Source organism: Yokenella regensburgei (assembly GCF_051486985.1).
In the GTDB taxonomy this organism is placed as follows: domain Bacteria; phylum Pseudomonadota; class Gammaproteobacteria; order Enterobacterales; family Enterobacteriaceae; genus CBFFRJ01.
On record NZ_JAHVDV010000001.1, the window covers coordinates 282,481 to 339,277 of the forward strand.

The following is a 56,797-nucleotide window of genomic DNA, read 5'->3' on the forward strand; positions in this document are numbered from 1 at the left end:
CATTCAGGCGAGGGTGAGAGGATAAGAATTCCTCTTCACATGAAGGTATAAAAAAACCCGCCATCAGGCGGGTTTTTATTTACAACGCTAAGTTAAGCAGTTTTTTTCGCTTTTTTGTCAGCTTTGTCTGTTTTAACCAGATCCGCTTTCACGTCAGCAACTTCACCTTCTTTGAATTCACGTCCGTAGAACGTATCCAGAAGGATCTGTTTCAGTTCAGAGATCAGCGGATAGCGTGGGTTAGCACCGGTACACTGATCGTCAAAGGCATCTTCGGAAAGCTTATCTACATGGGCCAGGAAGTCTGCTTCCTGAACGCCAGCTTCACGAATCGATTTCGGAATGCCAAGTTCAGCTTTGATGCTGTCCAGCCATGCCAGCAGTTTCTCGATTTTCGCTGCGGTACGGTCACCCGGGGAGGTTAAGCCAAGATGGTCAGCAATCTCAGCGTAGCGACGACGAGCCTGCGGACGGTCGTACTGGCTGAAGGCAGTCTGTTTGGTCGGGTTATCATTCGCGTTGTAGCGGATAACGTTACCAATCAGCAGGGCGTTAGCCAGACCGTGCGGAATGTGGAACTGAGAACCCAGTTTGTGCGCCATGGAGTGACACACACCGAGGAAGGCGTTAGCAAACGCGATACCAGCGATGGTGGCTGCACTATGTACACGCTCACGGGCAACCGGATTCCGGGACCCTTCATGGTAAGACGCTGGCAGGTTCTCTTTGAGCAATTTCAGAGCCTGCAGAGCCTGACCGTCAGAGAACTCAGAGGCCAGAACAGACACGTAGGCTTCGAGTGCGTGGGTAACCGCATCCAGCCCGCCAAAGGCGCACAGGGATTTCGGCATATCCATGACCAGGTTGGCATCAACAACGGCCATATCCGGGGTCAACGCGTAGTCAGCCAGCGGGTATTTCTGACCCGTTGCATCGTCAGTTACCACGGCGAACGGTGTCACTTCTGAACCCGTACCTGAGGTCGTGGTAACAGCCACCATTTTCGCTTTCACACCCATTTTCGGGAACTTATAGATACGTTTACGGATATCCATAAAGCGCAGCGCCAGTTCTTCGAAGTGGGTTTCCGGGTGTTCGTACATCACCCACATAATTTTCGCGGCGTCCATCGGGGAACCACCGCCCAGGGCGATAATGACGTCTGGTTTAAAGGAGTTAGCGAGCTCAGCGCCTTTACGCACAACGGTCAGGGTCGGATCGGCTTCAACTTCAAAGAAGACTTCTGTTTCCACACCCGCTGCTTTCAGAACAGAGGTGATCTGGTCAGCATAGCCATTGTTAAACAGGAAGCGGTCAGTCACGATCAGCGCGCGTTTGTGACCATCAGTAATCACTTCATCCAGCGCGATGGGCAGAGAGCCACGGCGGAAGTAGATAGATTTCGGAAGTTTATGCCACAACATGTTTTCAGCTCGCTTAGCAACGGTTTTTTTGTTGATCAGGTGTTTCGGACCAACGTTTTCAGAGATGGAGTTACCACCCCAGGAACCACAACCCAGTGTCAGGGAAGGTGCGAGTTTGAAGTTATAAAGGTCACCGATACCACCCTGAGAGGCAGGGGTGTTAATCAGGATACGTGCGGTTTTCATTTCCGCGCCGAATTTCTGTACACGTGCTGGCTGGTTATCCTGGTCGGTGTAAAGGCAGGATGTGTGACCGATACCGCCCATTGCAACCAGTTTTTCTGCTTTAACAACCGCGTCATCAAAATCTTTTGCACGGTACATAGCAAGCGTTGGCGACAGTTTTTCATGAGCAAAAGGCTCGCTCTCATCAACAACGGTGACTTCGCCAATTAAAATCTTGGTGGATGCTGGAACCGTAAAGCCTGCCAGTTCAGCAATTTTGTAGGCCGGTTGACCCACGATGGCGGCGTTCAGCGCACCATTTTTCAGGATAATGTCCTGAACTGCTTTCAACTCTTTACCCTGAAGCAGATAGCCACCGTGGCTGGCGAAACGTTCGCGAACTGCATCATACACCGCGTCAACAACCACGACAGACTGTTCAGACGCACAGATTACGCCGTTATCGAAAGTTTTTGACATCAGAACAGAGGCAACAGCGCGTTTGATATCTGCCGTTTCATCAATGACGACAGGGGTGTTACCAGCGCCTACACCGATAGCAGGCTTACCGGAACTGTATGCTGCCTTAACCATACCTGGACCACCGGTCGCAAGGATCAGGTTGATGTCAGGGTGATGCATCAATGCATTTGACAGCTCAACAGAGGGTTGGTCAATCCAGCCAATGAGATCTTTAGGCGCACCGGCCGCAATAGCAGCCTGCAGCACGATATCTGCTGCTTTGTTGGTCGCATCTTTAGCACGCGGATGCGGGGAGAAGATAATAGCGTTACGCGTCTTCAGGCTAATCAACGATTTGAAGATAGCGGTAGAGGTTGGGTTGGTGGTGGGAACAATACCGCAAATGATACCAATAGGTTCAGCGATGGTGATGGTACCAAAGGTGTCATCTTCGTCGAGGACGCCGCAGGTCTTCTCATCTTTATAGGCGTTATAGATATATTCTGAAGCGAAGTGGTTTTTAATCACTTTATCTTCAACGATACCCATGCCGGATTCGGCAACGGCCATTTTAGCGAGGGGGATGCGGGCATCAGCTGCTGCCAGAGCGGCGGCGCGGAAGATTTTGTCAACTTGTTCTTGAGTAAAGTTGGCATATTCACGCTGGGCTTTTTTTACGCGCTCTACGAGTGCGTTAAGTTCAGCGACATTAGTAACAGCCATAATGCTCTCCTGATAATGTTAAACTCTTCTAGTAAACCAGCTGGTGAATACGACAGTATAGTCAGGCTGGTTGCAGGTTGCGTAAATTACAGAAAAACAATAAGTTAACGCCTTCCTGCCCTACTGATTTACTGGGAGAGTTTTTCACGAAGCATCATTCTTAATGATGAGTCGTGTATCCCGATGACGTAACCCAAGGGTACTCACTTCTGAGTAGCGATTACGTGATCTAAATCAAGTTACAGCAAAGCTGACACCTTTCAGCAGGCTGTTTTTGGGCATATGTCTTAAATGTTAATCATAAAAGACCAGCGTTGAGTAAGATTATCATAATTAATACAAATGCATAACATGCCCATATGTCAGGATAAAGGCAGTATTTTTGATGAGCAAAGCGCTGAAAAGGCGTATATTCAGCGCGGTTTTATTGGCCGATTTTGACTTTTACCGTTGCGACATTACGGGAGCGCCCTGTGATTCAATCCGTTTTTGATTTTCCTACCTGGACGAAATTTTTTATCGGTCTGTTTGCGCTGGTTAACCCGATTGGCATTATTCCAGTTTTTATCAGCATGACCAGTTATCAGACGGCAGCGGCGAGAAATAAAACCAATCTCACGGCCAACCTCTCAGTTGCCATTATTCTGTGGACATCTCTGTTCCTGGGTGACGCTATCCTGCAATTGTTTGGTATCTCTATTGATTCCTTCCGTATCGCTGGCGGTATTCTGGTGGTCACCATCGCGATGTCGATGATCAGCGGCAAGCTGGGGGAGGATAAACAAAATAAACAAGAAAAATCAGAGTCAGCGATCAGAGAGAGCATAGGTGTCGTACCGCTGGCGTTGCCGCTGATGGCAGGGCCTGGTGCCATCAGCTCCACTATTGTCTGGGGAACTCGTTTTCATACCGTCGAATATTTGTTGGGTTTTTCTGTCGCCATCGCACTCTTCGCCACTTGCTCATGGGGTCTTTTTCGCATTGCGCCCTGGTTAGTCCGACTTCTGGGCCAGACAGGTATCAACGTGATTACACGTATCATGGGGTTGCTATTGATGGCATTGGGGATTGAATTCATTGTGGCGGGTGTAAAAGGGATTTTCCCGGGACTGCTAAATTGAGCCAACCGTAGCGGCTACCCTTTTCTCCCGCTACGTTTCAATTCCCGCATTATTAGTAAAACGTATAAATATTGCCGGAAAAAAACGTAAATATAATAAAACAGCCTGCTTTGAATTAATTATGCTATTTCAATGGATTACATTTTGTTGCAGTGTTTCTTGCTGCGAAATGCGCCCCTTAAGCTTGTTATTTTCTTCACATGATACTCTGGGGGTTGCTGTCAGATAATTGAAATGATATTAGTAATTTCCCCTTCAAGTCAGACAAATGTGCTAGATAATATTCAATTGTTGATTTTTTGTGTAGAAAATAACCAGTTTGATGCTAAGCGACATGTTTTGCGCTGAAAATTGCCTAACACATTGATTTTGTTTTGAATGAAGTAAAAATTGCAACGAGCGTTTCGGGTCAGCGTTAGTAACAGGTGCAAATAAAAGAGAATTGGTTAACAAATTTGCAAAATGTATTGGCGGCAAATAATTGCATTTGATACTTTCCGGCCCTAACTTTCGCCAAAAATAAACGCGGATGAGAATTATTTTCAATTAAGATTTCTCTTTCGTCTTGCAGAATCAACGGTAGGTCACGACAGGGTAATGTGCTCGATATCGACGAAAAGGTGCCGCACGAGCGCCTCGTAATAAAGAGAAGTCGGTGATAGCAAGAAGTAATGATGCCTGGCAGTAGCTAAAGCTCCTGCGCTGACCAGGTGCCCCGTAAGGGAACGAAACAGCTGGTATTCGTGCCAGTAATTATAATGAGTGGAGTATCAACACAATGTCCATCATCACAAAAAAAAGTCTGGTAGCGGCAGGGATTTTTACTGCGCTAATGGCAGGTAACGTGGCTATGGCAGCCGACGTTCCGGCAGATGTTAAACTGGCTGACACGCAAACGCTGGTCCGCAATAATGGCTCTGAAGTTCAGTCTCTTGACCCGCACAAAATTGAAGGGGTACCAGAGTCCAACGTGAGCCGCGATCTTTTTGAAGGATTGCTCATTTCTGACGTTCAGGGCCATCCGAGCGCGGGTGTGGCAGAAAAATGGGAAAACAAAGATTTTAAAGTCTGGACCTTCCATTTACGTAAAGATGCTAAATGGTCCGACGGTAGCCCGGTTACCGCACAAGATTTTGTTTATAGCTGGCAGCGTCTGGCAGATCCGAAAACCGCCTCTCCCTATGCAAGCTATCTGCAGTATGGTCATATCGCAAATATCGACCAAATTATCGAAGGCAAGAAACCCGTTACCGATCTCGGCGTAAAAGCTGTCGATGAAAATACCTTCGAAGTTACCCTGAGTGAACCCGTCCCTTATTTCTATAAACTGCTGGTACACCCGTCTGTTTCTCCAGTGCCTAAAGCCGTTGTCGAAAAATTCGGCGACAAATGGACCCAACCGGCGAACATCGTCTCCAACGGTGCTTACAAGCTAAAAAACTGGGTTGTCAACGAGCGTATCGTGCTTGAGCGTAATACGAATTACTGGGACAACGCTAAAACCGTCATCAATCAGGTTACCTACCTGCCGATTTCCTCAGAAGTCACAGACGTCAACCGCTACCGCAGCGGTGAAATCGACATGACCTATAACAACATGCCGATTGAACTGTTCCAGAAACTGAAAAAAGAGATCCCGGCTGAAGTTCACGTCGACCCGTACCTCTGCACCTATTACTACGAAATTAACAACCAGAAAGCCCCCTTCACCGATGTGCGCGTACGTACCGCTCTGAAACTGGCGCTTGATCGCGACATCATTGTTAACAAGGTGAAAAATCAGGGCGATCTACCTGCATATAGCTACACTCCGCCATATACCGATGGTGCAAAACTGGTTGAGCCAGAGTGGTTTAAGCTGTCTCAGGAAAAACGCAATGAAGAGGCGAAAAAATTGTTGGCAGAAGCAGGGTACAGCGCTGATAAACCGCTGACTTTCAGTCTGCTTTACAACACCTCAGATCTGCATAAAAAACTGGCTATCGCCGTCGCGTCCATCTGGAAGAAAAATCTGGGTGTAAATGTGAAGCTGGAAAACCAGGAGTGGAAAACCTTCCTCGACAGCCGTCATCAGGGTACGTTTGATGTGGCACGTGCTGGCTGGTGTGCGGACTACAATGAACCCACTTCGTTCCTGAATACCATGCTGTCTGACAGTTCAAACAACACGGCACACTATAAGAGTGCCGAGTTCGACAAGCTGGTTGGCGATACCTTGCAAGCGACCAGTGACGAACAGCGTGCGGAGCTCTACAGCAAAGCAGAACAACAGCTCGATAAAGATTCTGCCATTGTTCCGGTCTATTACTACGTGAATGCCCGTCTGGTGAAACCCTGGGTTGGTGGTTATACCGGTAAAGACCCGATGGATAATATTTACGTTAAAAACCTTTATATTATCAAGCATTAATGGCAATGAGTGGGGCAGGGTGAGCCTGCCCCACGGTGTCTTATTTCATCGCACTACAAAGGCACAGGCCAGAAGGTACGGGCAATGTTGAAATTTATCCTACGTCGCTGCTTAGAAGCGATTCCAACACTTTTTATTCTTATTACGATCTCCTTCTTTATGATGCGCCTCGCACCCGGCAGCCCTTTTACCGGTGAACGTACGCTGCCGCCTGAAGTTATGGCTAATATCGAAGCGAAATATCATCTGAACGATCCTATCCTGACGCAATACACCAGCTATCTGAAGCAGCTGGCGCATGGCGACTTTGGACCCTCGTTTAAATACAAAGACTACACGGTTAACGATCTGGTTGCTGCCAGCTTTCCCGTCTCTGCGAAACTCGGTGCGGCTGCTTTTTTAATGGCAGTGATTTTTGGCGTCGGGGCAGGGGTTATTGCCGCACTCAACCAGAACACGAAGTGGGATTACTCCGTGATGGGACTTGCAATGACGGGGGTGGTGATACCCAGTTTTGTCGTCGCCCCGTTACTGGTCATGATCTTCGCCATCACGCTTAAGTGGCTTCCTGCGGGTGGCTGGAACGGAGGCGCGCCGAAATTCATCATTCTGCCGATGGTGGCGCTCTCTTTGGCTTATATCGCCAGCATTGCGCGTATCACCCGCGGCTCGATGATTGAAATTCTGCATTCGAATTTTATTCGTACCGCTCGCGCGAAAGGGTTGCCGATGACGCGGATTATTTTCCGCCACGCGCTCAAGCCTGCTTTATTACCGGTACTCTCCTATATGGGCCCCGCCTTCGTCGGTATTATCACCGGCTCAATGGTCATTGAAACCATATATGGTCTGCCGGGTATTGGTCAGTTGTTCGTTAACGGCGCACTCAACCGTGACTACTCTCTGGTATTAAGTTTGACCATTCTGGTAGGCGCACTGACTATTTTATTTAACGCGATTGTAGATGTGCTTTATGCCGTTATCGATCCGAAGATTCGTTATTAACACTGGAGTACGCCATGATGTTAAGTAAGAAAAACAACGAGGCGCTGGAAAACTTCAGTGAAAAACTGGAAGTAGAAGGTCGTAGCCTCTGGCAGGATGCGCGACGTCGCTTTATGCACAACCGCGCCGCTGTCGCCAGCCTGTTCGTGTTGTTGCTAATTGCCCTGTTCGTAACCTTAGCCCCCATGCTCTCTCAGTTTGCCTATTTCGATACGGACTGGGGGATGATGTCCAGCGCGCCCGATACCGAATCCGGTCACTATTTTGGCACGGACTCTTCGGGTCGCGATTTATTAGTGCGCGTGGCGATTGGTGGACGAATTTCATTAATGGTTGGGATCGCGGCCGCGCTTGTCGCGGTGATTCTCGGTACGCTGTACGGATCGCTTTCAGGTTATCTCGGCGGCAAGATTGATTCAGTCATGATGCGTATCCTGGAAATCCTGAACTCCTTCCCGTTTATGTTCTTCGTTATCCTGCTGGTGACCTTCTTTGGGCAAAATATCCTGCTCATTTTTGTCGCCATCGGCATGGTCTCCTGGCTTGATATGGCACGTATCGTGCGTGGGCAGACTCTGAGCCTTAAGCGCAAAGAGTTTATTGAAGCAGCACAGGTAGGCGGCGTCTCCACGGGTAACATAGTGATTCGCCACATCGTCCCTAACGTATTGGGTGTGGTTGTGGTCTATGCTTCGCTATTGGTGCCCAGCATGATTTTGTTTGAATCCTTCCTGAGTTTCCTTGGCCTTGGTACGCAGGAGCCACTGAGCAGCTGGGGCGCACTCTTGAGTGACGGAGCAAACTCAATGGAAGTTTCTCCCTGGCTTCTGATGTTCCCGGCGGCCTTCCTCGTCGTGACGCTGTTCTGTTTCAACTTTATCGGCGATGGCCTGCGTGATGCCCTCGATCCGAAAGATCGTTAAGGAGTGCTGTAATGAGCATGCATGAAACCTCATCGGCGCCGCAGGCGCTACAGCAATCGGACATCCTGCTGGATGTAAACGATCTGCGTGTCACTTTTACCACCCCGGACGGTGACGTCACGGCGGTGAACGACCTGAATTTCAGCCTGCGTGCGGGCGAAACTCTGGGTATCGTTGGAGAGTCCGGTTCCGGTAAGTCCCAGACTGCGTTTGCGTTAATGGGGCTGCTGGCCTCAAATGGTATCATCGGTGGGTCGGCAAAATTCAACGGCAAGGAGATCCTGAATCTGCCGGAAAAGGCGCTCAATAAACTCCGTGCTGAACAGATTTCAATGATTTTCCAGGACCCCATGACCTCTCTGAACCCCTATATGCGGGTCGGAGAGCAGTTAATGGAAGTTCTGATGCTGCATAAAAGCATGACCAAAGCTGAAGCTTTTGAAGAGTCAGTGAAAATGCTCGATGCCGTCAAAATGCCGGAAGCCCGTAAGCGTATGCGTATGTACCCGCATGAATTTTCCGGCGGGATGCGTCAGCGTGTGATGATAGCGATGGCGCTGTTGTGCAGACCTAAGCTACTGATTGCTGATGAACCGACCACTGCGCTTGACGTAACCGTGCAGGCACAAATCATGACGCTCCTCAACGAACTGAAGAGCGAGTTCAACACGGCAATCATCATGATTACCCATGACCTGGGCGTCGTGGCGGGTATCTGTGACAAAGTCTTGGTGATGTACGCCGGGCGCACGATGGAGTACGGTAAAGCACGCGATGTGTTCTACCAGCCAGCGCACCCTTACTCCATCGGGCTGCTGAATGCGGTTCCGCGCCTTGATGCGGAAGGGGATTCACTCCTGACCATTCCGGGTAACCCACCAAATCTGCTGCGGCTACCGAAAGGGTGCCCGTTCCAGCCGCGTTGCCCCCACGCCATGGATATCTGTTCCAGTGCTCCCCCGTTAACGGAGTTCGCCCCAGGCCGCCTGCGTGCCTGCTTTAAGCCGGTGGAGGAGTTGGTATGAGTAACGTCGCCGAAGAGAGAAAAGTTCTGCTCGAAATTGCCGATTTAAAAGTGCATTTCGACATTAAAGACGGTAAACAGTGGTTCTGGCAGCCGTCGAAAACGCTCAAAGCCGTGGATGGCGTGACCCTGAGATTATACGAAGGCGAAACGCTTGGCGTGGTGGGCGAATCGGGCTGCGGGAAGTCGACATTTGCCCGTGCCATTATTGGTCTGGTGAAAGCAACTGACGGCAAAGTGGCCTGGCTGGGTAACGATCTGTTGGGCATGAAGCCGGATGAGTGGCGTCAGGTACGCAGTGATATCCAGATGATTTTCCAGGATCCGCTGGCCTCCCTGAACCCGCGTATGACCATCGGTGAAATCATTGCCGAGCCGCTGAGAACCTATCATCCTAAGATGTCTCGTCAGGATGTCCGCGATCGCGTTAAAGCAATGATGCTCAAGGTGGGGTTACTTCCCAATCTGATTAACCGTTATCCACATGAATTCTCGGGTGGACAGTGTCAGCGTATTGGGATTGCCCGTGCGTTGATCCTTGAACCCAAACTTATCATTTGTGATGAACCCGTCTCCGCGCTTGATGTGTCGATTCAGGCGCAGGTGGTCAATCTGCTGCAAAAACTGCAGCGCGAAATGGGACTCTCGCTGATCTTCATTGCCCACGATCTGGCGGTCGTGAAACACATCTCGGACAGGGTGCTGGTGATGTATCTGGGGCATGCGGTTGAACTGGGCACTTATGATGAGGTGTACCATAATCCTCAGCATCCTTATACCAAAGCCCTGATGTCAGCGGTGCCGATTCCCGATCCGGATCTGGAGAAGAACAAAACCATTCAGTTGCTGGAAGGGGAGCTGCCTTCGCCGATCAATCCACCCTCCGGCTGCGTGTTCCGCACTCGTTGCCCGATTGCCGGACCAGAATGTGCGAAAACGCGCCCGGTACTTGAGGGTAGTTTCCGCCATGCGGTCTCCTGCCTGAAGGTTGATCCGCTTTAAAGGGCATGCATAAAAAAGGCTGACGAGAGTCAGCCTTTTTTCTTACTCGCGCCAGAGAATATGGCAGAGTTTGTGGTCTTTTTCCCGGCACAGCAGCACGCGCGCGAAGATATCATTAATCTCGCCGCCGTCCGTATCCGCCAGTCCAATCACCACCTCAGCAAAGAAGTCCGGGTTCAGATCGAAATCGACATGCTCCTGCCAGTCTTCGCTGGGATCGAACAACTCTGCGCCACCACGCTCTTCGAACTGGAGGTTAAAGAGGATTACGTCTGCCGGGTCAAGATTATCGACCGCCAGTTCGAGAAAAATGTCGTAAGCCTGTTCCAGCGTTTCATCTTCGGTCAGGCGATTGTTCAGATCCATTTCCATAATAACTACCTGTTTAACGTCAGTTGGGCACGTTTTACAGCAACGGGCTGAAGAAGTAAAACAGTCGTTCAGCGATTCGGTGCCAGAACGGGCGTTTCACCCACAAGCGGGCGTCAAGCAATCTGGAGCGCGAGATATAATCATCCTGAACGGAGGCCAGATCGCCGCCAAACCCGGCGTCATCAATGACCAGCGTAATTTCGAAATTAAGCCACAGGCTGCGCATGTCGAGGTTCACAGTTCCGACAAGGCTGAGCTCCCCGTCAACAAGGACGCTTTTGGTATGCAGCAGTCCACCTTCGAACTGGTAAATTTTTACCCCCGCAGCCAGCAGTTCGGTGAAGAACGCCCGACTGGCCCAGCCGACCAGAACGGAATCGTTGTGTCGTGGTAAAATAATACTGACATCCACCCCGCGCTGAGCCGCCGTGCAGATCGCATGAAGCAGATCATCGCTCGGTACAAAGTAGGGAGTCGTCATGATGAGGTACTCCCGCGACGCGTACACCGCAGTAAGCAAGGCCTGATGGATCAAATCTTCAGGAAAACCCGGGCCGGAAGCAATGGTATGAATGGTATGACCGCTTGCCTGCTCGAAGGGCATAATGTTGGCATCCGGTGGCGGCGGTAAAATGCGCTTACCGGTTTCAATTTCCCAGTCACAGGAATAAACCACACCCATCGCCGTCGAAACCGGGCCTTCCATTCTCGCCATCAGATCGACCCATTGACCGACGCCCGCGTCCTGCTTGAAGTACCTGGGATCAACCATATTCATGCTGCCGGTGTAGGCAATATAATTGTCAATCAACACCATTTTCCGGTGCTGGCGTAGATCCATCCGGCGTAAAAAGACACGCATCAGATTGACCTTCAGCGCCTCCACCACCTCGATGCCGGCGTTACGCATCATATCGGCCCAGGGGCTGCGGAAAAAGGTCACACTGCCCGCTGAATCGAGGAGTAACCGGCAATGCACGCCGCGACGTGCTGCGGCCATTAAGGACTCCGCGACCTGATCGGCCATGCCCCCGGGGTGCCAGATATAAAACACCATCTCGATATTGTGCCGAGCCAGCTGAATATCGCGGATTAGCGCCTGCATGACATCATCTGATGCTGTCAGCAGCTGAAGCTGATTGCCTTTCACCCCGGCAATGCCCTGGCGATGCTCGCAAAGTTTGAACAACGATGACGCAACGCTACTGTTTTCCGTCGCAAAAATATGATGATGCGTTTTGAGATCTTTCAGCCATTTTGCTGTAGAAGGCCACATTGCTCTGGCCCGCTCGGCACGCCGTTTTCCAAGATGGAGTTCACCGAAGGAGAGATAGGCAATGATACCGACTAACGGAAGAATATAGATGATGAGAAGCCAGGCCATTGCGGAAGGAACGGCGCGGCGCTTCATGAGTATACGTAATGTCACCCCCGCGATAAGAAGCCAGTATCCCAGAATGACCAGCCAACTCACGACGGTGTAGAAGGTTGTCATAAAAAATCCTTTTTAACAGTGCTTAAGAGGAGTTTACGCATAAGGATTCATCTGGCAAATAAAAACGGTTCGCAAAAGGGCTGGTGCGGCGGCGGGCAGGGTCTATAATGGCGCGTCAGCACTAAAAAGAGTCGTAATAATGAAGCGTAGTAGAACGGAAGTGGGACGCTGGCGCATGGCGCGACAAACCAGCCGCCGCAAGGCACGTTGGCTGGAGGGTCAGTCACGACGCAATATGCGTATCCACTCAATAAGAAAGTGTATTCTTAACCGGCATCGTAATGCGTTAGTTTTTGATTTTTACGTGTTTTAATCAGGGGCACCTCAGGGTGCCCATTGTTTTATCTCTTTAAAATCCAGCGTTTCATTTTTATGCCACGTTTCTTCTTCAGCTTACACCCTGTATCTTAAGCAGCGCTTTAACCTTCGCACTGGAATCCCATGAATAAAGAAGCTTTAATCTTTCTGGCAGTGGCCATCATCGCCGAAGTGATCGCCACTACCGCCCTGAAATCCTCTGACAGTTTTTCGCGACTTTTCCCCTCGCTTATCAGCATAGCGGGCTATTGCATCGCTTTCTGGTGTTTGACCATTCCTATGCGCACCATACCCACCGGCATCATTTATGCTATCTGGTCCGGTGCTGGCATTGTGTTGATTGGTACTGTGGGATGGCTGGTGCATGGTCAGAAACTGGATATCCCGGCGATGGTGGGGATGGGGCTGATAATCGCCGGTGTCATTACCATTAATGTATTCTCAAAAAGCGTCACGCATTAATACAGTGCGTAAGGGCCAGCTATAAACACTCCTCCGGCCCCTGGGCGTTAAAATCAGAATACTTTTTTGAAAGGCTTAACCGTAACCCGATGATAAACGCCAGCGGCGACGTAAGGATCGGCCTGCGCCCATGCTTTCGCCTCTTCCAGTGAGTCGAACTCAGCGATGACGGTTGAGCCGGTAAATCCTGCGGCGCCCGGATCGTTACTGTCTACGGCAGGCATAGGGCCTGCGGTCAGCAGACGACCTTCATCCCGCAGCAACTGGAGGCGCGCCAGATGAGCCGGGCGGACGGATAAGCGTTTTTCCAGAGAGTCAGCGGTATCTTCAGCAAAAATAACGTAAAGCACAGGCATTGCTCCTTTCATCATAAAACCACTACGTTATGTGAATCATCCGGGCGTCGCAATGTAAAGATTGCACACCCTGGACCTCGCTCACCTGTCGCCTTGTTTTGTTCCTTGAGGATCGAAATCAAGGTTAGGTGAGATGCGTAGTTGAATATGATTGCTATTTGCATTTAAAATCATGGTTTGTTTTTTCAACTGAAATGATTATGACTGCGATGACCCTTGATTTACCTCGCCGCATCCCCTGGGCAACGATGCTCTCTGTCGGCATTCACGGCGCTGTGGTTGCGGGTTTGCTGTATATGTCGGTACATCAGGTTGTTGAGCTGCCTGCGCCCGCACAACCCATTTCTGTGACGATGGTATCTCCGGCTGAACTGGAGCCGCCTCAGACAGCTCAGCCGCAGCCTGAACCGGTGGTTGAACCTGAGCCAGTGCCTGAACCCGAGCCAGTCGTTGAACCTGAGCCGGTCCCGGAACCGCCTCAGGAGGCACCCGTGGTTATCCCAAAACCGGAACCCAAGCCGAAGCCGAAACCAAAGCCTAAACCGAAGCCGAAGCCAGAGAAAAAGGTGGAGCAGCCAAAACGGGAAGTTAAACCGGTTGAACCCCGCCGCACTGCACCAGTGGAAAACAGTGCGCCGACACGTCCGTTTACCACCAGTCAGCCCTCTGCTGCCAGCAAGCAGACACCGTCCGTCCCGGTCGGTCCGCGTGCTCTCAGCCGTGCTGAACCTCAATATCCGACACGTGCGAGGGCGCTGCGCATTGAAGGGCGTGTGCGGGTGAAATTTGATGTAATGCCAGATGGCCGTTTAGATAATATTCAAATCTTATCCGCTCAACCGTCCAATATGTTTGAACGTGAAGTGAAATCCGCGATGCGTAAATGGCGATATGAAGCGGGCAAACCCGGGACCGGTATTACCGTCAACATTGTGTTTAATATGAAAGGCACCTCTACGGTGCAATAATACTGAAAGCCTCCACAGCGGAGGCTTTTTTTATGGCTGTAAGGGGAGAGGGCGGGGCTTTCCCTCGCCGTCTACGGCGACATATATAAACAGGGCTTCGGTGGCTTTATAGCGCTGCCCGATAGGCTCGGACGCGACTTTTTTGATCCAGACTTCGACGTTGATAGTGACTGACGTATTTCCACGTTTTACGCAACGCGCGTAGCAACAGACCACGTCGCCAACTGCGACCGGTCGCAGAAAGGTCATACCGTCTACGCGAACCGTTACCACGCGCCCGTGGCCTATCTCTTTAGCGAGGATGGCCCCGCCCATATCCATCTGCGACATCAACCAGCCGCCAAAAATGTCGCCATTCGCATTGGTGTCAGCGGGCATGGCCAGGGTGCGTAGCACCAGTTCGCCCTGAGGTGTCTCCTGGGTGTTCGTCATTCTTATCTCAGTCATACAGTGGGAATATGGCGGGATGCTACTATGAATTTATTGCAGGTCACAACGAGATAACGCAGCGGCAGGAAAAAAAGCCAGGCGGACCTGGCTTGTTAACATCAGGACTGACCATCCTGCGGAATGTGACGATAAATATAGACGCCGCTGAGCACCGTAAAAAGAAGCGTCAGCGCAGTCAGGCCAAAAACTTTGAAATTGACCCAGATATTCTGCGGAAGCCAGAAAGCGATGTAGATATTCGCGAGCCCACACAGAATAAAAAAGAGGGCCCAGGCAAGATTAAGGCGTGACCAGACCGATTCTGGCAGCGTCAGCTCTTTGCCGAGCATCCGCTGAATCAACGGCTTTTTCATTACCCACTGACTGAAGAGTAACGCACCGGCAAACAGACCGTAAATCACCGTCACCTTCCATTTAATAAACTCATCATTATGGAAGAAAATGGTTAACCCACCGAAGACTGCTACCAGAATAAAGGTGATAAGCGCCATCTTTTCAACTTTACGATAGCGAACCCAGCTGTAAATAAGCACAACGGCGGTGGCAACAATCAGCGCAGTGGTGGCGGCATAAATGTCATAGAGTTTGTAAAACGCGAAAAAGACGACCAGCGGGAGAAAATCAAGAAACTGCTTCATTCTACGATTCCGTTACAGATTATCGCCTGCGGGAAGACCGCGCAGGCGGAAAAGTTACTGACGAATCAGCATGTACAGGCGGGACAGATAAATGAGCAAAGCTACAGATATCATGTTACTCACCATATTCGCGATGATCGTGCCCACTTCAGGCGTCAGGAACGCCAGCAGATGGGCATACCGCATCAGCAACACCTTGGCGAGGATCCAGCCAACCACTGCGGGTGCAACCACACGCATATTTGCCCGGCTTAAACGAAAGCTGGCACGCATCGCGCCAAATACGCCGAGACGATCCTGTACCAGCATGACAGGCGCGAAAGCATAAAAGATAGCTGCAAGAATACCCGGCACGACAAGCAGCAGGATCCCAAACTGAGTCATAAACATCATCAGCAACAGCAGAATAAACAGACCCGGCAGCACGGGCGCGCTGGCACCAATAGCCCGAAGCGCACTCACCCGATGACCTGCTGAAATCAACTGAATAAGCGCCAGCGTGCCGCCAGCCAGCAACGCACTGCCGATCAGGGAAGCAACGGTTGCCGCTGCGGAAGTATGCAACAGCACCTGCTGCTGCTCGGGCGTCATTTTCTGTACCATTTCAAATAAGCCCGTTTTGCCTGTCAGGTTAAGACCCTCTGCCATCATTGCGAGCTCGTCGTCACCCGGCATCAAAACACGACCAACAAGTACGCTAACCAAAGCGCACAATAATGTAATCAGCAAAATAGTAACAAACTGATTACGAAAAAAATTCCCCGTGTCACGGTAAACGGATTTCGCCGTGATAGACATGCACTCTCCTTGAGTTTTGCAATGTTAAATTCCGCGCAATTGTACCCTGGATGGCCCGTCGGTGGCAGCATCAGCACGCGTATGGAAAAGCATATCTTTGTAAAGAGGAGGTAATCCGTAGCTTGCCCGGGCGCGGTTACAGGCGTCATTGGGTTTTCCGTCCTCCCAGGCCCGAACGAATTCACGACACGTCGAGGGACGTTGTGGGTAAATGCTGCATGAGGTTGAGACCCCCGGCGTCCCCTTAAGGGCACCGCACCGGCAGGGTTTCTGCTGCGTACCTGTCATACAGCGCAGCAAAGGCGAAACGACTTCAGTCAGATGCGTGGGGACAAGACCACCAGCATCATCTGCTTCAGCCCAGTAAAAGGAGACACGAAAATAGGCACAACAGGCTCCGCACGACATGCACGGATTGCTTTCGTTCATGGCACACCTGCATTCATCACGTATCAAAATAAAGAATGAGTTGGTTAAATTATCCCCAGAGCAGAAGAAGAACAAGCAGGGGAATGTGATTTATTTTTTGCGGTTTTTCAGAAGGAAATTGAGGTAATTACAGAATTTCTTTTTTCATTTTGGCGACCAAAATTAATGTAGATCAATAAAGGTTAAATTCGCTGACGGAATGTGATCTATGTGGGATCACTTTATACCTAATAGTAGTTATATTCACGGCGCCTATAAAACCACATACATGGAGTGGACATGAAAAAAGTAGCCGTGGCAGCATTGATCCTGAGCAGCATTTCTACAGGGGTGATGGCACATGACGCCGGAGAGTTCTTCATTCGAGCGGGTTCAGCGACCGTCAGACCCAATGAAGGATCGGATAACGTGTTAGGAAGTCTGGGCGGATTTAACGTCAGTAACAACACGCAGCTCGGCCTGACCATGACGTACATGGCAACGGAAAATATCGGTATCGAACTTCTGGCGGCCTCACCGTTTCGCCATAAAGTAGGTACGGGCCCAACAGGCACCATTGCTACCGTTCATCATCTTCCCCCTTCGCTCGTCGCCCAGTGGTATTTTGGCGATGCAGAGAGCCGGTTTCGTCCCTATATCGGTGCCGGGATAAACTACACCATGTTCTTTGACGAAAAATTTAATGACACCGGCAAAGCGGCGGGGCTCTCCGATTTAAGCCTGAAAAACTCATGGGGCGCAGCAGGTGTGGCTGGCATGGATTATCTGATTAACCGCGACTGGCTCATCAACGCCTCGGTCTGGTATATGGATATCGATACTGACGTTCGGTTTAAAGCCGGCGGTGTACAGCAGAGCGTGAGCACCCGACTGGATCCCTGGGTATTTATGTTTTCGGCAGGGTATCGCTTCTGACGACGCCTCGCTGTCTGGCTGCAGCGCGTCGCGTCGTTTCACGGTTGCCGCCGGATAGCGCCTCCGGCGGCAACGCACGACATTACCGGCGGGTTGCCGCTTTCATTGCCCGCACAAAGAGGGCGAGTTCCTCAAGCATCAGGTCGGGTTTATCGAGGTTGTTCTCAATAATTTTCACAGTGGCGGAACCAGAGATAGCCCCCGCCGCGCCAGCACCAATCGCAGCCGTCACCTGATCAGGCGAAGAGATCCCGAATCCTTGTAACGCCGGCGCCGCATGGTACTCGGTCAATTTTTCCACCAGATGGAGCAACGGCAGCGCCGCACGATGTTCCGTACCCGTCACCCCCGCACGTGAAAGCAGATAGGTGTAACCGCGCCCGTAAGAGGCTATCTGGCGCAGGAGTTCATCATCCGCATTGGGTGGGCAGATAAATATTGGCGCAACGTTATGACGCAAAGCCGCCTGACGGAAGGGCGCGGACTCTTCAACCGGGACGTCGGCAATCAGCACCGAATCGACGCCGGCGCTGGCGCACTGCGCGTAAAACTCATCGATCCCACGAGAAAAGACCAGGTTGGCGTACATCAGCAACCCAATCGGTATGGTGGGATGCTTCTGACGGATTGTCGCCAGCATTTCAAAACACTGCGTCGGAGTGACACCCGCAGCAAACGCGCGCAGTGCCGCATTCTGAATGGTTGGGCCATCTGCCAGAGGATCTGAGAAGGGAATGCCGAGCTCCAGCGCATCCGCCCCTGCTTCAATCAGGGTATCAATGATTTTTAACGACTGTGCCGGAGAGGGGTCGCCCAGGGTGACAAAGGGAACAAAGGCGCCTTCCTTGCGTTCATGTAACTGTTTAAAAAGTTCTTCGTAGCGTTGCATCAGATTTCCCCTCGCGCTTTCAGAATGTCATGTACGGTGAAGATGTCTTTGTCTCCGCGGCCAGAAAGATTAACCACCAGCAGCTGCTCTTTCTCAGGGTTCTCTCTGACCATTTTCAACGCATGGGCGAGGGCGTGTGAGGACTCCAGCGCGGGGATAATGCCTTCGCTGCGACACAGGGCTTTAAAAGCCTCCAGCGCTTCATCATCGGTTATCGATACATAATCCGCACGACCAGTACTGTTGAGGTAGGCATGCTGAGGGCCAACGGACGGGAAATCCAGACCCGCTGAAATGGAGTAGGATTCTTCAATCTGTCCTTCATCGGTCTGCATCATCGGCGATTTCATGCCGAAGTAGATACCAACGCGCCCGTGTTTAAGCGGTGCGCCATGTTCACCGGTTTCAATGCCGTGACCGGCCGGCTCAACCCCGATAAGGCGCACGGAGGCCTCTTCAATAAAGTCAGCAAACATGCCGATGGCATTAGAACCGCCGCCCACGCAGGCAATCACGGCATCCGGCAGACGTCCTTCTTTTTCGAGGATTTGTGCTTTAGTCTCTTCGCCAATCATGCGCTGGAATTCACGCACGATGGTCGGGAACGGGTGCGGGCCAGCCGCTGTACCCAGCATATAGTGCGCCGTATCGTAGCTGCCTGACCAGTCGCGCAGCGCTTCGTTACAGGCATCCTTCAGAGTCGAGGAGCCGCTATGCACAGGGATCACCTCTGCGCCCATCAGACGCATACGAAAGACGTTGGGTGACTGGCGCTCAACGTCTTTAGCCCCCATGTAGATGCGGCATTTCAGGCCGAGCAGGGCGCTGGCGAGTGCGGAGGCAACCCCATGCTGGCCGGCACCGGTTTCGGCGATGATTTCGGTTTTGCCCATCCGTTTTGCCAGTAAAGCCTGGCCTAATACCTGGTTCGTCTTATGGGCACCGCCGTGTAGCAGATCTTCACGCTTCAGATAGAGTGTCGTTCTGGTGCCTTCTGTCAGATTCTGGCATTTGGTAAGTGCCGTTGGGCGGCCCGCATAGTTTTTCAATAAATCGGCAAACTGGGCCTGAAATTCCGGATCCTTCTGGGCGCTGACAAAGGCTTCTTCAAGCTGGCGAAGGGCGGGCATCAGAATTTGTGGAACGTACATGCCGCCAAATTCACCAAAAAAGGGATTTAATAACGTCGTCATTGTTGTTTCCTTAATAGGCTCGCAGCGTACGGAAGACCGAGGCCAGCTTCGAGGCATCTTTAATGCCTGGCTCCGACTCTACGCCTGAATTGAAATCAAGTCCGGAACACCCGGTTTTAGCCGCATCGACGCAGTTGTCCGCGCCAAGACCGCCGGCCAGCAGAACGTTATCCAGCGTCTGGCCTGCCAGTAGTGACCAGTCAAAACGTTGACCGGTTCCACCCTGACCGTTATCGAATACGTACTTGTCGACATGGTGTAAATCGCGTGCGGGGAGCGCGTCTTTTACGCTCAGCGCTTTCCAGATTTGAATTCCGGCTGGCAACACGCGGCGTAACCTGTCGATGTAACTCTGGTCTTCACTGCCATGAAGCTGAACGGCTATCAGTCCAAGTCGCGTCACAATGTCGACAACATTCTCAATATCGTTATCACGGAAAACGCCCACGTATTGCAGCGGTGCGGCGGCCATCACGGTTTTGGCCTGTTCAGTATTCACGGCACGGGGTGAGGAGGGCACAAAAATCAGTCCGCCAAAAATCGCCCCGGCTTCGTGCGCGGCCCGTGCATCCTGCGGGCGGGTCAGTCCACAGACTTTGTTCTCGCCAAGCAGTACCCGTTTTACCGCTGCATCAAGGTCGCCGTGAGACATCAGGGCTGACCCGATTAAAAAGCCATTGGCGAAATGACTCAGTTCACGCACCTGCGCGTAGGTATTGATCCCTGACTCACTGATAACCCTGACCCCCGCACCAAGACGAGGGGCCAACTGGCGAGTACGATTAAGATCGATAGAGAGATCGCGCAGATCACGGTTGTTGATGCCCACCACTCTGGCATTAAGGGCAATCGCGCGCTCCAGCTCTTCTTCATTACTGACTTCTGTCAGCACACCCATACTGAGACTATGCGCGACGGCAGAGAGCTGGCGATACTGTTCGTCATCCAGCACCGAGAGCATAAGCAGGCAGGCATCCGCCTGATAATAACGGGCGAGATAAATCTGGTAAGGGTCGATAATGAAGTCCTTACACAGAATCGGCTGGTGAGCGATACCGCTCACAATGGGCAGAAAATCGAAGCTGCCCTGGAAGTACTTCTCGTCGGTGAGTACCGAAATTGCCGAGGCATGATGCTTATAGACCTCAGCAATGCGCGCCGGGTCGAAATCATCGCGTATCACCCCTTTGGATGGAGACGCTTTTTTGCATTCAAGAATAAATGCCGTATGCGTTCCCTGCAGAGCATCATAGAAACGTCTCGTGCTCGGCACCACGTCGTTCTGAAAACTGGCCAGCGGTTGTTGTTCCTTACGGGCCGCCACCCAAATCGCCTTATCTGCGACGATTTTCGCTAAAACGGTCTGCATTAGTTATCCTCTTGCCGCCAGTTGGGCGACTTTGTCATACGCGGTACCGCTGTGGAGCACATCCAGTACCTTTTGCGCGTTAGCCTGCAAATCTTCTTCACCGTGTAAACGCATCAGCATGGCAACATTAGCGGCGACGGCGGCCTCATGGGCGGCTTCACCTTTACCTTGTAATAAGCGGGTCAGAATGTCACGGTTTTCTTCCGGCGTTCCCCCGGCCAGCGCCTCCTGATGATAAGGCGTCAGGCCAAAGTCCGCTGCGGTCAGCTGGTAACTCTTGATTTCGCCTTCGTGAAGTTCTGCCACCACGGTCGGCGCATGCAGGGAGACTTCATCCATGCCACCGCTATGCACCACGGCTGCACGCTGATACCCCAACACACGCAGCGTCTCGGCAATCGGCAGCACCAGTTCCGGGCTGTAAACACCAATCAGTGCGAGCGGCGGGTGCGCCGGATTGATGAGCGGACCGAGCACGTTAAACAGCGTGCGGGTTTTCAACTGCTGGCGTACCGGCATTGCATGGCGAAACCCGGTGTGATACTTCGGGGCAAACAGAAAGCAGACGCCCAGTTCATCAAGCGCCGTGCGTGACTTGTCGGCATTCATGTCCAGATTGATGCCAAATGCCGCCAGCAGGTCAGACGAGCCGGAGCGGCTGGAGACACTGCGGTTGCCGTGTTTGGCGACCTTCATTCCACAGGCGGCGGCAACAAATGCGCTGGCGGTGGAAATATTGATGCTGTTGCTACCGTCACCGCCGGTGCCCACAATATCCGCAAACGCATAATCAGGGCGTGGGAAGGGGGCTGCATTTTCCAGCAGGGCGGTTGCCGCGCCGGCGATCTCCTGAGGGTGTTCACCACGCACTTTCATGCTGACCAGCGCCGCGGCCAGCTGCTCAGGTTTCAGTTCGCCCCGTACAACCGCCGAGAAGAGCTGGTGGCTCTCCTGCTGGGTGAGGGTCTGCGCCTGGTAGAGTTTCTCCAGAATAGGTTGCAGGGTGTTGGTCTGCTCAAGTTTCTGTAACGCCCAGGCCAGAGTCTGCTCCAGCAAACGCGCCCCCTGTGCAGTCAGAATGGATTCCGGATGGAACTGGAAACCACATACCCGATCAGCGTCATGACGGACCGCCATCACCATGCCATCAAAATGGGCATTAATGGTTAATCCTGCTGGAATGTTGCTCCCCACAAGAGAGTGATAACGTGCCACCGGCAAAGGATTCGCCAGTCCGGCAAACATCGCCTGGTTGTCATGTTCAATGCTGGAAGCCTTGCCATGCAGAATTTCACCCGCCTGGCCTACGTAGCCGCCATAGGCCTCGACAATCGCCTGGTGACCGAGGCAAATACCGATAATCGGTAATTTGCCGCGCATACGGGTCAATAGCTCTGGCATACAGCCCGCTTCAGAGGGGGTTCCGGGGCCGGGAGACAACATCAGCACAGGATTTTGCATGGTGCCCAGGCGTTCAATTAATGTTTGAGCAGGGACATGATTACGATAAATCACCACGTTATGTCCACTTGCCCGCAGCTGGTCGGCAAGGTTGTAGGTAAAGGAATCGATATTATCGAGCAATAAAATGTCGGCCATCAGAACGTCTCCTCGGCGTTATGCGCTTTCGCAATGGCGCGCAATACCGCGCGGGCTTTATTACGGGTTTCATCCGCTTCAGACTGCGGAACGGAGTCCAGCACAACGCCCGCACCGGCTTGAACGGTGGCAATGCCATCCTCGACCCAGGCGGAACGAATCACGATGCAGGTATCCAGATCGCCGTGGGCGGTAAAATAGCCGACTGCGCCGCCATAACTGCCGCGACGCGTACCTTCGGCGTCCGCAATTAACTGCATGGCACGTACTTTTGGCGCCCCGCTGAGGGTTCCCATATTCATGCAGGCGCGATAAGCGTGCAGCACGTCCAGATCCCGGCGAAGTTCGCCTACCACGCGAGAAACCAGATGCATCACGAAGGAGTAACGATCCACCTTGGTAAGATCGGCAACGTAGCGGCTACCCGGGGTACAAATCCGCGCCAGATCGTTACGGGCCAAATCCACCAGCATCAAATGCTCGGACAGCTCTTTATGATCGGTACGCATTTCAAGCTCAATGCGGCTGTCAAGGTCACGATCCAGGGTGCCATCCGCATGGCGACCACGTGGACGCGTTCCGGCAATCGGGTAGATTTCTATCTGACGCGACGTCGCATCGTACTTGAGCGAGCTTTCAGGCGAGGCACCGAAGAGGGCAAAATCCTCGTCCTGCATGAAGAACATATAGGGGCTGGGGTTGCTCTTTTTCAGCACGTCATAGGCGGCGAGCGGCGAAGGGCACGGCAGCATAAAACGACGGGAGGGGACAACCTGGAAAATTTCGCCAGCGCGGATGGCTTTTTGCATCTGGCGCACAACGGCACCGTACTCGTCATCACTCTGGTTGCACTCCACGCGCATCCTCGGGACCGTCTCGACCGGCAACGGAACCGGTGGTTCATTGAGTTGCTGGCGCAGGCTTTCAACACGACGGGCGAGGCGGGATTTTTCAGCTGCATCTTCGCTAAAAACGCTGACCTGAATGCGCGTCTGCTGTAATTGATGATCGATGACCAGAAGACTTTCTGCCAGGTAGAAACAGTAGTCCGGGCAGCGTCGATCGTTTTCGAGCGCCGGTAAATCCTCAAACCCCGCGACCAGGTCATAGGCGAAGAGGCCGCCAAAGAACATGGCCTCACGTTCACCTTCCGGCACGTTCACCACCCCCTGTAGCAGGCGGAACGCGTCAAACACGCTGAGTGAACAAAGACGGGCATCTTCATCAAGCAGCGCACTTACCGGCGGAAAGCGCAGCTCACGACCTTCGGGCATGATGGTATTTTCAATACCAGCGGGAAGGGCCGCATCCAGCAACGTCAGCAGGGAAGCGCCATTGGCGGTTAACGCCTGAATAGTGACAGTGTCACCGTAGGCCGTAATGCGCAGCGCACTATCGACAAGGAGCAGACTTTTTAAATCGTTTTTACTGTCGATATCGGCTGATTCGAGCAGCAGCGTGGCAGGCCGGTTGCCACAAAGCTGATGAAATAACGCGGTCGGGTTCTCACGATAAAGGGCATTGCTGGTCAGCAGTTCGAGTGTCGGTTTTTGCGTTTGCATCGTCGCTCTCATCCATTATGTTCCATAAAAAAGCCCGCTCTGTGGGCGGGCCGGGTATCGGTGTGCTGAATACGCACGGAGACACTGCCCGTTTCAGGGAGTGCGCCACCAGCGGTTGTTAAGAGAATAGTGCGTATTCATGATGATACCTCATTGCGTGAACTTGTGTACTAGTTAACTAGTTCGATGGGCGAATGTCAACCCTGATTTCAGAAAATTGGCATGTAACGTTATGATAGCCCGCAAACTCTGTTTCATTCCGTCCTGGAGCCGCTTTTGAGCGACACGAATTACGCGATTATTTACGATCTTCACAGTCACACGCTTGCTTCTGATGGCCTGTTAAGCCCGGAAGAACTGGTGCACCGCGCCGTTGCAATGCGTATCGGCACTCTGGCCATTACTGATCATGACACCACCGAGGGTATTCCTGCCGCCCAGGCTGAAATTACCCGTGCGGGTTTACCGTTACGCCTTATCCCTGGCGTTGAAATTTCTACCGTCTGGGAAAATCATGAAATTCACATCGTGGGACTGAACGTTGATATTAACCATCCGGTTCTGTGCGAGTTTCTCCGCCAGCAGCATGAGCGCCGTCAGTTGCGCGCGCAACTCATTGCGGAACGCCTTGAGAAAGCCCACATTCCTGGGGCATGGGAGGGGGCGCAACGGCTGGCGAAAGGGGCGGCCATTACCCGTGGCCATTACGCCCGCTATTTAGTTGAGCAGGGGAAAGCGAATTCGGTAGCGAATGTGTTCAAAAAGTATCTTGCACGCGGGAAAACCGGCTACGTTCCTCCGCAGTGGTGTACAATAGAACACGCTATTGACGTGATTCACCAGTCTGGCGGAACAGCGGTCCTGGCCCATCCAGGACGCTACGATTTATCTGCTAAATGGTTGAAAAGACTGCTGGCGCATTTTGCACAACGCGGCGGTGAGGCAATGGAAGTTGCCCAATGCCAGCAGGCTCCTGACGAACGTAAGCAGCTTGGCGAGTACGCCCGCCTGTTTGGTTTGCTGGGCTCGCAAGGGTCTGACTTTCATCAGCCCTGCCCCTGGATTGAGCTGGGGCGCAAGCTCTGGTTGCCAGCGGATGTCGATGGCGTCTGGCTTAAATGGGAGCAGCCGCAACACAGTACAGAGAGGGAAGTATGAGTCAGTTTTTTTATATTCATCCGGAAAATCCGCAGCCACGTTTAATTAATCAGGCGGTGGAAATCGTTCGTAAAGGCGGGGTCATTGTGTACCCTACTGATTCCGGTTATGCACTGGGCTGTAAAATTGAAGATAAAGGGGCCATGGAGCGTATCTGCCGCATCCGTCAGCTCCCGGACGGTCATAATTTCACCCTGATGTGTCGGGATTTATCGGAACTGTCGACCTACGCCTTTGTGGATAACGTGGCGTTTCGCCTGATCAAAAATAACACCCCCGGCAATTACACCTTTATCCTTAAAGGCACTAAAGAGGTTCCGCGCCGTTTACTGCAGGAAAAGCGAAAAACCATTGGCCTTCGTGTGCCGTCGAATCCCATTGCCGTCGATTTGCTCGAAACCCTCGGTGAGCCGATGCTCTCAACATCGTTAATGCTCCCGGGAAGTGAATTTACCGAATCCGATCCGGACGAAATCAAAGATCGCCTTGAAAAAGTCGTAGAGCTGATTGTCCATGGTGGCTATCTGGGCCAGCAGCCGACGACGGTGGTCGATCTCACCGACGACGCGCCGGTGGTTATCCGTGAAGGCGTCGGCGACGTTAAGCCTTTCTTATAGGCATACAAGTCGGTATACTACGCGGCCATTTCACAGGCGCCACGGCGACCTGATGACCTTATTCGACGCCTGTGAAGGCGACACCCGAGGAAAGCTCTATGAGCGAGAAGTTACAGAAAGTGCTGGCGCGAGCCGGCCACGGTTCCCGCCGTGAAATCGAAACCATTATTGAAGCGGGCCGCGTGAGTGTTGATGGCAAAATTGCCACGCTCGGTGACCGCGTTGACGTGACCCCGGCCCTGAAAATTCGTATCGACGGACACCTCATTTCCATTAAAGAATCCGCTGAACAGATCTGTCGCGTCCTGGCGTACTACAAACCGGAAGGTGAATTGTGCACCCGTAACGATCCGGAAGGGCGTCCGACCGTATTTGACCGTCTGCCAAAACTGCGCGGCGCGCGCTGGATTGCCGTAGGCCGTCTGGACGTTAACACCTGCGGTCTGCTGCTCTTTACCACCGATGGTGAGCTCGCTAATCGCCTGATGCACCCAAGCCGTGAAGTCGAGCGCGAATACGCCGTGCGTGTTTTTGGGCAGATTGATGAAGCTAAACTGCGCGATCTTGGTCGGGGTGTGCAGCTTGAAGATGGCCCGGCTGCCTTTAAAACCATCAAATTCAGCGGTGGTGAAGGGATAAACCAGTGGTACAACGTCACCCTGACTGAAGGGCGTAACCGTGAGGTTCGTCGTCTGTGGGAAGCGGTAGGGGTGCAGGTAAGTCGCCTGATTCGCGTCCGTTATGGCGATATTCCGCTGCCGAAAGGGCTGCCCCGTGGCGGCTATACCGAGCTGGATCTGGCGCAAACCAACTACCTGCGCGAGCTGGTCGGGCTGACGCCGGAAACCACCTCGAAAGTGGCGGTTGAAAAAGATCGCCGTCGCATGAAGGCCAACCAGATTCGCCGCGCGGTGAAACGTCATACTCAGGTGACCAACAGCCGACAGGCGACGGGTGGACGCCGGTCGAGCAGTCGCAATAACAACGGTCAGTAAAAAAAGGGCGCAAGCCCTTTTTTATTGCGGTTGAGTAGTGAGCTGTCAGTAATCAATGCCGATTTGCGCTTTGATCCCTGCCTCAAAGGCATGTTTCACCGGGCGCAATTCACTGACCGTGTCGGCCAGTTCCAGTATATCCCGGTGGCAACCGCGGCCCGTAATGATTACCGTCTGGCTGGCGGGCCGACTTTTCAGCGCATCCAGCACCGACGCCAGTGGCAGATAGTCATAGGCCACCATGTAGGTCAGCTCATCGAGAAGCACCATATCGAGGGAGGGATCGGCCAGCATACGCTGCGCGTGTTCCCAGACGGCGAGACAGGCCGCCGTATCGCTCTCTTTATTCTGCGTGTCCCAGGTAAAACCGGTAGCCATAACCTGGAATTCCACCCCCAGGGGCTCAAGCAGATTTCGCTCGCCGTTAGGCCATGTCCCTTTAATAAACTGGATGACGCCAACCTTTTTATTATGTCCGACAGCGCGAGTGGCGGTACCAAAAGCGGCGGTGGTTTTACCTTTACCATTACCGGTAAAAACAATAATGATGCCGCGCTCATCCTGCGCGGCTGCCACGCGGGCGTCCACGCGTTCTTTTACACGTTGCTGGCGCTGCTGATAACGTTCTTCATTCATTGTGATATCCCCGGTTTTCGTCCTGGTTGCGCGTCAAAGGTCATGCCTGTTTTGCGGCGACTGTCATCACCCATCAACCACAGATAGAGTGGCATAATATCCGCTGGCGTCTTCAGTTTTTGCGGATCTTCCGACGGAAATGCGCTTGCCCGCATGCTGGTACGGGTACCGCCAGGGTTGATGCAATTTACCCGCAGCCGGTTCTGGTACTCCTCTGCCAGCACCTGCATCATTCCCTCTGTTGCAAACTTCGAAGCCGCGTAAGCCCCCCAGTTTGCCCGTCCCTGGCGGCCTACGCTTGAAGAGGTAAACACCAGCGAACCGTTTTCCGCCTTGAGTAATAAAGGAAGAAGCGCCTGGGTCAGATAAAAGGTGGCATTAACATTGACCTGCATTACCGCATTCCAGACGTCAGGTTTCTGTTCATCCATCGGGCAAACGTCGCCCAGTAAACCGGCATTGTGCAGCACGCCATCCAGTCGCGGGTAGCGGGTGGCAAGCTGATGGGCAAGGGCGTGGCAATCCTCAGGGGTGCAGGTGGCGAGGTTGAGCAGATAAATACTGGCGGCCTGCCCCCCGCGTTGCGAGATGCTGTCGGCAACGCGGCGAAGTTTCTCTTCGTTACGACCCAGCAAAATGACGCGGGCACCGTAAGCGGCGTAAGTGAGCGCGGCCTCTTTACCGATCCCATCGCTGGCACCGGTGACCAGGATGATATGGTTGCGTAGCAGGTCGCGTTGTGGCTGGTAATGCACACTGACTCCTTGGTCTGCGCAGGGTGAACTGATGTTGGCTTTATGCCTGAAATGACCGGCTATTTCAATCAGTCTGGGGGAGAGTCGTCGGTCAGCCGGTACAAAGGCGCTGGAAAAAGGGGGCATACCCGCCAGGAGGAGAGCGATGCAGTGCAGACGCGCACCAGCACCTCATGTACACTGGCTGTGAACGTTAAGTGGCTGAACCAAGGTGGAATACGTGGAATTACTGTCTGAATATGGTTTGTTTTTGGCCAAAGTTGCGACTCTGGTTGTCGCGATAGCCGTTGTAGCTATCCTCATCGTTAACCTGAGGCAGCGCAAGCGTCAGCGGGGGGAGCTTCGCATCACCCGCCTGAGTGAACATTATAAAGAGATGCAGGAGGAGATGGCGGTGGCGTTGCTTGACGAGCAGCAGCAAAAACTCTGGCATAAAGCGCAAAAGAAAAAAGCAAAGCTTGAGGCAAAGGAAGCCAAAGCCAAAGCAAAACGAGGCGAGACAGCCACAAGCTTAAGTCCGCGCATTTTTGTCCTGGATTTTAAAGGAAGTATGGACGCGCACGAAGTTGAATCATTACGTGAAGAGATAACGGCCGTTTTAACCCTGGCCCAACCCGAGGATCGGGTTGTCGTTCGACTGGAAAGTCCGGGCGGTGTGGTGCATGGCTACGGTCTGGCAGCCTCTCAGTTGCAACGTCTTCGTGATAAAAACATTCCACTGACGATAGCAGTGGACAAAGTCGCCGCCAGCGGCGGTTATATGATGGCCTGCGTGGCTGATACTATCGTTGCCGCGCCGTTCGCCATTATCGGTTCGATTGGTGTTGTCGCACAGATCCCCAACTTTAACCGTTTCCTGAAAGGCAAAGAGATCGACATCGAGCTGCACACCGCCGGGCAGTATAAACGTACGCTCACGCTCCTCGGAGAGAACACCGAAGAAGGTCGACAGAAATTCCGTGAAAGTCTTAATGAGACGCACGATCTGTTTAAAGAATTTGTTCATCAGATGCGCCCGCAACTGGATATCGATAGCGTGGCGACAGGCGAACACTGGTACGGCACCCAGGCGCTGGAAAAAGGTCTGGTCGATGCCGTAGGCACCAGCGATGAACTTTTGCTGGGCCTTTATGACAAACACGACGTCATTGGCGTGCGTTATCAGCAGCGTAAAAAATTGATGGAAAGGTTTACTGGCAGTGCGACTGAAAGCGTTGATAAGCTATTAATGCGCTGGTGGCAGCGAGGGCAGAAACCGATGATGTAAACGAAACGCGAGGTGTGAGCCTCGCGTTTTTCGTTAATCAATGAGCGTGTACTTTTCCGATAGCTCATGAGCCAGATATTTAAACATGTTAAAAACGGCCGTACTTTTCCCGGTTGGCAGCCCCTGGCTGTCGAGAAAATACTCACCGGTAAACACCAGAATGCCGTTACGTTGGCTCACGCCGGTCGCTTCGATACCTGACAGGGTATCTTCATGATCGCGGATCATTTGATTAGCCAGTTTCAGTAATGACTGGCGGTCAATAGGTTGCGCTGAATCGCTCATCTCGCTCCTCCTGAAAAATTTTACAAGTTTACGCCCCACACCGCGTGTGGGCAAATTTTCCCTGTCCAGGCAAGGGGTTTGCGTCCACGGTGAGGCTGGCGTGAATCTAAAATGCATGCTAATAAAGTTGCTTAACAAATTTTATCAGGTACAGTGTGACGCTTTCGTCAATCTGGCAACAGAATTGCTTGACATTCGACCGCAACATTGTCGTGCTGTATCGCGGGCAGGATAAACCCCCTGTTCATTCACTCACCTGATAGCGATATGTTTTGCTTATGGTTGTATAAACGGTTGATATCCATTGTCGCCGCCACTATATCGTTGGCTCGTCGCCTGTGGAAGGTGAAGCAACGTGCGACGAATTCCTGGAAGAATTTTATTAGGTAAAGGTGAATATGGGTAAAGCTCTCGTCATCGTTGAGTCCCCGGCAAAAGCCAAAACGATCAATAAGTATCTGGGTAACGACTTCGTGGTGAAATCCAGCGTAGGTCATATCCGCGATTTGCCGACAAGTGGCTCAGCACCTAAAAAGAGCGCGGAGTCTACGTCCGCCAAACCGGCTAAAAAGCCCAAAAAAGATGAGCGCGGTGCGCTTGTCAATCGCATGGGTATTGACCCGTGGCACGGCTGGGATGCCCATTACGAAGTGCTCCCCGGCAAAGAGAAAGTGGTTTCTGAGCTCAAATCTCTGGCTGAAAAAGCTGACCATATCTATCTCGCAACCGACCTTGACCGCGAAGGGGAGGCCATTGCATGGCACCTGCGGGAAGTGATCGGCGGTGATGACTCTCGCTACAGCCGCGTGGTCTTCAACGAAATTACTAAAAATGCGATTCGTCAGGCTTTTGAGAAGCCGGGCGAACTGAATATTGACCGGGTCAATGCTCAACAGGCGCGTCGCTTTATGGACCGCGTGGTGGGATATATGGTCTCGCCACTGCTGTGGAAGAAAATTGCCCGCGGTCTCTCCGCAGGCCGCGTGCAGTCCGTGGCGGTACGCCTGGTGGTAGAACGTGAACGCGAAATTAAAGCGTTTGTGCCGGAAGAGTACTGGGAAATTGACGCCAGCGCCGCTACGCCTGGTGGTGATTCGCTGCCGCTTGCCGTCACCCATGAAGGGGATAAACCTTTCCGTCCGGTTAACCGCGAGCAAACTATGGCGGCGGTCAGCCTGCTGGAGAAAGCTCGCTTTACGGTGGTTGATCGCGAAGATAAGCCGACCAGCAGCAAGCCCGGTGCACCTTTTATTACCTCAACGCTGCAACAGGCGGCGAGTACCCGTCTGGGCTTCGGCGTGAAGAAAACCATGATGATGGCGCAGCGTCTTTACGAAGCGGGCTACATTACCTACATGCGTACCGACTCGACCAATCTCAGTCAGGACGCGGTCAGCATGGTGCGTGGGTACATTGGCGAGACTTTCGGTAAGAAATACCTGCCGGAAAATGCTAATCAGTACGCCAGCAAAGAGAATTCCCAGGAAGCGCATGAGGCGATCCGCCCTTCCGATGTTGCCGTAGAAGCGGACGCGCTCAAAGATATGGAAACTGACGCGCAAAAACTGTATCAGCTGATCTGGCGTCAGTTTGTGGCCTGCCAGATGACGCCCGCACAGTATGATTCCACCACCATTACCGTGGGCGCGGCTGATTATCGTCTGAAAGCGCGCGGTCGCATTCTGCGCTTCGATGGCTGGACGAAGGTGATGCCAGCCCTGCGTAAAGGTGACGAAGACCGGACCCTGCCTGCGGTAAACACCGGCGATGTACTGTCCCTGACTGAACTGACGCCGGCGCAGCACTTCACCAAACCGCCGGCGCGTTTCAGTGAAGCTTCACTGGTTAAAGAGCTGGAAAAACGCGGTATTGGACGTCCGTCTACCTATGCGTCCATTATTTCGACGATTCAGGATCGCGGCTATGTACGTGTAGAAAACCGTCGCTTTTATGCCGAAAAGATGGGTGAAATCGTCACCGACAGACTGGAAGATAACTTCCGCGAGTTGATGAATTACGATTTTACCGCCCAGATGGAAGACCGTCTTGACCAAGTGGCTAACCACGAAGCCGAGTGGAAAAAGGTTCTGGACAGTTTCTTCGGTGATTTTTCTCGCCAGCTCGATCAGGCAGAGAAAGATCCGGAAGAAGGGGGGATGCGCCCGAATCAGATGGTGCTGACCAGCATCGACTGCCCGACCTGTGGCCGTAAGATGGGCATACGTACGGCAAGTACCGGGGTTTTCCTCGGTTGCTCAGGCTATGCGCTGCCGCCGAAAGAGCGCTGCAAGACCACCATTAATCTGGTGCCGGAAAACGAAGTGCTCAACGTCCTTGAAGGTGATGACGCTGAAACTAACGCCCTGCGTGCAAAACGTCGTTGCGGCAAATGCGGTACCGCTATGGACAGCTACCTCATTGATCCTAAGCGTAAACTGCACGTCTGTGGCAACAACCCCACCTGCGACGGCTACGAGATTGAAGAGGGTGAGTTCCGCATCAAAGGCTATGATGGCCCGATCGTTGAGTGTGAAAAATGTGGTTCTGAAATGCACCTGAAGATGGGGCGTTTTGGCAAGTACATGGCCTGTACTAACGATGAATGCAAAAACACGCGTAAGATCCTGCGCAATGGCGAAGTGGCTCCGCCTAAAGAAGATCCGGTGCCATTGCCGGAGCTGCCGTGTGAAAAGTCAGATGCCTATTTTGTCCTGCGTGACGGTGCTGCCGGGGTCTTCCTTGCCGCCAACACGTTCCCTAAATCGCGTGAAACGCGCGCGCCGCAGGTCGAAGAGTTATACCGCTTCCGCGATCGCCTGCCAGAAAAGCTCCGCTATCTGGCCGATGCGCCGCAGCAGGATCCCGAGGGGAACAAGACCATCGTGCGCTTTAGTCGCAAGACGAAACAGCAGTATGTAGCCTCTGAGAAAGAGGGTAAAGCCACGGGGTGGTCCGCCTTCTTTATTGAGGGTAAATGGACTGAAACAAAAAAATAAGCATTAGGTTTTAATAGCTTAAACAAAGGGTCGGATTTCCGACCCTTTTTTATTCATCACTTATTATTTTTGGTTCAAATCTATACATAGAAGATATAAATGATATAGTGGTTATAGTTAACCCACTTTTTATTATGAAATCGTCTTAAGCGATAGGCTGATTGCGCGAATTCGGATGGTCTTTCATGAAACTACAGCAGCTTCGTTATATCGTTGAGGTGGTCAATCACAATCTCAATGTCTCCTCTACCGCCGAAGGCCTTTATACCTCACAACCGGGCATCAGTAAGCAGGTTCGCATGCTGGAAGATGAACTTGGGATCCAGATTTTTGCCCGCAGCGGCAAGCATTTAACCCAGGTGACACCAGCAGGCCAAGAAATTATTCGCATAGCCCGGGAAGTCTTATCAAAAGTTGAAGCCATCAAGTCGGTGGCGGGTGAGCACACCTGGCCGGACAAAGGTTCGCTTTATGTCGCGACGACCCACACGCAGGCGCGTTATGCGCTGCCGAACGTCATCAAAGGATTTATTGAACGCTATCCGCGCGTCTCACTACATATGCATCAGGGTTCCCCGACACAGATCGCTGAAGCTGTCTCCAAAGGCAACGCCGATTTTGCCATTGCAACCGAAGCGCTGCACCTTTATGACGATCTGGTCATGCTCCCGTGCTACCACTGGAATCGTTCAATCGTTGTAACCCCCGATCATCCTCTTGCCTCAAAACAATCGGTCTCCATTGAAGAGCTCGCCCAGTACCCCTTAGTAACCTATACCTTCGGGTTTACAGGGCGCTCAGAACTGGATACCGCCTTTAACCGGGCAGGGCTCTCGCCACGCATTGTCTTCACCGCAACAGACGCCGATGTCATTAAGACCTATGTAAGACTGGGGCTGGGAGTGGGCGTAATTGCCAGCATGGCGGTTGATCCTGTCTCGGATCCAGACCTGGTGAAACTTGACGCGCAGGGCGTGTTCAGTCACAGCACGACGAAAATTGGTTTTCGTCGCAGCACCTTTTTGCGCAGTTATATGTATGATTTTATTCAGCGCTTTGCTCCGCATTTGACCCGCGACGTTGTTGATGCCGCTGTTGCCTTACGGTCTAATGAGGATATTGAAGCCATGTTTAAAGACATTAAGCTTCCCGAGAAATAATCGGCAATAGGGTATCCCTTGCACAGAGGGGGATACCTTTAACGCTTCCCTAAGTGCAATTTTCATTATCCCTCTCTTATTCTCTTTCTTATGTTCCCGCCATGACCGCCCATAAACTGCATAATCCGCACGCTTTTTGCGACAAACATAGAAACTAAATTGTCGCTTCGCAAATTTCCTGGTTCAATAATTTATTTCACGTCAAAAGATTAAATATTTCGTTAAAAACAGTACGTAAATTCACTAGCTTTTCGACTAAAGTTTCTTTAGGATTTGTCTCATCTCATGATTAATCGTACCTATTATTGGTGCCTAAAATGATAAGTGATGTCGATTGTACGAGGTTAGCAATGCCATCAGGAAGTGAAGAGCCACAAAGGGATCCGTCAGTGAAACGCAAAGCCTGGCTGGCGGTGTTTCTGGGCTCAGCCCTGTTCTGGGTGGTGGTGGCTTTCGTTATCTGGAAATTTTGGGGTTAAAATGGCGGTAACCGGTCAGGTAGCACCCGTTAAGCAACTGTGTCAGCGACATGACAAACCGCAACACACCAAACCGCAGAGTGATTCGCCGGTTCCGACGTCGTGGAAACTGACGCCGCAACAAAAAGCTTTTATTGATAGCTTCGCAGAAGACGACGCATCTAAACAATAATTATTCGCGGGAACAGGCAGGCTATTACCCTGTTATTCACGCTTGTACTTATGTACTGTTAAATAAATACACCTCAGCAAATAATGTCCCGCGTTATTACGCGGTGTTGATGAAATACCTTTTCTGGTGTGAACAAATGAATAACCGCTGCTCCCTCAAATACTGGTCGTGGATGAGTGTCTTTTCTGTCTCAGCCTTACTTTGGGGCGAAATTATCTGGATTCTGGCCCGCTAATTAATTGAAAAACCTCGCACATGCGGGGTTTTTTATTTCCCTCCTGCCGGGCGTGATGCGCCTGATGCCCATTGCCTGCTTTGTCGATTTGGGTTGTTATCAAAACGTTACGACATGTTTGTGTTATCTTTAATACAGACCCTAAAAACGATCAGGGTTTCGCTATCCCTGTGAATAAGGAGGAGCATATGTCGTTTACCCTACGCGAAGCCAGTAAGGACACATTGCAGGCTGAGAATAAAACCTATCACTATTACAGCCTGCCGCTGGCCGCTAAGGAACTTGGGGATATTTCACGGCTACCCAAGTCACTGAAAGTTTTACTGGAGAATCTCCTGCGCTGGCAGGACGACGAGTCCGTCACCGAGGAAGATATTCGTGCGCTGGCAGGCTGGATAACCTCAGCCCATGCCGACCGCGAAATTGCTTATCGTCCGGCCCGCGTATTGATGCAGGATTTTACCGGTGTGCCTGCGGTTGTTGACCTTGCCGCAATGCGAGAAGCGGTAAAACGCCTGGGTGGCGACACTGCCAAAGTCAATCCTCTCTCTCCGGTAGACCTGGTTATTGACCACTCCGTGACTGTCGATCATTTCGGTGATGATGACGCTTTCGAAGAGAACGTTCGCCTCGAAATGGAGCGTAATCATGAGCGCTATGTTTTCCTGCGCTGGGGGCAGCAAGCGTTCAGCCGCTTTAGCGTCGTGCCGCCAGGTACCGGGATCTGTCATCAGGTCAATCTGGAGTATCTGGGTAAAGCCGTCTGGAGCGAATTACAGGATAAAGAGTGGGTAGCCTACCCGGACACCCTGGTCGGTACGGACTCTCACACCACCATGATTAACGGCCTGGGTGTGCTGGGCTGGGGCGTGGGCGGTATAGAAGCAGAAGCCGCCATGCTTGGGCAACCCGTATCGATGCTTATTCCGGATGTAGTAGGGTTCAAGCTGACGGGCAAATTGCAGGAAGGGATCACGGCAACCGACCTGGTCCTGACCGTGACGCAAATGCTGCGTAAACACGGCGTGGTGGGTAAATTTGTTGAGTTTTACGGCGACGGGCTGGATTCGCTCCCGCTTGCCGACAGGGCTACGATCGCTAACATGGCGCCAGAGTATGGCGCAACCTGCGGCTTCTTCCCTATTGATGGCGTAACGCTGGAATATATGCGCCTTAGTGGACGCAGCGAAGAGCAGGTTGCCCTCGTGGAAGCCTATGCCAAAGCGCAGGGTATGTGGCGAAACGCGGGGGATGAGCCCGTCTTTACCAGTACGCTCGAACTGAATATGAATGATGTTGAGGCGAGCCTTGCCGGGCCCAAACGTCCCCAGGACCGTGTCGCACTCAGCGATGTGCCACAAGCCTTTGCAGCCAGTTCAGAGCTTGAACTTAACACGGCGCAAAAAGATCGCCAGCCTGTTGAATATGTCCTGAAAGGGCAGAAATACCAGTTGCCTGATGGTGCCGTCGTCATCTCTGCTATCACCTCCTGCACGAATACCTCTAACCCCAGCGTATTAATGGCCGCCGGGCTGTTGGCGAAAAATGCGGTCAAAGCAGGGTTAAAACGGCAGCCCTGGGTGAAAGCGTCCCTCGCGCCGGGATCGAAAGTAGTTTCTGATTATCTGGCACAGGCCAGGTTAACCCCTTATCTGGATGAGCTGGGCTTTAACCTGGTGGGCTATGGCTGTACTACCTGTATTGGTAACTCGGGTCCGCTGCCTGAACCTATCGAACAGGCTATTAAGCAGGGCGATCTCACCGTAGGCGCCGTGCTCTCCGGGAACCGAAACTTTGAAGGTCGAATCCACCCACTGGTAAAAACCAACTGGCTGGCCTCACCGCCGCTGGTGGTGGCTTACGCCCTGGCGGGTAACATGAACATCAATCTGGCGACCGATCCACTGGGTCACGATCGCAAAGGGGATCCTGTTTATCTGAAAGATATCTGGCCCTCCAGCCGGGAGATCGCCCGTGCGGTGGAGCAGGTCTCGACCGATATGTTCCGTAAAGAGTATGCCGAAGTGTTTGAGGGCACCGAGGAGTGGAAATCCATTCAGGTGGATCGTTCAGATACCTACGGCTGGCAAAACGACTCGACCTATATCCGGTTGTCACCTTTCTTTGATGAAATGGAAAAAACACCGGAACCGGTCAAGGATATTCATGGCGCGCGTATTCTGGCGATGCTCGGTGATTCGGTCACAACGGACCATATCTCTCCTGCGGGGAGCATTAAAGCCGACAGCCCGGCGGGCCGCTACCTGCAAAGTCATGGTGTTGAACGGGGCGACTTTAACTCCTACGGCTCGCGCCGCGGGAACCATGAAGTAATGATGCGTGGGACTTTTGCTAACATCCGCATCCGTAACGAAATGGTGCCGGGCGTGGAGGGCGGAATGACGCGTCATCTGCCGGGTGACGAAGTCATCTCCATTTATGACGCTGCGATGCGCTACCAGCAGCAGGGCGTGCCGCTTGCTGTTATTGCCGGTAAAGAATATGGCTCGGGCTCCAGCCGGGACTGGGCTGCGAAAGGGCCGCGTTTGCTGGGCGTGCGGGTAGTCCTTGCTGAATCCTTCGAACGCATCCACCGCTCAAATCTGATTGGTATGGGCATTTTGCCGCTGGAGTTTCCACAGGGGACGACGCGTAAAACCCTGGGGCTGAGCGGTGAAGAGAAACTGGATATTGCCGATCTGAACCAGCTTAAGCCGGGTGCCACTATTCCGGTGACCTTAACGCGCACCGACGGTACGCAAGAGGTACTGGAGTGCCGGTGTCGTATCGATACCTCAACCGAGCTGACCTACTATCAGAATGACGGCATTCTGCACTACGTGATCCGTAATATGTTGCATTAATACGGAGCTGGCCGTGGGAGCACCTCCCACGGCCAGCACGCGCTTACTCGCTCAGTAAATGCCCCATTTTGGCAGCTTTAGTGTCGAGGTAATGGGCGTTTTTGGGGTTGCGTCCGACAATCAAAGGAACCCGCTCCACAATATTTATTCCTGCTTCGGTCAGGATCTCAACCTTACGCGGGTTGTTGGTCAACAGACGAACTTCATCGACACCCAACAGCTTGAACATGTCAGCGCACAGGGTGAAGTCGCGTTCATCGGCGGCGAAGCCAAGCTGATGATTGGCCTCGACGGTATCGTAGCCCTGATCCTGTAGCGCATAGGCGCGTATTTTATTCAGCAGACCGATATTGCGGCCCTCCTGACGATGATAAAGCAGTACACCGCGCCCTTCCTCTGCAATATGCGTGAGGGCCGCTTCGAGCTGAAATCCACAATCGCAACGCAGACTAAAGAGTGCATCACCCGTCAGGCATTCAGAATGGACGCGCGCCAGTACCGGCGTCTGCCCGGAAATATCCCCAAAGACCAGCGCAACGTGATCCTGCCCGGTCGCCAGTTCTTCAAAACCCACCATCAGGAAATCGCCCCACGGGGTCGGCAGTTTGGCTTCTGCCACGCGTTTAAGCTGCATGTGATTCTCCAGATTATATTGGCCATTGTTAGTCGGGCCTTATGTATTCCGCTATTTTGCCACAATGCGCTTTACATCACTAATGACCAGCAGATACATCACGGAATAAACGCACAAACATGGCAGTTACACCGAAAATGTTATTTTTCGGTTATGATTGTGATAGATACGAAAGGAGAAACAATGCGGGCTATAGCGAAGCGCACCATGGTCGGTGCGGGAATATTGATGGTGATGCCAGCGCTGGTCTGGATGGTGGGCTGGAACTGGCAACCCGGTTCGAATGTTACCTTTCTCAGAGCATCGTACTGGATAACCGAGACGGTGACCCAACCCTGGGGCATTATTACCCACGTCATTCTGTGTGGCTGGTTTCTCTGGTGCTTACGTTTTCGACTCAAAGCCGCGCTGGTGCTTTTTGTCATCCTCGGGAGCGCCATTCTGGCCGGGCAGGGGGTAAAATCCTGGGTGAAAGATCGTGTGCAGGAGCCGCGTCCCTTCGTCGTCTGGCTGGAGAGCGCCCATAATATTAAGGCGACTGAATTTTACAGTCTGAAACGCAAGGAGCGTGGCCACCTGGTGAAAGCGCAACTGGCCGATGAGCAGCAGGTTCCGGTTTTTTTGCGTAAGCACTGGCAAAAAGAAACCGGTTTTGCTTTCCCCTCCGGTCACACTATGTTTGCTGCCAGTTGGGCGCTGCTGGGGGTAGGACTCCTCTGGCCCCGTCGCCGAACCTGGACGATTGCGCTATTACTCGTCTGGGCGACGGCCGTGATGGGTAGCCGTCTGGTGCTGGGCATGCACTGGCCGCGCGATCTTATCGTCGCTACGCTTATCTCGGGGTTACTGGTGACGATTGCCACCTGGCTTGCACAAAAACTATGTGGTCCGCTCGCGCCGCCAGTGGAAGAACGACAGGAAATAGCTGAAAGGGAGCAGGAGAGTTGAAAACTGGTAAAAAGCCCCTAAATCACCCTGAGGCATCACGCATTTCCGTTTCGCACCAGGCGCTAAAATGGTAATTTATAAGGCTGGATGCAGCCGGTTGAACAGAATTTACTCGCTCACAACCACATAACGGGAAGTAATGTGAAATATTTACTCATTTTCTTACTGGTCCTGGCGATCTTCGTCGTCTCTGTCACGCTGGGTGCCCAAAACGATCAGCTGGTGACCTTCAATTATCTGCTCGCTCAGGGTGAATATCGGATCTCCACCTTGCTGGCCGTGCTTTTCGCTGCGGGCTTTGCCATAGGCTGGCTGATATGTGGTCTGTTCTGGTTGCGCGTGCGTGTCTCTCTGGCGCGTGCTGAACGCAAAATTAAACGACTGGAGCAAAAAATTGCCCCGGTGGCTGATGTCCCGGCGCATTCCGGTACCGCCGTGGTGAAGGAATAACCGTCTATGTTGGAGTTGTTATTTCTGCTGCTACCGGTTGCCGCGGCGTATGGCTGGTATATGGGGCGCAGAAATGCTCAACAAACAAAGCAGGATGAGGCTAACCGGCTTTCACGTGATTACGTGGCCGGGGTTAACCTGCTGCTGAGTAACCAACAGGATAAAGCCGTCGACCTGTTCCTCGATATGCTTAAAGAGGACACCGGCACAGTTGAAGCCCACCTGACCCTGGGTAATCTTTTTCGCTCCCGTGGGGAAGTTGACCGAGCCATTCGTATCCACCAGACCCTGATGGAGAGCGCCTCGCTCACCTACGATCAGCGTCTTCTTGCCGTACAACAGCTGGGTCGCGATTACATGGCCGCCGGTATGTATGACCGCGCAGAAGACATGTTTAACCAGTTGACCGACGAGACCGATTTTCGCATCGGCGCTTTGCAACAGCTGTTGCAAATCTATCAGGCGACCAGCGAATGGCAGAAAGCGATTGATGTCGCTGAAAGACTGGTCAAACTGGGCAAAGACAAACAGCGTGGCGAAATCGCCCACTTCTACTGCGAGCTGGCGCTGCAGCAGATAGGTAATGAAGAACTTGATCGTGCCATGGCATTACTGAAAAAGGGGGCGGCAGCAGACCGTGACAGCCCTCGCGTCTCGATCATGATGGGGCGTGTGCATATGGCAAAGGGTGAGTACGCGAAAGCCGTCGAGTCCTTGCTTCGCGTCATTGATCAGGATAAAGAGCTCGTCAGCGAAACTCTGGAAATGCTGCAGGTCTGCTACCAGCAACTTGGTAAGCATGATGAGTGGGCTGCGTTTCTTCAGCGTTGCGTCGAGGAGAACACCGGCGCAACGGCAGATTTAATGCTGGCGGAAATTATGGAGCAACGTGAAGGCCCGGATTCGGCCCAGGGATACGTGACGCGCCAGCTTCAGCGTCATCCGACGATGCGGGTCTTCCATAAGTTAATGGACTACCACCTCAACGAGGCAGAAGAAGGGCGCGCAAAAGAGAGCCTGATGGTGCTGCGTGAGATGGTCGGTGAACAAATCCGCAGTAAGCCGCGCTACCGGTGTCATAAATGTGGTTTTACCGCCTATACCATGTACTGGCATTGCCCCTCCTGCCGTGCGTGGTCCACCGTTAAACCTATCCGCGGCTTAGATGGTCAGTAAGCAAAAAAACGCCTGATTAGTTACAACATACTTTTCACTCTGATGACTTAAAGGCCGCTCCTCTGCGCAGAAGGTCTGGCAGGGCGTAATGCACTGTCAATTACGCCCTCCCGCAGGTAGAATGCTCGCCGTTTATTCATTGCGCCTGAGCGGGTGCCCTTATCTCAGAAGGTCTCTCCATGACGACTACAGCTTCATCTGTTTCCCGCGCTAAAACGACCTCACCGGTTGTGGTTGCCCTTGATTACGATAACCGTAATAACGCCCTGGCTTTTGTTGACCGCATCGATCCTCGTGACTGTCGGCTTAAAGTCGGTAAAGAGATGTTCACCCTCTTCGGGCCGGATATGGTGCGCGAGTTGCAGCAGCGCGGCTTCGATGTCTTTCTTGATCTCAAGTTCCACGATATTCCTAATACCACGGCCCATGCGGTGAAAGCTGCTGCTGACCTTGGTGTGTGGATGGTCAACGTCCATGCTTCCGGCGGTGCCCGGATGATGACAGCGGCAAAAGAAGCGCTCGTCTCCTTTGGAAACGATGCGCCATTACTGATTGCCGTGACGGTCCTGACCAGCATGGAAGCGGTAGATCTGGAAGGTTTAGGCATTAAAACCACACCGGCTGAACATGCTGAACGTCTTGCCGGGCTCACTCAGCAGTGTGGTCTTGACGGGGTAGTCTGTTCTGCGCAAGAAGCAGTGCGCTTTAAAGAGGCCTTTGGTCAGCCATTTAAGCTGGTGACGCCGGGTATCCGACCTGCAGGAAGTGCGGCAGGCGATCAGCGTCGTATCATGACGCCTGAACAGGCGCAGGCGGCTGGCGTTGACTTTATGGTCATTGGTCGCCCGGTGACGCAGTCCGCCGACCCTGCGCAGACATTACGCGACATCAACGCCTCGCTGCTAAGGAATGCATGATGAACGACAACAACAGTCGTCTGGTCTATTCAACAGAATCCGGGCGAATTGCGGAAGAAAAAAAACCGGCCGAACGCCCAAAAGGTGATGGCGTTGTCCGTCTGCAGCGCCAGACCAGCGGTCGAAAAGGCAAAGGGGTTTGTCTGATAACCGGCATTGATGCCGATGACGCTGCCCTGAATGCGCTGGCCGCTGAGCTCAAGAAAAAGTGCGGCTGCGGCGGGGCTGTTAAAGACGGTGTGATTGAGATCCAGGGCGACAAGCGCGACTTACTGAAAACGTTGCTCGAAGCAAAAGGCATGAAGGTTAAGCTTGCGGGGGGATAACACCAACCCGGCGGTATAAAAAAAGGGTGACGCATTAGCGTTACCCTTTTTCAGTCAGTGCTCAGGTCTTGAAACAAAGTTCATAAAAAGAGGGAAATCCTTCAAAAGGATTATTTACCCACCTGGTGACCAACGATACCACCTACTGCTGCACCGCCCAGGGTGCCCAGCGTACTACCGTCAGTTAAAACAGCACCACCCAGCGCACCAGCACCAGCGCCGATGGCGGTGTTGCGATCACGCTTAGACCAGTGCCCGCACGCACTCAGAGACATTGCCAGGGTAATGGCCAGCATAGCTGTCGCGACTTTTTTACTTGATAACATCATCATACTTTCTCCTGAATGAGTGATTCACGGAAAAGTGTTCTCTTAAAGTATAGCCATTATGGGCAGACAGTAAGACTTTCCGTAAAACCTTGTTGCGCAGGTGTTACTAAAATCACGGGTGTGACAGTCACTTCCTGTTATCTCGCTACATACAATTTTACGTTTGAACCCGCGAAGCGGCAGGGTAAAAAGTCTTAATTGAAACGTCGGAATAATCTCAGATATGAAGGGGATAGCCCGCTATAGCGGGCCTTCTCACTTAAGCAGAAATGGGGCACTCAACGAGACTGACGATCAGTCCTGATTGTTGCAATTGTGTATGCGCTTCGGCAGGAAGTCGCTCATCCGTGATGACGCGGTTAAATGCTTTGCCTGCACCGAGTGTGTACGGGTGCACCACGCCAAATTTAGAACTGTCGGTCAGCACAATGGCTTCACAGCCTTTCTCCAGCACGGCATTCACAACATCGGTGCGCATCATATCGCGACCCGTGAAACCCGTATCCGCCTGCCAGCCATCAATCCCGATGAACGCCTTACTGAAGTGCACCTGCTGGACAAACTGACGCGTCAACGGGCCGACCATACTTTCACTTTTCTTTTGATAGATTCCGCCAAGCAGGATTACGTCGCACTGGGAGTCTTTTAAAAGATGGGCGATGTAGCTGCTTACCGTAATGATGGTGACATCACGTTGCTCACCCAGGCGGCGGGCAAGTAAGGCATTACAACTGCCATTTTCAATAAATACGGTTTCGCCTTCGCTCACCAGTGAGGCGGCAAAATCAGCCAGCTGGCGCTTCACCGTGTAGTTATTCATCATTCGCGTTTCGACGTCATCGCTGTCCAGAGGAACGGCATAGCCATGCGTACGTCGCAAATAACTCTCTTTTTCAAGTGCATTCAGATCCTGGCGAATGGTGACTTCGGACACACCGGTCATTTTTGCCAACTCTGTTACGCTCATTCGCCCTTTATCAATGACCGTCTGAAGAATACGTTGTTGTCGGGAATTCATAGGCACTACTTATAGTTTTTGTAGAATCAGGATGGAAGAAGATCGTATCGCTTTGCAGCTTTACACAGGCGTTAACGACAAAGAAATGGCTACACCTCCCAGGGGGTTCCGCGCAACCTGCTGGCGTTTTCCTGACCGGCGTTTTCACACTGCTGCAATTCCGCTTTCAGGATCTCCAGGTTACGAATGGCGGATTGATGATCCCCGGCAACAAGAATATCCAGCACGATATCAATCCGACTGGTCAGTTGCTTTACGTCGATGTCAGCCATAACTTCACCTTTATATTTGAAAAGTAACAAAATGAATGATGCAGAAAAGAGTGTAAAAAGAGAAGCGGAAAAACGAAATCTCAAAATATTATAAGTACAGATTATATATTCATTAACTTACATTCTGCCCTGATTGCCCCTGGATTAGTCTTGCTCTGCGCACAACGCGCTTTTTATTTCCGGAGGATCAAGTCTATGACAGTAATCAACCAGGCTACGTGCAAACTTTTTACCGATACCGATCGTTTTACGCAACTTTCCTGCTATTACGAAGAAGAGCGCCGCACCGTATGGATGATGTTGCGAGCACAGCCCCGACCCTGTTTTAACCATGTGTTAATTGAAGAGATCATGAATGCGTCCTGGCTCGTTCGCCAGGCGGGTTTCATGGTTGATTTTTGGGTGACGGGGTCTCTGGTCCCCGGAATGTATAATGCCGGTGGTGATTTGGGTTTTTTTGTGGAGTGTATCCGTAATGGACGGCGCGAAGCATTGCGGGCCTATGCGCGCGCCTGCGTGGATTGTGTTCATGCGGCTTCAAGAGGCTTTGATACGGGTGCCATCTCACTGGCTATGGTTGAGGGGAGTGCACTCGGTGGCGGGTTTGAGGCCGCCCTGGCGCACCATTTTCTGCTGGCGCAGCGCGATGCCCGGCTCGGTTTCCCGGAGATAGCCTTCAATTTATTTCCGGGTATGGGCGGTTATTCACTGGTAGCGCGCCGTTCGGGAATGAAACTGGCCGAAGCGCTTATCTACAAAGGCGAGTCGCATACGGCGGAGTGGTTTGAACAGCAGGGGCTGGTGGACCAGCTGTTTGAACCCGGCCAGGGTTACCTGTCTGTCAGGACCTTCATTGATACGCTGCAACCCAGACTCAACGGGATACGCGCCATGTTGCGCGCCCGTCAGCGAGTGATACAGCTCCCACGAAGCGAACTGATGGACATTACTGAAGACTGGGTGGATGCCGCGTTCTGCCTTGAACCAAAGGACATCGCCTACATGGAACGCCTGGTTCTATTACAAAACCGACATGCCGCCGCCAGTCTGAGTAAAGCCAGCTGAGCTATTTACGCGACAGATAACGTTTATACCATCGCTCGAAAACGGCAGCGGGCATGGGTTTAGCAAATAAAAAACCCTGTCGTTCATTGACGCCGTTCTTAGTCAGAAAGGCGTCTTCTTTTGCACTTTCCACCCCTTCCGCAATCACCTGTAAATTAAGCGCCTGAGCCACCGCAACGATAGCCCGCACCAGCGACTGGGAGACAGATTGTTTATGTATATCCTTAACAAAAGATTGATCCAGTTTAATGGCGTCAATCGGGAAGCGGGCCAGTTGCGACAGGGAGGAGTAGCCGGTGCCAAAATCATCGAGATGCACCTGTGAGCCGAGCTCACTGAATTGCTGAATCAGTGACAGTGCAAGTTCTTCATTTTCAATCAGGCAGCTTTCCGTGAGTTCTACATCTATCGGACAATATTCAAAATTCAAATCGCTTAAGGCCTGTTTCAGATCGCTGAAGATAGTCTGGTCGGCTAACTGGCGGGCAGAAACGTTAACCGCTACGCGCAGGTTGATGCCTTTATCACGCCACTTTGCGACCTGCCGCACTACATCCAGCATCACCCAGCGGCCGAGCGGGACGATAAGCCCGGACTCTTCGGCATAGGCGATAAAATCCAGAGGAGGGATCAGACCGCGCTCCGGTGACTGCCAGCGAACCAGCGCCTCCAGGCTGCGAACTTCGCCGCGCCAGGTCACCTTGGGCTGATAATGGATCACTAACTGATCCTTATCGAGGGCTTTGCGCAGGTTGGTGTCCAGCCAGAGGTATTCAAAGACGCGCTGATTCATCTCCGGGGTGAATACGCAAAATTTTCCCTTTCCATTCTCTTTTGCAATGTACATCGCCGTGTCAGCATTACGAATGATGCTTTCCCGATCGTTGCCATGCTGAGGAACCAGGGCAATCCCCAGCGAGCATCCCGTGTAAACCTCAATCAGCCCGATACGGAACGCCTGACGTAAACGGGTAATGATGCGCGACGCCATGGCCTCGAGCGCGCTCTGCGACGAGTCTGTCGCCATCACGATAAACTCGTCGCCGCCGAGTCTCGCCAGGACCTGACCCTCGTCGAGACAGCTTAAAATAGCGAGCGCGACGGCCTGTAAAAGCTGATCGCCAAACATATGACCGTAGGCATCGTTCACCTTTTTAAAATTATCCAGGTCCAGATAGACGATACCAATTTGCGTTTCACCGCGATTATCAATGGCGCTGCTGATTAATTCATGAATAGCATTGCGATTAGGCAGGCCGGTAATGGTATCGGTATTAGCTAAAACGCGCAGGCGCTCCTGAGCGCGGCGTTCTTCAGTAATATCCGTACCCGAACAGATGAGAAAAATTTCATTTTTTCCGCTACCGCTATGAACAAATTTATTGCGAAACAAAAACAGACGTTGTCCTTTGCGGGTTTTAATCCAGCGTTCAACTTCGTATGAGGAACCATTGCGGAAAAATTCACTAATATTTTGCCGTGATGCCGCCGCCTCCTGTTGGTTCATAAAAAGCTTAAATACATTCTGGCCAATCACCTCGTGCTCTTTTAAACCCGTATATTCTTCACTCAGACGATTAAAGCGTTGAATACTGCCATGCCGGTCAACAATGACGATGACCGAGTTAGCTTCTGAAACAACCTGCTCGGCAAAAGAGAGGCCCTGCACCAGATCGCGTGCTACGGAAGAGGTATCATGCCAGGCAGAGGCTGTGCCGGCCCACTCCTGCTGATTAATTTTACGGCCAACGAGATGTACAGGGAGATCATCACCAAAGAGCGACAGATACATCGTCTGACTGGAGGTAATGACCGTCATCTGGCGAAGCTGGGCTGCCTGTTCATCGCTCAGGGTGACGACCTGGCTCACCTCCGCATCCTCATCAGGGGCAAAGTGCAGCGCATTGCTGTCAGCGCTCAGTCGCCAGAAAGGGCTGGTTGAGCCCAGATAACGAAACAGCAAGTTCTGTTCCTGCAAATCTTTCATGCTATCTCCCAACCCACCAAAAAGCGCAACGGATACTCATTCGAGGACGGATAAACCAACAGTACAAAAGGGGGAACCAGGGGAAAAACGTATTGTTTTTACTTACAAACTAATAATAAAACGAGTTCTGTTTAAAAATATAGCGGGTGCGTAAAATTTGCATAGCAAATCACTGGACGTGCGCAGTTATTTTATTGTGGCGGGTTTATACCCGTTGTGGGGGAAATAAAGAAAAAATGCTTGTGAGATCGCATCCATTCATTTCGCCCCCAGACATCAGGGGGCGAATGAGAGCAGGGGATTCAGACCGCCGGACGGGCAATAATGCTGCGTGTTTCCATTCGCACTTCAGCGATAGTCACATCAATAACCTCTGTCACTTTATAAACGGCTTCACCTTTAATTTGTACGGTGCCTGTTTCCTGGCTGCACACCAGTTCGTCACGAACGGCATGAATAAAGGGGGCCGGAATAAAAGCGACCGCGCCATTATCAACGAGGCGCACACGCATACCACCGCGGCTGACATCGATAATTTCAGCGGCAAAGCGCGCATCGGTGCCTGCTTTATCCTGCAAGTAGCGGGCATAGAGCCAGTCGCCCACGTCACGCTCAGCCATACGGTTAAGGCGGCGGCGTTCAGCCATTTGTACCGTCGTGTCAGCCTGCGGACGCGCAACAGATTCCCCTTTGATGATGGCCTTCAACAAACGATGGTTGATCATGTCGCCATATTTACGAATCGGGGATGTCCAGGTCGCGTAGGCTTCGAGACCCAGACCGAAGTGCGGACCCGGCTCGATGCTGATTTCAGCGAATGACTGGAAGCGGCGGATGCGGCTGTCGAGAAAACCAGAAGGCTGCGCATCCAGCTCACGACGAAGCTTACAAAACCCGTTCAGTGTCAGCACTTCTTCGGGGTCAACGTCCATGCCGTGCGTTTTTAACAAGGCGGCGAGTTGCTCGCTACTGGCCGGGTCGAAGCCCATGTGAACGTTGTAAACACCGAATCCAAGCTTGTCGCGCAAAACCCGGGCAGCGCAGATATTGGCAGCGATCATTGCCTCTTCAACGATACGGTTGGCAATGCGGCGTGGCTCCGCGACGATATCAAGTACTTCGCCTTTTTCACCCAGAATGAAGCGGTAGTCCGGGCGATCTTTAAAGACCAGCGCGTGGGTTTGACGCCACTGCGCGCGCGCAAGGCATACCCGGTGCAGCAACTGAATCTGTTGCGCGATGGCATCGCTCTGCGGCTGCCATGATCCGCGTTTTTCCAGCCAGTCAGAGACCTCGTCATATACCAGCTTGGCTTTAGAGGTGATAGTCGCTGCGAAGAAGGTGATCTCCTCTTCAATACTGCCTTCGCTGTCGATGGTCATCCGACAGGCCAGTACCGGGCGGACTTCATCGGCGCGCAGGGAGCACAGATCATCTGACAATTCGCGCGGCAGCATCGGGATATTGAAGCCCGGCAGGTAATTGGTGAAGGCACGAATTTTCGCGTTTTTGTCGATTGCGCTACCTTCTGCAACCCAGGCAGTAGGATCTGCGATGGCGACAGTCAGCTGAAGTTTCCCTTCAGCGGTCTCTTCGACATAAAGCGCATCATCCATATCTTCTGTGCTGGCGCTGTCAATGGTAACAAACGTCTGCGCCGTAAGATCAACACGCTCAAGGCCCTCATCCAGCATGGTGGTGGCCGCGCCGTTCGGTGCCTCTTTTTCAAGATTGTGGCGTGCCAGTGTCACCCACCAGGGGACGAAATGATCGTCACCGAAGGTGATGTATTGCGTCAGTTCGGCATAAAAGGTGCGATCGCCTTTCAGCGGATGGCGGCGCATTTCCGCAACGGCCCAGTCACCCTCTTTAAAATCATGGGTAACCTGGCGATCGGCACGGCAGGGGATGACGTCTTTAATCAGGGGATGATCGGGAACAATCGAGAGACGATCGTCTTTACGCTGAACTCTGCCGACAAAACGGGAGAGGAAGGGTTCAACCAGCTCTTCCGGCTCAGCGGATTCACGGTCTTTTTCAGTGTGGATCACGGCGATAATGCGATCGCCATGCATCACTTTTTTCATCTGCGGCGGTGGAATAAAATAGCTTTTTTGCGCATCGACTTCGAGGAAACCAAAGCCTTTTTCCGTGGCTTTCACGACACCTTCCGCACGCGGTGTCTGTGAATGAAGTTGCTGTTTTAGCTGCGCGAGCAGCGGGTTATCCTGAAACATAGTTTTCTATTTTCGTGGCTGAAAGAGCGGCTGACAGTTTTACGCGAATCCGGGGGTTGCAGCAAGCGCTCTTTGGGCAAAATTCCCTGCTCAGGCTGAGCACTTAACCCGGCGTGGCGCTAAAACATTATGCCGCATCGCCCAGCGCAATGTTGAGGCGATTAAGCCAGCCGCATAAGGCGCACCAGACCAGCAGAGAGAGGGCGGATGTCTCGCAAAATCCCTGAGCCTGTAGTGTGCGAAAATGGGCGGCACTAAACCGGTCCGGGGCGCAGGTGAGGATCTGAACCGCTGACGCGACAGCTATCTCACGCGCGCGGGTTTGCCCGAGTCGTTTTAGCACCCGTTCACCCTGTCTTATCGCCTCCGCCAGATCGTCAGCACCACGCCAGTGCTGCCAGACTTCAGTGAAGCAGTGCAGGCTGCCATTTATGCGAGCGCAATAAAGGGCAATCAGTGCCGCTGTCTCCTCGTCGATAAGCCCACCGTGTACATCGCTGTAAATCTCACCGAGCGCGTCGAGCGACGGGTATTCATGAGCCAGAATGGGTGCTAACAGACGAAAGGCTGGTAGCGGTTGCCAGGCAGCAAGCGATTCCAGCTGGCGGGCGCTGGCGATGCGCATTTCGACGCCCTTTATGCCCGCTGTCCATTGAGTACGCAGTTCAGTAAATGCCGCAGGGGCAGCCTCCTGCTGCATTTCCATGCCAGGGATGAGTCGCACGGGGAGGCCGGTCAGCGCCTGCACGCCCGCCACGATGCGTGCCTGAAATCCGATATACCCAATGATTTGCGCCATCAGAACGGTGTCATACCCGGTGAGTCCCACCTCTTCCAGCTGCTGACGGGCGCGGGCGTCGATGACCTCCGGGGAAGCTGCGAGCTGACGGGCATATTGGGTGATCTGCGCAAGCCGACGGTTGCTTTCACGTGAAGGATCCGGCCCCGGAAGAGGCGCAAGCCGGGCTGCATAGTGATTACACAGACGCTGAACGCCATACACCTGCGCGACCGTCAGGGCCGTGCTCAACCTGTCGTAAATGCTTAACGTGCGCAGGCGACTAACCGCAACACGCGGCGGGAAAAGAAAGCCATAGAGTTGTCGGGCTGGCGTCAGCCAGCGACTACACGCCCCGGTCAATGGGGTGGGTAATGAAAGGTCGAGCAGAAAATGGTCTTCCACCCGTGCAGCTTCCGGCACGAGGGGCAACGACTGATGCTGACGTGCGCTCGACTGCGTTTCATGATACCAGTGGCTTTTGCCGGAAAAACGGCGTTGTTCCATGGTCGTTCCTTGTCAGAAGTGGCGATCCGGACACGTCGTGGCAAAGAAACGCCGGATCGTTTTCGCTGCTTTATCCTGGCGTAAGCGGGGAGAGGGATGAAAGATTGTTAGGTGATAATAAATATCAGAAAGGTATATACCCGTTATATTTCAAGTTGCCTCATTGTTGGCTGCGCTTATTTACCCCGGTCACATAGTTGTCTATGTTCCCGGGGATGCATGCGCTTGCCGCCGCGATGCAACCTGAACTATTTAGGGTATAAAGATGCCCCCCGGAACCGGGGGGCAAAAGGGATTATTTCAGTTCCAGCTCGTTCATTGCTGCAATGCTGAAACCGCCGTCAACGTGAACGACTTCACCGGAGATACCCGCGGAGAGGTCGGAACACAGGAAGGCTGCGGAGTTACCCACATCTTCGATGGTGACGGTGCGGCGAATCGGAGTAACCGCTTCGCAGTGGGCCAGCATTTTACGGAAATCTTTAATGCCGGAGGCAGCCAGAGTACGGATAGGGCCTGCAGAGATGCCGTTAACGCGAATGCCTTCCGGGCCCATTGCGTTAGCCATATAGCGCACGTTGGCTTCCAGCGACGCTTTCGCCAGACCCATCACGTTGTAGTTTGGGATAGCGCGCTCAGCACCCAGGTAAGAGAGGGTCAGCAGTGCAGAGCCCGGGTTAAGCATGGCACGGCAGGATTTTGCCAGTGCGACGAAGCTGTAGGAGCTGATGTCGTGCGCAATTTTGAAGCCGTCACGAGTAACTGCATTCACATAATCGCCGTCCAGCTGGTCACCCGGGGCGAAACCGATGGAATGAACGAAACCGTCAAATTTCGGCCATACTTTAACCAGTTCGCTGAACAGGTTTTCGATGCTGTCATCTTCCGCAACGTCACATGGCAGCACGATGCTGGAACCCAGTTGAGCGGCAAACTCTTCTACACGGCCTTTCAGTTTGTCGTTCTGATAGGTGAACGCCAGCTCAGCGCCTTCGCGGTGCATAGCTTGCGCGATACCGTAGGCGATGGAAAGTTTGCTGGCAACGCCCGTTACCAGAATGCGCTTACCGGTAAGAAAACCCATAGCTTTTAATCCTTATAGTTACTGTTATGCGATCAACGTTCACACGTGGATCGTTATTAAAACGCGGCGATTCTAACATGAGTCGCCGAATGAGTTAATCCGACCACTGAAAGGCCGTGCGGCCTCAGCGATCCTGTCGCCAGGCATCTGCGGTCAATGCTTCGCCAAAATGGCCGGCAATTAAGCGCTTAGTGAGCTCATGCAGCGGTGATGCCAGCACGCTGGCGGTGCTGCCACGCTCGACAACTTCGCCCTGATGCATCACCAGAACCTGATCGCTGATGTGTTTCATCATGCCGATGTGCTGGGTCACATAAATATAAGCGATACCCTGTTTTTCCTGTAATTCCAGCATCAGATTTATTAACTGCGAGCGCATCGACATATCCAGCGAGGCCAGCGCCTCATCGGCAATAATGACCTTCGGGCGCAGGATAAGCGCACGCGCCAGTCCCAGACGCTGCTTCTGACCGGGGGCAAACATATAAGGGTAATAGCTGGCATGATCGGGTAATAACCCCACCATGCGCAGCGTTTCATAAATGCGTTTCTGTCGCGCCTCTGGCTCAAGGTCGGTGTTAAGCCTGAGCGGAAAGTCGAGTATCTGCGAAATACGCTGGCGCGGATTAAGCGATGTCGACGGGTCCTGAAAAATCATTCTGATACGCTGGCTACGAAATGAGTAATCACCATAGCGCAGAGGATGGTCGTCAATCAGGAGTTCCCCCGTACTGGGTGCTGTCATCCCGGCCAGCATTTTTGCCAGCGTCGACTTACCTGAGCCATTCTCACCAATAATCGCCAGCGTCTGCTTTTCCCGTAGCGTAAAGCTCAGAGGCTTCACCGCCTCCACGGTCTGCTGGCGAAACCAGCCGGTGCGATAGCGAAAGGTCTTACTCAGGTTACGTACTTCGAGCAGGGTTTCCACCATCTCACTCTCTCTCCATATTCAGCGGGAAATGGCAGGCGTACAGATGGTTTTTGGCACCTGACAGTAGCGGCCTTTCAATACATTTGCGTTGCGCATAGGGGCAGCGGGGCCCCAGGCGACAACCAATTGGCAGATGCTCCAACAGCGGAATGGCGCCTGGAAGCGTGTTGAGTCGACTTTTGTGTGGCATCGCACTGCCAAAATCAGGGATAGCGCGGATCAATGCCTGCGTATAAGGATGGTGCGGCGTTGAGATGAGTTCTTCACTCGGTGCGGTTTCTACCGTCTGACCGCAGTACATCACATTGATACGGTCAGCCCAGTTGCTCAACATCTGCAGATCATGGCTGATGAGCAGAATCGTGGTGTTATTGTTCTGATTAAGCCGCGTCAGCAGACGGAAAATCTGCGCTTGCGTGGTGGGCTCCATCGCATTGGTCGGTTCGTCGGCAATCAGTAGTCGCGGCTGGTTAGCGAGCGCAATGGCTATCATCACTTTCTGACACTCGCCATCGGTCAGCTCGTAAGGGAAGCTGCGCATCGCATCTTTGTGATCTTTAATACCCACGCGGTGTAGGAGCTCAATCGCGCGACGCTTGCGCCAGCCAAAGCGACGGAAAAAGCCCCCTTTCCAGGTCCAGCCAGGGATGTTTTGCATCAGCTGTTTGCCGATCCGCTCGGAGGGATCGAGACAGGACTGCGGCTCCTGAAAAATCATCGACACGTTATGGCCGAGCAATTTTCGCCGTTCGCGAGGCGACAGCCGCATCAGGTCGATATCATCGAAACGCATACGGTCGGCGGTGACGCGCCAGTTCTCTTTAGTGACGCCACAAATGGCCTTTGCAATCAGGCTTTTACCGGAGCCAGACTCACCCACAAGACCGCGGATTTCCCCTTCGGCCAGGGTCAGATTGACTCTGTCGACAGCTTTAACCCACTGTTCACCGGTTTTCACTTCGATGGTGAGATTACGTATATCGAGCAGCGGCATTATTCCACCCCCGCATTAATGGCGCGGCGAATGCCATCGCCAAGCAGATTGACAAGCAATACGCTGAGCATGATGGCCGCACCCGGGAGCATGACCGTCCAGGGGGCGACATAAATAAGTTCAAGGGCGTCCCCCAGCATGGCGCCCCATTCCGGCGAGGGGAGCTGTGCGCCAAGATCAAGGAAGCCAAGTGCGGCAATGTCCAGAATGGCAATGGAAAGCGAACGGGTCGTTTCAGTGACCAGTCCGGACGTCATATTGGGCAGCACAGCAAACCATAAAATATTTAAGGTGGAAGCACCGTCGAGACGAGCCGCAATGACGTACTCCTTCTCCAGTTCGTCATGCACCATGCTGTAAACCGAGCGCACCATTCGCGGCAGGATAGCCAGCCACACGGCGAACATGGCATGAGAAAGATGGGGACCGGCAAAAGCGACCACAATGATGGCCAGTAAGAGCGACGGAATCGACAGCAGGGTATCGAGAATATGGTTGAGCACAGCAGAACGCAGACCGTGCGTCGCACCCGCAATGACGCCCAGGAGAAGTCCGCACAGGGTCGCAGCGAGCGTGACGAGGAAAGCGCCGCCCACCGTTGGCGCCGCACCGCTGAGCAGGCGACTGAGAACATCACGGCCTAAATCATCCGTACCCAGGAAGAAAGAGACCTCACCGTAACGAGACCATGACGGCGGAAGCAACTGATAGCCCAGAAACTGCTGATCGATGCCGTAAGGGGCAAACCACTTGCCGAACAGGCACAGCAGGATTAGCCCGGCGCAGCCATACAGCCCAACCATAGCGGGGGTGTCGCTATAAAATTTACGCCAGACCATACGCAAGGCGCCCGGCGGGCGTTTTTCGCTATAAACATTATCGTAGGGCATATGAACCCGCTTTATCTTTATTAATCATGATTTACTTCTATTCATTTTTCTCTGGTGTACCGCAACTCAGCTGCCTATTGATGCTTTAAATTCGTTTAATCTGGATCATCGTGAAGGTTTTCAATTTACCCGCTTTGTGTACACTAATGTGTATATATTCCTGCGGGGTGTACACATTGCTCACCGACACAAAACTTAGAAAAGTTCTTGGCAAAAAAAGAGACAAAATTGAAGTCATTTCAGATGCTCACGGCCTTAATGCCCGGTTGTCTGTCACCGGCAGTATAACATTCTTTTACCGCTACAGATGGGAAGGGAAAGCAGCTCAACTGACGATTGGCGATTATCCAACCGTATCGCTATCTCACGCAAGGGAGCGCCGTCAGCAGTTCAGGGCGTGGCTGACTGAAGGATTTGATCCACGGCGCCAGGCAGTGCTTGAGAAGCAGAAAAAAATTGATGCGCTTTCAGTTAAAGAAGCATTCGATTACTGGGAGAAGTTTTACTGTATCCCCGAGGGGTTGGTGAAGATCAAGGTTAACCGCCGGGACTTCAACAATCATATCGCGCCGGTGCTCGGGAATATGATTGTTGACCAGACCACTAAGGCACACTGGCTTAGTCTATTTGACGACATGGGTAGGCGAGTGGTTACAGGGCAAATGCTTGGATTGATGCAGCGTGCATTCCGTTTCTGCTCTAACAGGGGGGTCATTAACCTAAATCCTTTAGAAAGCCTTCGTCGTTCAGATGTAGGTCTCTCTGCAGCAGTTAAGGATCGCAGGCTGAGCGATGAAGAAATTAAAACTGTTTGGAGCGTACTTCCGGAGATGAAGGGGCGGCAGCAATTAATCATGAAGTATCTTATCTTGACTGGTTGCAGGAGCACTGAGATAAGGACAGCTAAATGGGAATGGTTCGACTTCGTCGAAAAAACATGGACTATACCAGGGAGCGATTACAAAACGGGTAAATCGGTTAGGAGAGCCCTTCCGGAGGCCATAGTTAAAATGATGGCATCTATAAAGGAAACATCCGTATCGAAACACATTGTTACAGTGTCACGATACAACGGCCCGGAGGATGACAGGCCGCCAATGCAACCGAATGTCGCTTTATTCTCAGCCCAGATTATAGCCAAAACAGGGATGGCCCCGTGGTCACTTCACGACCTGAGGAGAACAGTGGCGACGCGTCTGTCTGAATTAGGCGCGCCTCCACATGTAGTTGAGAAATTGCTCGGTCATCATATGGCAGGGGTTATGGCGCGGTACAACCTGCATGATTACTTGGACGATCAGAGGCACTGGCTTGCAGTGTGGCAGAGCCATCTTGAAACGCTGATCGGTCAGCCTCTGGTTTGATACCTACTTTCTCCTCCCATTCCAGTAGATCAGACAGCCTCCAGCGCTTCGGGCTGCCATTTATTCTCGGCTGCGGGAATGGCTGAGAGAATGAGGCCGGCATCCGCGATGGCGTGCTCCAGAAATACAGCGTGCTACGTGAGATTTTGTACCTTGAAAGGACGTCACTGGTTATTAAAATCTCAACAGTGGAGTTCGTTACGTTGTTCATATCAAGCCTCTCAGTTGCATTGCCCTGGAAGATTCCTCAATCTACGAGCGTGAGTCATTGCTGTAGCCACATAGCTACATCTGCGGTTCACCACCTCCACCCAAACCTTCACGCCTTCAACCCTCACCGTATACGTCTCTTTCATCTTGCTGCGTCCATAGTCGCCGTATCTTTGATGGTGGGCGGCCAGTGCGATGTCGCATGCCTGGCGCGCCAGCGGAGATTGTTGATTGCCACGGTTAATCAGCCGCACGGTCATCTCCTTCAATGCGCTTAAACTCAATAACCCATACCCACGGGTTGGCCTGCCAGCTTTCTTCGCCATAGATGTGCTGCCATGTCTGGCCGAACCATGACCGGGAAAAATCGGGGTAACCAAACTGCTGGGATACCGCGTCGATAGACGGATGACTCGGCGGCGCGCCCTCTGCAATTGCATCCCTCTGGCTGATATCGTTCAGTCGTTCCACGCGCACGTCGGTAATCTCCAGCAGAATACGGCTGGCCCAGCGCGGCATATGGATTGATGGAGTCCAGCGCACATCCTCAGCTGGCGGCGCGTTCTCGTAGTGCGGTGGCACATGTGCAGGGTAGTTCGCACGATAAAGCTGTAATTCCGGCGCGCCAGCGCCAGCTTGCGCCCACGTCTCGCGCACCCAAAGTCGGTCCCCTGGCTGGCCGAACGTGCAAAGCATTGCCGCGAGGCGGCAACCCTCATAGCTGGCCTCGCCGTTTTTACCGCGCACTACCGGGTTTTTCATACCATGCTCATGGGAAAGTTTGATGATCCGGCGCGTCTGCGTTTTGCGCCCATCAAGAATGGCCCGCACCATTTCTGAGTTAAAAATCATTCCGCGCTCTTTCATGCTGTACGCTCCGGGTCGTATTTATCCCAGCAGTTAGCTTCGATATTTCGCAGCAGACGGCGTTCGGCCACCTCATCCACGCTGCGCCCGGTCAGTTCGGCAACCACTTTGTTGTTGTTCCG

The 56,797-nt window shown here is 52.6% G+C and carries 57 protein-coding genes and 1 other annotated feature (1 of these 58 cut by a window edge); of the genes, 28 read left to right on the plus strand and 29 right to left on the minus strand.

Translation table 11 applies throughout. The features are described 5' to 3' along the window. Positions 1 to 25: the 3' portion of a thymidine kinase gene (tdk, locus tag KXR87_RS01485; RefSeq protein WP_437430490.1), read on the plus strand. Its footprint begins 590 nt before the window's first position; only the last 25 of its 615 coding nucleotides appear in the window; the start codon falls outside the window, past its left edge; it ends in the stop codon at positions 23 to 25. Between the two features lie 67 nt (positions 26 to 92). Here tdk and adhE read toward each other — a convergent pair whose 3' ends face one another. Beyond that, positions 93 to 2,774 carry a bifunctional acetaldehyde-CoA/alcohol dehydrogenase gene (gene adhE, locus KXR87_RS01490; RefSeq protein WP_437430491.1) on the minus strand — a complete coding sequence of 894 codons (2,682 nt, stop codon included), beginning with the start codon at positions 2,772 to 2,774 and terminating at the stop codon, positions 93 to 95. Between the two features lie 473 nt (positions 2,775 to 3,247). Here adhE and KXR87_RS01495 point away from each other — a divergent pair, with 473 nt between their 5' ends. The 6 genes from KXR87_RS01495 to oppF all read left to right on the plus strand — a co-directional run bounded on the left by KXR87_RS01495 (position 3,248) and on the right by oppF (position 10,259). Then, on the plus strand, positions 3,248 to 3,895 hold the full coding sequence (locus KXR87_RS01495; protein ID WP_437430492.1) for a YchE family NAAT transporter: 648 nt from the start codon (positions 3,248 to 3,250) through the stop codon (positions 3,893 to 3,895). 778 nt (positions 3,896 to 4,673) lie between these two features. Then, a complete protein-coding gene (gene oppA / locus KXR87_RS01500; RefSeq protein WP_437430493.1) occupies positions 4,674 to 6,305 on the plus strand; it encodes an oligopeptide ABC transporter substrate-binding protein OppA in 1,632 nt (543 codons plus the stop codon). An 84-nt stretch (positions 6,306 to 6,389) separates the two neighbouring features. After that, entirely contained in the window at positions 6,390 to 7,310 is a 921-nt protein-coding gene (oppB, locus tag KXR87_RS01505) for an oligopeptide ABC transporter permease OppB (RefSeq protein WP_437430494.1), read from the plus strand. A 14-nt stretch (positions 7,311 to 7,324) separates the two neighbouring features. Further along, entirely contained in the window at positions 7,325 to 8,233 is a 909-nt protein-coding gene (gene oppC, locus KXR87_RS01510) for an oligopeptide ABC transporter permease OppC (protein ID WP_437430495.1), read from the plus strand. An 11-nt stretch (positions 8,234 to 8,244) separates the two neighbouring features. Continuing rightward, positions 8,245 to 9,258: an ABC transporter ATP-binding protein gene (locus tag KXR87_RS01515; protein ID WP_437430496.1), complete on the plus strand. Its 1,014-nt coding sequence runs from the start codon at positions 8,245 to 8,247 to the stop codon at positions 9,256 to 9,258. Continuing rightward, positions 9,255 to 10,259: a murein tripeptide/oligopeptide ABC transporter ATP-binding protein OppF gene (gene oppF, locus KXR87_RS01520; protein WP_437430497.1), complete on the plus strand. Its 1,005-nt coding sequence runs from the start codon at positions 9,255 to 9,257 to the stop codon at positions 10,257 to 10,259. The genes KXR87_RS01515 and oppF overlap by 4 nt, the downstream gene beginning before the upstream one ends. Positions 10,260 to 10,301: 42 nt before the next feature. Here the strand turns inward: oppF and KXR87_RS01525 are convergent, their stop codons facing one another. After that, a complete protein-coding gene (locus KXR87_RS01525; protein ID WP_437430498.1) occupies positions 10,302 to 10,631 on the minus strand; it encodes an HI1450 family dsDNA-mimic protein in 330 nt (109 codons plus the stop codon). A 34-nt stretch (positions 10,632 to 10,665) separates the two neighbouring features. Beyond that, positions 10,666 to 12,126: a cardiolipin synthase gene (gene cls / locus KXR87_RS01530; RefSeq protein WP_437430499.1), complete on the minus strand. Its 1,461-nt coding sequence runs from the start codon at positions 12,124 to 12,126 to the stop codon at positions 10,666 to 10,668. Between the two features lie 139 nt (positions 12,127 to 12,265). Between cls and KXR87_RS01535 the strand changes: the two genes are divergently transcribed. After that, positions 12,266 to 12,439 (plus strand): YciY family protein, encoded by a 174-nt coding sequence (locus KXR87_RS01535; RefSeq protein WP_437430500.1) that lies wholly within the window; start codon positions 12,266 to 12,268, stop codon positions 12,437 to 12,439. Between the two features lie 128 nt (positions 12,440 to 12,567). Next, positions 12,568 to 12,906, plus strand: coding sequence for an SMR family transporter (locus tag KXR87_RS01540; protein WP_437430501.1), 339 nt, complete (start codon positions 12,568 to 12,570; stop codon positions 12,904 to 12,906). A 53-nt stretch (positions 12,907 to 12,959) separates the two neighbouring features. Here the strand turns inward: KXR87_RS01540 and KXR87_RS01545 are convergent, their stop codons facing one another. Beyond that, complete coding sequence (locus KXR87_RS01545) at positions 12,960 to 13,256, minus strand: YciI family protein (protein ID WP_437430502.1); 297 nt, start codon at positions 13,254 to 13,256, stop codon at positions 12,960 to 12,962. Positions 13,257 to 13,471: 215 nt separating this feature from the next. Between KXR87_RS01545 and tonB the strand changes: the two genes are divergently transcribed. Next, positions 13,472 to 14,230 carry a TonB system transport protein TonB gene (gene tonB, locus KXR87_RS01550; protein WP_437430557.1) on the plus strand — a complete coding sequence of 253 codons (759 nt, stop codon included), beginning with the start codon at positions 13,472 to 13,474 and terminating at the stop codon, positions 14,228 to 14,230. A gap of 30 nt (positions 14,231 to 14,260) precedes the next feature. On the opposite strand, the gene yciA is transcribed toward tonB, so the two are convergent. The 4 genes from yciA to KXR87_RS01570 all read right to left on the minus strand — a co-directional run bounded on the left by yciA (position 14,261) and on the right by KXR87_RS01570 (position 16,545). Next, entirely contained in the window at positions 14,261 to 14,662 is a 402-nt protein-coding gene (gene yciA, locus KXR87_RS01555) for an acyl-CoA thioester hydrolase YciA (RefSeq protein ID WP_437430503.1), read from the minus strand. A gap of 116 nt (positions 14,663 to 14,778) precedes the next feature. Further along, complete coding sequence (locus tag KXR87_RS01560; RefSeq protein ID WP_437430504.1) at positions 14,779 to 15,318, minus strand: septation protein A; 540 nt, start codon at positions 15,316 to 15,318, stop codon at positions 14,779 to 14,781. Between the two features lie 54 nt (positions 15,319 to 15,372). Then, the gene (locus KXR87_RS01565) at positions 15,373 to 16,116 is read right to left on the minus strand and encodes a YciC family protein (protein ID WP_437430505.1); all 744 of its coding nucleotides are present in this window, start codon (positions 16,114 to 16,116) and stop codon (positions 15,373 to 15,375) included. 24 nt (positions 16,117 to 16,140) lie between these two features. Continuing rightward, positions 16,141 to 16,545 carry a YkgJ family cysteine cluster protein gene (locus KXR87_RS01570; RefSeq protein WP_437430506.1) on the minus strand — a complete coding sequence of 135 codons (405 nt, stop codon included), beginning with the start codon at positions 16,543 to 16,545 and terminating at the stop codon, positions 16,141 to 16,143. A 279-nt stretch (positions 16,546 to 16,824) separates the two neighbouring features. Between KXR87_RS01570 and ompW the strand changes: the two genes are divergently transcribed. Next, positions 16,825 to 17,460, plus strand: coding sequence for an outer membrane protein OmpW (gene ompW, locus KXR87_RS01575; protein ID WP_437430507.1), 636 nt, complete (start codon positions 16,825 to 16,827; stop codon positions 17,458 to 17,460). 82 nt (positions 17,461 to 17,542) lie between these two features. On the opposite strand, the gene trpA is transcribed toward ompW, so the two are convergent. Genes trpA through KXR87_RS01600 form a run of 5 tightly spaced genes read right to left on the minus strand, consistent with a single transcriptional unit; the run spans position 17,543 to position 24,072 of the window. Then, on the minus strand, positions 17,543 to 18,349 hold the full coding sequence (gene trpA, locus KXR87_RS01580) for a tryptophan synthase subunit alpha (RefSeq protein ID WP_437430508.1): 807 nt from the start codon (positions 18,347 to 18,349) through the stop codon (positions 17,543 to 17,545). After that, positions 18,349 to 19,542 (minus strand): tryptophan synthase subunit beta, encoded by a 1,194-nt coding sequence (gene trpB, locus KXR87_RS01585; RefSeq protein WP_437430509.1) that lies wholly within the window; start codon positions 19,540 to 19,542, stop codon positions 18,349 to 18,351. Before trpB ends, trpA begins: the two co-directional genes overlap by 1 nt. 10 nt (positions 19,543 to 19,552) lie before the next feature. Continuing rightward, a complete protein-coding gene (trpCF, locus tag KXR87_RS01590) occupies positions 19,553 to 20,911 on the minus strand; it encodes a bifunctional indole-3-glycerol-phosphate synthase TrpC/phosphoribosylanthranilate isomerase TrpF (RefSeq protein ID WP_437430510.1) in 1,359 nt (452 codons plus the stop codon). A 3-nt stretch (positions 20,912 to 20,914) separates the two neighbouring features. Continuing rightward, positions 20,915 to 22,510, minus strand: coding sequence for a bifunctional anthranilate synthase glutamate amidotransferase component TrpG/anthranilate phosphoribosyltransferase TrpD (gene trpD / locus KXR87_RS01595; RefSeq protein ID WP_437430511.1), 1,596 nt, complete (start codon positions 22,508 to 22,510; stop codon positions 20,915 to 20,917). Next, positions 22,510 to 24,072 carry an anthranilate synthase component 1 gene (locus KXR87_RS01600; protein ID WP_437430512.1) on the minus strand — a complete coding sequence of 521 codons (1,563 nt, stop codon included), beginning with the start codon at positions 24,070 to 24,072 and terminating at the stop codon, positions 22,510 to 22,512. The genes trpD and KXR87_RS01600 overlap by 1 nt, the downstream gene beginning before the upstream one ends. A 24-nt stretch (positions 24,073 to 24,096) precedes the next feature. Beyond that, positions 24,097 to 24,189 (minus strand) — a sequence feature (Trp leader region). Between the two features lie 159 nt (positions 24,190 to 24,348). Here KXR87_RS01600 and rnm point away from each other — a divergent pair. From rnm to rluB, 3 genes are all read left to right on the plus strand, one after another. Then, positions 24,349 to 25,230 carry an RNase RNM gene (rnm, locus tag KXR87_RS01605; protein WP_437430513.1) on the plus strand — a complete coding sequence of 294 codons (882 nt, stop codon included), beginning with the start codon at positions 24,349 to 24,351 and terminating at the stop codon, positions 25,228 to 25,230. Further along, entirely contained in the window at positions 25,227 to 25,847 is a 621-nt protein-coding gene (locus tag KXR87_RS01610) for an L-threonylcarbamoyladenylate synthase (RefSeq protein WP_437430514.1), read from the plus strand. Before rnm ends, KXR87_RS01610 begins: the two co-directional genes overlap by 4 nt. Positions 25,848 to 25,945: 98 nt before the next feature. Beyond that, positions 25,946 to 26,842 (plus strand): 23S rRNA pseudouridine(2605) synthase RluB, encoded by an 897-nt coding sequence (gene rluB, locus KXR87_RS01615; protein WP_437430515.1) that lies wholly within the window; start codon positions 25,946 to 25,948, stop codon positions 26,840 to 26,842. 45 nt (positions 26,843 to 26,887) lie between these two features. Here the strand turns inward: rluB and cobO are convergent, their stop codons facing one another. Together cobO and KXR87_RS01625 are read right to left on the minus strand one after the other, a co-directional pair. Beyond that, on the minus strand, positions 26,888 to 27,478 hold the full coding sequence (gene cobO, locus KXR87_RS01620) for a cob(I)yrinic acid a,c-diamide adenosyltransferase (RefSeq protein ID WP_437430516.1): 591 nt from the start codon (positions 27,476 to 27,478) through the stop codon (positions 26,888 to 26,890). After that, entirely contained in the window at positions 27,475 to 28,233 is a 759-nt protein-coding gene (locus KXR87_RS01625) for a YciK family oxidoreductase (protein ID WP_437430517.1), read from the minus strand. The genes cobO and KXR87_RS01625 overlap by 4 nt, the downstream gene beginning before the upstream one ends. Positions 28,234 to 28,453: 220 nt before the next feature. Here KXR87_RS01625 and sohB point away from each other — a divergent pair, with 220 nt between their 5' ends. Then, positions 28,454 to 29,500 carry a protease SohB gene (sohB, locus tag KXR87_RS01630; RefSeq protein WP_437430518.1) on the plus strand — a complete coding sequence of 349 codons (1,047 nt, stop codon included), beginning with the start codon at positions 28,454 to 28,456 and terminating at the stop codon, positions 29,498 to 29,500. Positions 29,501 to 29,533: 33 nt separating this feature from the next. On the opposite strand, the gene KXR87_RS01635 is transcribed toward sohB, so the two are convergent. Then, positions 29,534 to 29,785, minus strand: a complete 252-nt coding sequence (locus tag KXR87_RS01635) for a YciN family protein (RefSeq protein WP_437430519.1) — start codon at positions 29,783 to 29,785, stop codon at positions 29,534 to 29,536. 398 nt (positions 29,786 to 30,183) lie between these two features. Between KXR87_RS01635 and topA the strand changes: the two genes are divergently transcribed. From topA to acnA, 6 genes are all read left to right on the plus strand, one after another. Further along, complete coding sequence (gene topA, locus KXR87_RS01640) at positions 30,184 to 32,781, plus strand: type I DNA topoisomerase (RefSeq protein ID WP_437430520.1); 2,598 nt, start codon at positions 30,184 to 30,186, stop codon at positions 32,779 to 32,781. A gap of 185 nt (positions 32,782 to 32,966) precedes the next feature. Continuing rightward, the gene (gene cysB, locus KXR87_RS01645; protein ID WP_437430521.1) at positions 32,967 to 33,941 is read left to right on the plus strand and encodes an HTH-type transcriptional regulator CysB; all 975 of its coding nucleotides are present in this window, start codon (positions 32,967 to 32,969) and stop codon (positions 33,939 to 33,941) included. A gap of 317 nt (positions 33,942 to 34,258) precedes the next feature. Then, positions 34,259 to 34,420 (plus strand): YmiA family putative membrane protein, encoded by a 162-nt coding sequence (locus KXR87_RS01650; protein ID WP_437430522.1) that lies wholly within the window; start codon positions 34,259 to 34,261, stop codon positions 34,418 to 34,420. A gap of 1 nt (position 34,421) precedes the next feature. Continuing rightward, positions 34,422 to 34,592: a hypothetical protein gene (locus tag KXR87_RS01655; protein WP_437430523.1), complete on the plus strand. Its 171-nt coding sequence runs from the start codon at positions 34,422 to 34,424 to the stop codon at positions 34,590 to 34,592. A 136-nt stretch (positions 34,593 to 34,728) separates the two neighbouring features. Then, on the plus strand, positions 34,729 to 34,827 hold the full coding sequence (gene ymiC, locus KXR87_RS01660) for a small membrane protein YmiC (RefSeq protein WP_437430524.1): 99 nt from the start codon (positions 34,729 to 34,731) through the stop codon (positions 34,825 to 34,827). A gap of 188 nt (positions 34,828 to 35,015) precedes the next feature. Then, a complete protein-coding gene (gene acnA / locus KXR87_RS01665) occupies positions 35,016 to 37,691 on the plus strand; it encodes an aconitate hydratase AcnA (RefSeq protein ID WP_437430525.1) in 2,676 nt (891 codons plus the stop codon). A 43-nt stretch (positions 37,692 to 37,734) separates the two neighbouring features. Here the strand turns inward: acnA and ribA are convergent, their stop codons facing one another. After that, complete coding sequence (ribA, locus tag KXR87_RS01670) at positions 37,735 to 38,325, minus strand: GTP cyclohydrolase II (RefSeq protein ID WP_437430526.1); 591 nt, start codon at positions 38,323 to 38,325, stop codon at positions 37,735 to 37,737. A 183-nt stretch (positions 38,326 to 38,508) separates the two neighbouring features. Between ribA and pgpB the strand changes: the two genes are divergently transcribed. The 5 genes from pgpB (at position 38,509) to yciH (ending at position 42,142) form a co-directional block, all read left to right on the plus strand. After that, positions 38,509 to 39,273 (plus strand): phosphatidylglycerophosphatase B, encoded by a 765-nt coding sequence (gene pgpB, locus KXR87_RS01675; RefSeq protein ID WP_437430527.1) that lies wholly within the window; start codon positions 38,509 to 38,511, stop codon positions 39,271 to 39,273. Between the two features lie 141 nt (positions 39,274 to 39,414). Continuing rightward, positions 39,415 to 39,723, plus strand: coding sequence for a LapA family protein (locus KXR87_RS01680; RefSeq protein WP_437430528.1), 309 nt, complete (start codon positions 39,415 to 39,417; stop codon positions 39,721 to 39,723). A gap of 6 nt (positions 39,724 to 39,729) precedes the next feature. Further along, positions 39,730 to 40,899 (plus strand): lipopolysaccharide assembly protein LapB, encoded by a 1,170-nt coding sequence (lapB, locus tag KXR87_RS01685; RefSeq protein ID WP_437430529.1) that lies wholly within the window; start codon positions 39,730 to 39,732, stop codon positions 40,897 to 40,899. A gap of 179 nt (positions 40,900 to 41,078) precedes the next feature. Next, positions 41,079 to 41,816: an orotidine-5'-phosphate decarboxylase gene (gene pyrF, locus KXR87_RS01690; protein WP_437430530.1), complete on the plus strand. Its 738-nt coding sequence runs from the start codon at positions 41,079 to 41,081 to the stop codon at positions 41,814 to 41,816. Further along, positions 41,816 to 42,142: a stress response translation initiation inhibitor YciH gene (yciH, locus tag KXR87_RS01695; RefSeq protein WP_437430558.1), complete on the plus strand. Its 327-nt coding sequence runs from the start codon at positions 41,816 to 41,818 to the stop codon at positions 42,140 to 42,142. The genes pyrF and yciH overlap by 1 nt, the downstream gene beginning before the upstream one ends. Before the next feature lie 110 nt (positions 42,143 to 42,252). On the opposite strand, the gene osmB is transcribed toward yciH, so the two are convergent. The 3 genes from osmB to yciZ form a co-directional block, all read right to left on the minus strand. Then, entirely contained in the window at positions 42,253 to 42,471 is a 219-nt protein-coding gene (gene osmB, locus KXR87_RS01700) for an osmotically-inducible lipoprotein OsmB (RefSeq protein WP_437430559.1), read from the minus strand. 259 nt (positions 42,472 to 42,730) lie between these two features. Further along, positions 42,731 to 43,489 carry a DNA-binding transcriptional regulator YciT gene (gene yciT / locus KXR87_RS01705; RefSeq protein ID WP_437430531.1) on the minus strand — a complete coding sequence of 253 codons (759 nt, stop codon included), beginning with the start codon at positions 43,487 to 43,489 and terminating at the stop codon, positions 42,731 to 42,733. 89 nt (positions 43,490 to 43,578) lie between these two features. Next, complete coding sequence (gene yciZ / locus KXR87_RS01710; protein ID WP_437430532.1) at positions 43,579 to 43,761, minus strand: protein YciZ/DeoL; 183 nt, start codon at positions 43,759 to 43,761, stop codon at positions 43,579 to 43,581. Between the two features lie 195 nt (positions 43,762 to 43,956). On the opposite strand from yciZ, the gene KXR87_RS01715 reads away from it, so the two are divergent. Beyond that, positions 43,957 to 44,826 (plus strand): crotonase/enoyl-CoA hydratase family protein, encoded by an 870-nt coding sequence (locus KXR87_RS01715; RefSeq protein ID WP_437430533.1) that lies wholly within the window; start codon positions 43,957 to 43,959, stop codon positions 44,824 to 44,826. Position 44,827: 1 nt separating this feature from the next. Here the strand turns inward: KXR87_RS01715 and pdeR are convergent, their stop codons facing one another. The 7 genes from pdeR to sapC all read right to left on the minus strand — a co-directional run bounded on the left by pdeR (position 44,828) and on the right by sapC (position 54,234). Then, positions 44,828 to 46,813, minus strand: coding sequence for a cyclic di-GMP phosphodiesterase (gene pdeR, locus KXR87_RS01720; RefSeq protein ID WP_437430534.1), 1,986 nt, complete (start codon positions 46,811 to 46,813; stop codon positions 44,828 to 44,830). Positions 46,814 to 47,115: 302 nt separating this feature from the next. Beyond that, the gene (locus tag KXR87_RS01725; protein ID WP_437430535.1) at positions 47,116 to 49,050 is read right to left on the minus strand and encodes an exoribonuclease II; all 1,935 of its coding nucleotides are present in this window, start codon (positions 49,048 to 49,050) and stop codon (positions 47,116 to 47,118) included. Between the two features lie 127 nt (positions 49,051 to 49,177). Next, on the minus strand, positions 49,178 to 50,335 hold the full coding sequence (locus tag KXR87_RS01730; RefSeq protein WP_437430536.1) for a CMD domain-containing protein: 1,158 nt from the start codon (positions 50,333 to 50,335) through the stop codon (positions 49,178 to 49,180). 295 nt (positions 50,336 to 50,630) lie between these two features. Next, positions 50,631 to 51,419, minus strand: coding sequence for an enoyl-ACP reductase FabI (gene fabI / locus KXR87_RS01735; protein ID WP_437430537.1), 789 nt, complete (start codon positions 51,417 to 51,419; stop codon positions 50,631 to 50,633). A gap of 124 nt (positions 51,420 to 51,543) precedes the next feature. After that, on the minus strand, positions 51,544 to 52,350 hold the full coding sequence (gene sapF, locus KXR87_RS01740; RefSeq protein WP_437430538.1) for a putrescine export ABC transporter ATP-binding protein SapF: 807 nt from the start codon (positions 52,348 to 52,350) through the stop codon (positions 51,544 to 51,546). Position 52,351: 1 nt separating this feature from the next. Beyond that, positions 52,352 to 53,344 (minus strand): putrescine export ABC transporter ATP-binding protein SapD, encoded by a 993-nt coding sequence (gene sapD / locus KXR87_RS01745; RefSeq protein WP_437430539.1) that lies wholly within the window; start codon positions 53,342 to 53,344, stop codon positions 52,352 to 52,354. Next, on the minus strand, positions 53,344 to 54,234 hold the full coding sequence (gene sapC, locus KXR87_RS01750) for a putrescine export ABC transporter permease SapC (protein ID WP_437430540.1): 891 nt from the start codon (positions 54,232 to 54,234) through the stop codon (positions 53,344 to 53,346). Before sapC ends, sapD begins: the two co-directional genes overlap by 1 nt. A gap of 146 nt (positions 54,235 to 54,380) precedes the next feature. Here sapC and KXR87_RS01755 point away from each other — a divergent pair, with 146 nt between their 5' ends. Continuing rightward, positions 54,381 to 55,598 (plus strand): tyrosine-type recombinase/integrase, encoded by a 1,218-nt coding sequence (locus KXR87_RS01755; protein ID WP_437430560.1) that lies wholly within the window; start codon positions 54,381 to 54,383, stop codon positions 55,596 to 55,598. A gap of 221 nt (positions 55,599 to 55,819) precedes the next feature. Here the strand turns inward: KXR87_RS01755 and KXR87_RS01760 are convergent, their stop codons facing one another. Beyond that, complete coding sequence (locus tag KXR87_RS01760; RefSeq protein ID WP_437430541.1) at positions 55,820 to 56,062, minus strand: DUF4060 family protein; 243 nt, start codon at positions 56,060 to 56,062, stop codon at positions 55,820 to 55,822. Beyond that, on the minus strand, positions 56,049 to 56,675 hold the full coding sequence (locus KXR87_RS01765) for a hypothetical protein (RefSeq protein WP_437430542.1): 627 nt from the start codon (positions 56,673 to 56,675) through the stop codon (positions 56,049 to 56,051). The genes KXR87_RS01760 and KXR87_RS01765 overlap by 14 nt, the downstream gene beginning before the upstream one ends. Between the last annotated feature and the right edge of the window lie 122 nt (positions 56,676 to 56,797).

Bases quoted from the DNA above. Each gene is read 5' to 3' on its own strand.
- adhE (WP_437430491.1), bottom strand. From the start codon at position 2,774: ATGGCTGTTACTAATGTCGCTGAACTTAACGCACTCGTAGAGCGCGTA.
- oppA (WP_437430493.1), top strand. From the start codon at position 4,674: ATGTCCATCATCACAAAAAAAAGTCTGGTAGCGGCAGGGATTTTTACT.
- oppB (WP_437430494.1), top strand. From the start codon at position 6,390: ATGTTGAAATTTATCCTACGTCGCTGCTTAGAAGCGATTCCAACACTT.
- oppC (WP_437430495.1), top strand. From the start codon at position 7,325: ATGATGTTAAGTAAGAAAAACAACGAGGCGCTGGAAAACTTCAGTGAA.
- KXR87_RS01515 (WP_437430496.1), top strand. From the start codon at position 8,245: ATGAGCATGCATGAAACCTCATCGGCGCCGCAGGCGCTACAGCAATCG.
- oppF (WP_437430497.1), top strand. From the start codon at position 9,255: ATGAGTAACGTCGCCGAAGAGAGAAAAGTTCTGCTCGAAATTGCCGAT.
- KXR87_RS01525 (WP_437430498.1), bottom strand. From the start codon at position 10,631: ATGGAAATGGATCTGAACAATCGCCTGACCGAAGATGAAACGCTGGAA.
- cls (WP_437430499.1), bottom strand. From the start codon at position 12,126: ATGACAACCTTCTACACCGTCGTGAGTTGGCTGGTCATTCTGGGATAC.
- KXR87_RS01535 (WP_437430500.1), top strand. From the start codon at position 12,266: ATGAAGCGTAGTAGAACGGAAGTGGGACGCTGGCGCATGGCGCGACAA.
- KXR87_RS01540 (WP_437430501.1), top strand. From the start codon at position 12,568: ATGAATAAAGAAGCTTTAATCTTTCTGGCAGTGGCCATCATCGCCGAA.
- tonB (WP_437430557.1), top strand. From the start codon at position 13,472: ATGACCCTTGATTTACCTCGCCGCATCCCCTGGGCAACGATGCTCTCT.
- yciA (WP_437430503.1), bottom strand. From the start codon at position 14,662: ATGACGAACACCCAGGAGACACCTCAGGGCGAACTGGTGCTACGCACC.
- KXR87_RS01560 (WP_437430504.1), bottom strand. From the start codon at position 15,318: ATGAAGCAGTTTCTTGATTTTCTCCCGCTGGTCGTCTTTTTCGCGTTT.
- KXR87_RS01565 (WP_437430505.1), bottom strand. From the start codon at position 16,116: ATGTCTATCACGGCGAAATCCGTTTACCGTGACACGGGGAATTTTTTT.
- KXR87_RS01570 (WP_437430506.1), bottom strand. From the start codon at position 16,545: ATGAACGAAAGCAATCCGTGCATGTCGTGCGGAGCCTGTTGTGCCTAT.
- ompW (WP_437430507.1), top strand. From the start codon at position 16,825: ATGAAAAAAGTAGCCGTGGCAGCATTGATCCTGAGCAGCATTTCTACA.
- trpA (WP_437430508.1), bottom strand. From the start codon at position 18,349: ATGCAACGCTACGAAGAACTTTTTAAACAGTTACATGAACGCAAGGAA.
- trpB (WP_437430509.1), bottom strand. From the start codon at position 19,542: ATGACGACGTTATTAAATCCCTTTTTTGGTGAATTTGGCGGCATGTAC.
- trpCF (WP_437430510.1), bottom strand. From the start codon at position 20,911: ATGCAGACCGTTTTAGCGAAAATCGTCGCAGATAAGGCGATTTGGGTG.
- trpD (WP_437430511.1), bottom strand. From the start codon at position 22,510: ATGGCCGACATTTTATTGCTCGATAATATCGATTCCTTTACCTACAAC.
- KXR87_RS01600 (WP_437430512.1), bottom strand. From the start codon at position 24,072: ATGCAAACGCAAAAACCGACACTCGAACTGCTGACCAGCAATGCCCTT.
- KXR87_RS01610 (WP_437430514.1), top strand. From the start codon at position 25,227: ATGAGTCAGTTTTTTTATATTCATCCGGAAAATCCGCAGCCACGTTTA.
- rluB (WP_437430515.1), top strand. From the start codon at position 25,946: ATGAGCGAGAAGTTACAGAAAGTGCTGGCGCGAGCCGGCCACGGTTCC.
- cobO (WP_437430516.1), bottom strand. From the start codon at position 27,478: ATGAATGAAGAACGTTATCAGCAGCGCCAGCAACGTGTAAAAGAACGC.
- KXR87_RS01635 (WP_437430519.1), bottom strand. From the start codon at position 29,785: ATGAGCGATTCAGCGCAACCTATTGACCGCCAGTCATTACTGAAACTG.
- topA (WP_437430520.1), top strand. From the start codon at position 30,184: ATGGGTAAAGCTCTCGTCATCGTTGAGTCCCCGGCAAAAGCCAAAACG.
- cysB (WP_437430521.1), top strand. From the start codon at position 32,967: ATGAAACTACAGCAGCTTCGTTATATCGTTGAGGTGGTCAATCACAAT.
- KXR87_RS01650 (WP_437430522.1), top strand. From the start codon at position 34,259: ATGATAAGTGATGTCGATTGTACGAGGTTAGCAATGCCATCAGGAAGT.
- KXR87_RS01655 (WP_437430523.1), top strand. From the start codon at position 34,422: ATGGCGGTAACCGGTCAGGTAGCACCCGTTAAGCAACTGTGTCAGCGA.
- ymiC (WP_437430524.1), top strand. From the start codon at position 34,729: ATGAATAACCGCTGCTCCCTCAAATACTGGTCGTGGATGAGTGTCTTT.
- acnA (WP_437430525.1), top strand. From the start codon at position 35,016: ATGTCGTTTACCCTACGCGAAGCCAGTAAGGACACATTGCAGGCTGAG.
- ribA (WP_437430526.1), bottom strand. From the start codon at position 38,325: ATGCAGCTTAAACGCGTGGCAGAAGCCAAACTGCCGACCCCGTGGGGC.
- pgpB (WP_437430527.1), top strand. From the start codon at position 38,509: ATGCGGGCTATAGCGAAGCGCACCATGGTCGGTGCGGGAATATTGATG.
- lapB (WP_437430529.1), top strand. From the start codon at position 39,730: ATGTTGGAGTTGTTATTTCTGCTGCTACCGGTTGCCGCGGCGTATGGC.
- pyrF (WP_437430530.1), top strand. From the start codon at position 41,079: ATGACGACTACAGCTTCATCTGTTTCCCGCGCTAAAACGACCTCACCG.
- yciH (WP_437430558.1), top strand. From the start codon at position 41,816: ATGAACGACAACAACAGTCGTCTGGTCTATTCAACAGAATCCGGGCGA.
- osmB (WP_437430559.1), bottom strand. From the start codon at position 42,471: ATGATGTTATCAAGTAAAAAAGTCGCGACAGCTATGCTGGCCATTACC.
- yciT (WP_437430531.1), bottom strand. From the start codon at position 43,489: ATGAATTCCCGACAACAACGTATTCTTCAGACGGTCATTGATAAAGGG.
- yciZ (WP_437430532.1), bottom strand. From the start codon at position 43,761: ATGGCTGACATCGACGTAAAGCAACTGACCAGTCGGATTGATATCGTG.
- KXR87_RS01715 (WP_437430533.1), top strand. From the start codon at position 43,957: ATGACAGTAATCAACCAGGCTACGTGCAAACTTTTTACCGATACCGAT.
- pdeR (WP_437430534.1), bottom strand. From the start codon at position 46,813: ATGAAAGATTTGCAGGAACAGAACTTGCTGTTTCGTTATCTGGGCTCA.
- KXR87_RS01725 (WP_437430535.1), bottom strand. From the start codon at position 49,050: ATGTTTCAGGATAACCCGCTGCTCGCGCAGCTAAAACAGCAACTTCAT.
- KXR87_RS01730 (WP_437430536.1), bottom strand. From the start codon at position 50,335: ATGGAACAACGCCGTTTTTCCGGCAAAAGCCACTGGTATCATGAAACG.
- fabI (WP_437430537.1), bottom strand. From the start codon at position 51,419: ATGGGTTTTCTTACCGGTAAGCGCATTCTGGTAACGGGCGTTGCCAGC.
- sapF (WP_437430538.1), bottom strand. From the start codon at position 52,350: ATGGTGGAAACCCTGCTCGAAGTACGTAACCTGAGTAAGACCTTTCGC.
- sapD (WP_437430539.1), bottom strand. From the start codon at position 53,344: ATGCCGCTGCTCGATATACGTAATCTCACCATCGAAGTGAAAACCGGT.
- sapC (WP_437430540.1), bottom strand. From the start codon at position 54,234: ATGCCCTACGATAATGTTTATAGCGAAAAACGCCCGCCGGGCGCCTTG.
- KXR87_RS01755 (WP_437430560.1), top strand. From the start codon at position 54,381: ATGTGTATATATTCCTGCGGGGTGTACACATTGCTCACCGACACAAAA.
- KXR87_RS01765 (WP_437430542.1), bottom strand. From the start codon at position 56,675: ATGAAAGAGCGCGGAATGATTTTTAACTCAGAAATGGTGCGGGCCATT.